The sequence below is a fragment of the Pseudomonas sp. PICF141 genome (assembly GCF_002286815.1).
Classification (GTDB): Bacteria; Pseudomonadota; Gammaproteobacteria; order Pseudomonadales; family Pseudomonadaceae; genus Aquipseudomonas.
Genome location: NZ_MUNM01000078.1, coordinates 56,920 through 114,139 on the forward strand (window position 1 = coordinate 56,920; position 57,220 = coordinate 114,139).

51 protein-coding genes and 1 pseudogene (2 of these 52 running past the window's edge) are annotated in these 57,220 nt (G+C 59.1%); 25 read left to right on the forward strand and 27 right to left on the reverse strand.

Annotated elements, in window-relative coordinates; all coding sequences use genetic code 11:
• Window positions 1–424, forward strand: partial view of a TlpA disulfide reductase family protein gene (locus tag BZL43_RS22770; protein ID WP_095634379.1) — the 3' portion only. 44 nt of this gene lie to the left of the window's left edge; only the last 424 of its 468 coding nucleotides appear in the window; its start codon lies beyond the left edge, outside the window; it ends in the stop codon at window positions 422–424.
• Between the two features lie 111 nt (window positions 425–535).
• Here the strand turns inward: BZL43_RS22770 and BZL43_RS22775 are convergent, their stop codons facing one another.
• Both BZL43_RS22775 and BZL43_RS22780 read right to left on the reverse strand, forming a co-directional pair.
• On the reverse strand, window positions 536–940 hold the full coding sequence (locus BZL43_RS22775) for an META domain-containing protein (RefSeq protein WP_095634380.1): 405 nt from the start codon (window positions 938–940) through the stop codon (window positions 536–538).
• Window positions 940–1,374, reverse strand: coding sequence for a hypothetical protein (locus tag BZL43_RS22780; protein WP_007899088.1), 435 nt, complete (start codon window positions 1,372–1,374; stop codon window positions 940–942). Before BZL43_RS22780 ends, BZL43_RS22775 begins: the two co-directional genes overlap by 1 nt.
• A 134-nt stretch (window positions 1,375–1,508) precedes the next feature.
• Between BZL43_RS22780 and BZL43_RS22785 the strand changes: the two genes are divergently transcribed.
• Complete coding sequence (locus BZL43_RS22785; protein ID WP_095634381.1) at window positions 1,509–1,895, forward strand: hypothetical protein; 387 nt, start codon at window positions 1,509–1,511, stop codon at window positions 1,893–1,895.
• A 4-nt stretch (window positions 1,896–1,899) separates the two neighbouring features.
• On the opposite strand, the gene BZL43_RS22790 is transcribed toward BZL43_RS22785, so the two are convergent.
• Together BZL43_RS22790 and BZL43_RS22795 are read right to left on the reverse strand one after the other, a co-directional pair.
• Entirely contained in the window at window positions 1,900–2,889 is a 990-nt protein-coding gene (locus BZL43_RS22790) for a 2-hydroxyacid dehydrogenase (RefSeq protein WP_095634382.1), read from the reverse strand.
• A gap of 200 nt (window positions 2,890–3,089) precedes the next feature.
• Window positions 3,090–5,840, reverse strand: a complete 2,751-nt coding sequence (locus BZL43_RS22795) for a response regulator (RefSeq protein ID WP_095634383.1) — start codon at window positions 5,838–5,840, stop codon at window positions 3,090–3,092.
• A 330-nt stretch (window positions 5,841–6,170) separates the two neighbouring features.
• On the opposite strand from BZL43_RS22795, the pseudogene BZL43_RS22800 reads away from it, so the two are divergent.
• From BZL43_RS22800 to BZL43_RS22825, 6 genes and pseudogenes are all read left to right on the forward strand, one after another.
• Window positions 6,171–6,710: pseudogene (locus BZL43_RS22800) on the forward strand (DUF1016 N-terminal domain-containing protein); the annotation flags it as partial.
• Between the two features lie 179 nt (window positions 6,711–6,889).
• Window positions 6,890–7,792 (forward strand): cysteine synthase CysM, encoded by a 903-nt coding sequence (gene cysM / locus BZL43_RS22805; RefSeq protein ID WP_007899067.1) that lies wholly within the window; start codon window positions 6,890–6,892, stop codon window positions 7,790–7,792.
• Window positions 7,792–9,195 (forward strand): 23S rRNA (uracil(1939)-C(5))-methyltransferase RlmD, encoded by a 1,404-nt coding sequence (rlmD, locus tag BZL43_RS22810; RefSeq protein ID WP_095634384.1) that lies wholly within the window; start codon window positions 7,792–7,794, stop codon window positions 9,193–9,195. Before cysM ends, rlmD begins: the two co-directional genes overlap by 1 nt.
• Before the next feature lie 76 nt (window positions 9,196–9,271).
• Window positions 9,272–11,515 carry a GTP diphosphokinase gene (relA, locus tag BZL43_RS22815; RefSeq protein ID WP_095634385.1) on the forward strand — a complete coding sequence of 748 codons (2,244 nt, stop codon included), beginning with the start codon at window positions 9,272–9,274 and terminating at the stop codon, window positions 11,513–11,515.
• Between the two features lie 127 nt (window positions 11,516–11,642).
• Entirely contained in the window at window positions 11,643–12,476 is an 834-nt protein-coding gene (gene mazG / locus BZL43_RS22820) for a nucleoside triphosphate pyrophosphohydrolase (RefSeq protein WP_095634386.1), read from the forward strand.
• A 28-nt stretch (window positions 12,477–12,504) separates the two neighbouring features.
• Window positions 12,505–13,047, forward strand: coding sequence for a DUF2058 domain-containing protein (locus BZL43_RS22825; RefSeq protein ID WP_095634387.1), 543 nt, complete (start codon window positions 12,505–12,507; stop codon window positions 13,045–13,047).
• 66 nt (window positions 13,048–13,113) lie between these two features.
• Here the strand turns inward: BZL43_RS22825 and BZL43_RS22830 are convergent, their stop codons facing one another.
• From BZL43_RS22830 to BZL43_RS22855, 6 genes are all read right to left on the reverse strand, one after another.
• Window positions 13,114–13,302 carry a hypothetical protein gene (locus BZL43_RS22830; protein WP_095634388.1) on the reverse strand — a complete coding sequence of 63 codons (189 nt, stop codon included), beginning with the start codon at window positions 13,300–13,302 and terminating at the stop codon, window positions 13,114–13,116.
• Between the two features lie 436 nt (window positions 13,303–13,738).
• Complete coding sequence (fabB, locus tag BZL43_RS22835; RefSeq protein WP_095634389.1) at window positions 13,739–14,956, reverse strand: beta-ketoacyl-ACP synthase I; 1,218 nt, start codon at window positions 14,954–14,956, stop codon at window positions 13,739–13,741.
• An 11-nt stretch (window positions 14,957–14,967) separates the two neighbouring features.
• Window positions 14,968–15,483 carry a 3-hydroxyacyl-[acyl-carrier-protein] dehydratase FabA gene (gene fabA / locus BZL43_RS22840; protein WP_095634390.1) on the reverse strand — a complete coding sequence of 172 codons (516 nt, stop codon included), beginning with the start codon at window positions 15,481–15,483 and terminating at the stop codon, window positions 14,968–14,970.
• A 246-nt stretch (window positions 15,484–15,729) separates the two neighbouring features.
• Window positions 15,730–17,631, reverse strand: a complete 1,902-nt coding sequence (locus BZL43_RS22845; protein WP_095634391.1) for an ATP-binding protein — start codon at window positions 17,629–17,631, stop codon at window positions 15,730–15,732.
• Window positions 17,628–18,560, reverse strand: a complete 933-nt coding sequence (locus BZL43_RS22850; protein WP_095634392.1) for an ABC transporter substrate-binding protein — start codon at window positions 18,558–18,560, stop codon at window positions 17,628–17,630. The genes BZL43_RS22845 and BZL43_RS22850 overlap by 4 nt, the downstream gene beginning before the upstream one ends.
• A 1-nt stretch (window position 18,561) precedes the next feature.
• Window positions 18,562–20,685 carry a TonB-dependent siderophore receptor gene (locus BZL43_RS22855; protein WP_095634393.1) on the reverse strand — a complete coding sequence of 708 codons (2,124 nt, stop codon included), beginning with the start codon at window positions 20,683–20,685 and terminating at the stop codon, window positions 18,562–18,564.
• 196 nt (window positions 20,686–20,881) lie between these two features.
• On the opposite strand from BZL43_RS22855, the gene BZL43_RS22860 reads away from it, so the two are divergent.
• From BZL43_RS22860 to BZL43_RS22905, 10 genes are all read left to right on the forward strand, one after another.
• Window positions 20,882–21,907: an NAD(P)H-dependent glycerol-3-phosphate dehydrogenase gene (locus tag BZL43_RS22860; protein WP_095634394.1), complete on the forward strand. Its 1,026-nt coding sequence runs from the start codon at window positions 20,882–20,884 to the stop codon at window positions 21,905–21,907.
• A gap of 26 nt (window positions 21,908–21,933) precedes the next feature.
• On the forward strand, window positions 21,934–22,281 hold the full coding sequence (locus tag BZL43_RS22865) for a DUF4389 domain-containing protein (protein ID WP_095634395.1): 348 nt from the start codon (window positions 21,934–21,936) through the stop codon (window positions 22,279–22,281).
• A complete protein-coding gene (gene sixA / locus BZL43_RS22870; protein ID WP_095634396.1) occupies window positions 22,278–22,730 on the forward strand; it encodes a phosphohistidine phosphatase SixA in 453 nt (150 codons plus the stop codon). The genes BZL43_RS22865 and sixA overlap by 4 nt, the downstream gene beginning before the upstream one ends.
• Before the next feature lie 220 nt (window positions 22,731–22,950).
• Complete coding sequence (locus BZL43_RS22875) at window positions 22,951–24,618, forward strand: AMP-binding protein (RefSeq protein WP_095634397.1); 1,668 nt, start codon at window positions 22,951–22,953, stop codon at window positions 24,616–24,618.
• 32 nt (window positions 24,619–24,650) lie between these two features.
• A complete protein-coding gene (locus BZL43_RS22880) occupies window positions 24,651–25,094 on the forward strand; it encodes a hotdog fold thioesterase (protein WP_095634398.1) in 444 nt (147 codons plus the stop codon).
• A gap of 145 nt (window positions 25,095–25,239) precedes the next feature.
• Window positions 25,240–26,046 (forward strand): alpha/beta fold hydrolase, encoded by an 807-nt coding sequence (locus BZL43_RS22885; protein ID WP_095634399.1) that lies wholly within the window; start codon window positions 25,240–25,242, stop codon window positions 26,044–26,046.
• On the forward strand, window positions 26,043–26,897 hold the full coding sequence (locus tag BZL43_RS22890; RefSeq protein ID WP_095634400.1) for an alpha/beta hydrolase: 855 nt from the start codon (window positions 26,043–26,045) through the stop codon (window positions 26,895–26,897). Before BZL43_RS22885 ends, BZL43_RS22890 begins: the two co-directional genes overlap by 4 nt.
• Before the next feature lie 50 nt (window positions 26,898–26,947).
• A complete protein-coding gene (locus tag BZL43_RS22895; protein WP_095634401.1) occupies window positions 26,948–27,607 on the forward strand; it encodes a glutathione S-transferase family protein in 660 nt (219 codons plus the stop codon).
• A gap of 8 nt (window positions 27,608–27,615) precedes the next feature.
• Entirely contained in the window at window positions 27,616–28,422 is an 807-nt protein-coding gene (locus BZL43_RS22900; RefSeq protein WP_095634402.1) for a DUF4892 domain-containing protein, read from the forward strand.
• Between the two features lie 81 nt (window positions 28,423–28,503).
• Complete coding sequence (locus tag BZL43_RS22905; protein WP_095634403.1) at window positions 28,504–29,559, forward strand: AI-2E family transporter; 1,056 nt, start codon at window positions 28,504–28,506, stop codon at window positions 29,557–29,559.
• Between the two features lie 53 nt (window positions 29,560–29,612).
• Here BZL43_RS22905 and lapD read toward each other — a convergent pair whose 3' ends face one another.
• The 6 genes from lapD to BZL43_RS22940 all read right to left on the reverse strand — a co-directional run bounded on the left by lapD (window position 29,613) and on the right by BZL43_RS22940 (window position 39,844).
• Complete coding sequence (lapD, locus tag BZL43_RS22910) at window positions 29,613–31,553, reverse strand: cyclic di-GMP receptor LapD (protein WP_095634404.1); 1,941 nt, start codon at window positions 31,551–31,553, stop codon at window positions 29,613–29,615.
• Window positions 31,554–31,574: 21 nt separating this feature from the next.
• On the reverse strand, window positions 31,575–32,279 hold the full coding sequence (lapG, locus tag BZL43_RS22915; protein WP_095634405.1) for a cysteine protease LapG: 705 nt from the start codon (window positions 32,277–32,279) through the stop codon (window positions 31,575–31,577).
• A 496-nt stretch (window positions 32,280–32,775) separates the two neighbouring features.
• Window positions 32,776–35,829, reverse strand: coding sequence for a hypothetical protein (locus BZL43_RS22920; RefSeq protein ID WP_095634406.1), 3,054 nt, complete (start codon window positions 35,827–35,829; stop codon window positions 32,776–32,778).
• Between the two features lie 237 nt (window positions 35,830–36,066).
• The gene (locus BZL43_RS28365; protein ID WP_177409349.1) at window positions 36,067–38,640 is read right to left on the reverse strand and encodes a hypothetical protein; all 2,574 of its coding nucleotides are present in this window, start codon (window positions 38,638–38,640) and stop codon (window positions 36,067–36,069) included.
• 210 nt (window positions 38,641–38,850) lie between these two features.
• Window positions 38,851–39,246, reverse strand: coding sequence for a YbaN family protein (locus BZL43_RS22935; RefSeq protein WP_095634407.1), 396 nt, complete (start codon window positions 39,244–39,246; stop codon window positions 38,851–38,853).
• 10 nt (window positions 39,247–39,256) lie between these two features.
• On the reverse strand, window positions 39,257–39,844 hold the full coding sequence (locus BZL43_RS22940; RefSeq protein ID WP_095634408.1) for a YecA family protein: 588 nt from the start codon (window positions 39,842–39,844) through the stop codon (window positions 39,257–39,259).
• A gap of 337 nt (window positions 39,845–40,181) precedes the next feature.
• Between BZL43_RS22940 and recQ the strand changes: the two genes are divergently transcribed.
• The 3 genes from recQ (at window position 40,182) to BZL43_RS22955 (ending at window position 44,805) form a co-directional block, all read left to right on the forward strand.
• On the forward strand, window positions 40,182–42,308 hold the full coding sequence (recQ, locus tag BZL43_RS22945) for a DNA helicase RecQ (RefSeq protein ID WP_095634409.1): 2,127 nt from the start codon (window positions 40,182–40,184) through the stop codon (window positions 42,306–42,308).
• A 121-nt stretch (window positions 42,309–42,429) separates the two neighbouring features.
• Window positions 42,430–42,864: a MarR family transcriptional regulator gene (locus tag BZL43_RS22950; protein WP_095634410.1), complete on the forward strand. Its 435-nt coding sequence runs from the start codon at window positions 42,430–42,432 to the stop codon at window positions 42,862–42,864.
• Between the two features lie 129 nt (window positions 42,865–42,993).
• On the forward strand, window positions 42,994–44,805 hold the full coding sequence (locus tag BZL43_RS22955) for a FimV/HubP family polar landmark protein (RefSeq protein ID WP_095634570.1): 1,812 nt from the start codon (window positions 42,994–42,996) through the stop codon (window positions 44,803–44,805).
• 63 nt (window positions 44,806–44,868) lie between these two features.
• Here BZL43_RS22955 and BZL43_RS22960 read toward each other — a convergent pair whose 3' ends face one another.
• Both BZL43_RS22960 and BZL43_RS28655 read right to left on the reverse strand, forming a co-directional pair.
• The gene (locus BZL43_RS22960) at window positions 44,869–45,705 is read right to left on the reverse strand and encodes an IS3 family transposase (RefSeq protein WP_371916226.1); all 837 of its coding nucleotides are present in this window, start codon (window positions 45,703–45,705) and stop codon (window positions 44,869–44,871) included.
• Window positions 45,702–46,004: an IS3 family transposase gene (locus BZL43_RS28655; RefSeq protein WP_060739331.1), complete on the reverse strand. Its 303-nt coding sequence runs from the start codon at window positions 46,002–46,004 to the stop codon at window positions 45,702–45,704. Before BZL43_RS28655 ends, BZL43_RS22960 begins: the two co-directional genes overlap by 4 nt.
• Window positions 46,005–46,214: 210 nt before the next feature.
• On the opposite strand from BZL43_RS28655, the gene BZL43_RS22965 reads away from it, so the two are divergent.
• Entirely contained in the window at window positions 46,215–46,502 is a 288-nt protein-coding gene (locus BZL43_RS22965) for a SelT/SelW/SelH family protein (protein WP_095634411.1), read from the forward strand.
• On the opposite strand, the gene BZL43_RS22970 is transcribed toward BZL43_RS22965, so the two are convergent.
• Window positions 46,496–47,389, reverse strand: coding sequence for a DMT family transporter (locus BZL43_RS22970; RefSeq protein WP_095634412.1), 894 nt, complete (start codon window positions 47,387–47,389; stop codon window positions 46,496–46,498). The genes BZL43_RS22965 and BZL43_RS22970 overlap by 7 nt on opposite strands.
• A gap of 171 nt (window positions 47,390–47,560) precedes the next feature.
• Window positions 47,561–48,319 (reverse strand): AraC family transcriptional regulator, encoded by a 759-nt coding sequence (locus tag BZL43_RS22975; protein WP_095634413.1) that lies wholly within the window; start codon window positions 48,317–48,319, stop codon window positions 47,561–47,563.
• Between the two features lie 148 nt (window positions 48,320–48,467).
• Between BZL43_RS22975 and BZL43_RS22980 the strand changes: the two genes are divergently transcribed.
• Window positions 48,468–49,283 (forward strand): UDP-2,3-diacylglucosamine diphosphatase, encoded by an 816-nt coding sequence (locus tag BZL43_RS22980; RefSeq protein ID WP_095634414.1) that lies wholly within the window; start codon window positions 48,468–48,470, stop codon window positions 49,281–49,283.
• Window positions 49,284–49,450: 167 nt separating this feature from the next.
• Here the strand turns inward: BZL43_RS22980 and BZL43_RS22985 are convergent, their stop codons facing one another.
• Both BZL43_RS22985 and BZL43_RS22990 read right to left on the reverse strand, forming a co-directional pair.
• Window positions 49,451–50,041, reverse strand: a complete 591-nt coding sequence (locus BZL43_RS22985; protein WP_095634415.1) for an HD domain-containing protein — start codon at window positions 50,039–50,041, stop codon at window positions 49,451–49,453.
• Window positions 50,042–50,104: 63 nt separating this feature from the next.
• Window positions 50,105–50,416 carry a DUF962 domain-containing protein gene (locus BZL43_RS22990; protein ID WP_095634416.1) on the reverse strand — a complete coding sequence of 104 codons (312 nt, stop codon included), beginning with the start codon at window positions 50,414–50,416 and terminating at the stop codon, window positions 50,105–50,107.
• A gap of 158 nt (window positions 50,417–50,574) precedes the next feature.
• Between BZL43_RS22990 and BZL43_RS22995 the strand changes: the two genes are divergently transcribed.
• The gene (locus tag BZL43_RS22995) at window positions 50,575–51,636 is read left to right on the forward strand and encodes an AraC family transcriptional regulator (protein ID WP_095634417.1); all 1,062 of its coding nucleotides are present in this window, start codon (window positions 50,575–50,577) and stop codon (window positions 51,634–51,636) included.
• Here BZL43_RS22995 and BZL43_RS23000 read toward each other — a convergent pair.
• Window positions 51,593–53,047, reverse strand: coding sequence for a TrkH family potassium uptake protein (locus BZL43_RS23000; RefSeq protein WP_095634418.1), 1,455 nt, complete (start codon window positions 53,045–53,047; stop codon window positions 51,593–51,595). The genes BZL43_RS22995 and BZL43_RS23000 overlap by 44 nt on opposite strands.
• Window positions 53,048–53,169: 122 nt before the next feature.
• Here BZL43_RS23000 and BZL43_RS23005 point away from each other — a divergent pair, with 122 nt between their 5' ends.
• Window positions 53,170–53,736 carry an NAD(P)H nitroreductase gene (locus BZL43_RS23005; protein WP_095634419.1) on the forward strand — a complete coding sequence of 189 codons (567 nt, stop codon included), beginning with the start codon at window positions 53,170–53,172 and terminating at the stop codon, window positions 53,734–53,736.
• 124 nt (window positions 53,737–53,860) lie between these two features.
• Here the strand turns inward: BZL43_RS23005 and BZL43_RS23010 are convergent, their stop codons facing one another.
• The 4 genes from BZL43_RS23010 to BZL43_RS23025 all read right to left on the reverse strand — a co-directional run.
• Window positions 53,861–55,201 carry a HAMP domain-containing sensor histidine kinase gene (locus tag BZL43_RS23010; protein ID WP_095634420.1) on the reverse strand — a complete coding sequence of 447 codons (1,341 nt, stop codon included), beginning with the start codon at window positions 55,199–55,201 and terminating at the stop codon, window positions 53,861–53,863.
• 251 nt (window positions 55,202–55,452) lie between these two features.
• Complete coding sequence (locus BZL43_RS23015) at window positions 55,453–55,893, reverse strand: Spy/CpxP family protein refolding chaperone (RefSeq protein ID WP_095634421.1); 441 nt, start codon at window positions 55,891–55,893, stop codon at window positions 55,453–55,455.
• Between the two features lie 242 nt (window positions 55,894–56,135).
• Window positions 56,136–56,813, reverse strand: a complete 678-nt coding sequence (locus tag BZL43_RS23020; RefSeq protein WP_095634422.1) for a response regulator transcription factor — start codon at window positions 56,811–56,813, stop codon at window positions 56,136–56,138.
• Between the two features lie 7 nt (window positions 56,814–56,820).
• Window positions 56,821–57,220, reverse strand: partial view of a translation initiation factor 2 gene (locus BZL43_RS23025; RefSeq protein WP_095634423.1) — the 3' portion only. The gene runs 11 nt beyond the window's last position; 400 of the gene's 411 nt are visible here — the last part of the coding sequence; the start codon falls outside the window, past its right edge; its stop codon occupies window positions 56,821–56,823.

A 57,220-nucleotide genomic window follows, 5' to 3' on the forward strand; every position in this document is an offset into this window, starting at 1 on the left:
ATTGCTGGGGGGCTGCGGCAATGACTATGGCGTCGACCAGAACGGTCATAAAGTCGCCGCCGAACGTCTGGACCAACAATGGCTGGTGCTCAATTACTGGGCCGAGTGGTGTGGTCCGTGCCGTACCGAGATTCCCGAATTGAACCTGCTGGCCGAGCAGCTCAAGGGCAAGAAGATCGGAGTGTTCGGGGTCAACTTCGACAATGTGCAGGGCGAAGAGCTGAAAAGCGCCAGCGAGAAACTGGGCATCGCCTTCACCGTGCTGGCCCAGGACCCGGCCGACCTTTTCGAATTGCCGCGCAGTGAAGCGTTGCCGGTGACTTACATCATCGATGACAAGGGCAAGGTGCGGGAACAGTTGATGGGCGAGCAGACGGCGGCGGGGTTGATGGCGAAGCTTGAGGCGTTGCAGGCCAAGAACTAAAAGCAAAAGATCGCAGCCTCGCCAGGGCTCGACAGCTCCTACAAGATGTTCGGCAATCCATGTAGGAGCTGTCGAGCCCTGGCGAGGCTGCGATCTTTTCGGGGCTGATGATCAACCCTCTTCAAGCCACCAACGCAACGGTTTGCCTTGCGCCGGCCAGAAGCGCATCTGGTCGAGCGGTGAAACGTCCCAGCGCTGGACGTTTTCCAGCGCCTGCAGGAAGCGTTTTTCCTGCTCCATCAACGCAGGCGCACACATTTTGCGAGTGCTGCCGATCTTGCCGAAGCTCAACTTGTCGCCTTGCAGGGTATACGGCGCGAACCAGTGATTGCAGCCGCCATTGCCGTAGGCGCGACCGTCTTCATCGAGGGTAATGGTCAGGTGGCTGTAGTCCATCAACGGACGCTCGCCGATCCATTCCAGAATGTAGCTGCGGTTGTGTTGCAATTGCACCGGTTCGGCGGCGCAGCCCAACAGGCTGGCGCCGGCCATGGCGGTCAGAGCAAGGCGTATCATCACGCAGGCTCCTGGCACTTCTTGCACAGGTGCTTGTCGGCAACAGTGGCCCAGCCCAGCTCGGCAATGCGCGCAGTGGCCGCCGGTTTTTCGGCCTTGTTGCCCAGCTTGGCGTCGACCGCGAACTCAAAGCTCAGCTCTTTGGCGCAGCTGTCGCAATTGACTTTCCAGGTATGAATCGCCAGTTCGCCGAACACTGGACCACTGGCCACCGCGACCCATTGGCCCGGCGGGTTGATCAGGTGGCGAACCGTTTCGACGGTCAGGCGCATGGACAAGTCCTTACTGCCTTTAAGGGTCACGACCAACACGTCGTTATTACGAATCGAGCCGCCGTTGCCGGTGACTTGATAACGCCCCGGCACAAGGGCGCGGCATTCGGTGAGGGTGTGTTGCGGGTTCATCAGGCTATAGCGGAAATCGTGTTCGACCATGGGTCCTCCAAATATGCGCGATATGCTAGCACGGGCACGAATGCAGCATGGCGCGGGCATGTGACCTTCGATCTGGTTCAAATGACTTGCCGAGTCATGGCACACTGCCGCTTTTGTATCTCTAGGGAATGGAAATGGCGTTGATCGAATGTTTTGAGTGCAAGCAACGCATCAGCTCCATGGCGCCTGCCTGTATTCACTGCGGTGCACCTGCGCAGGCAGAAGCGGCTACATCGACAGCTACGCAGGCGCCTGTTTCTTTCGGGCGTTTACCGACCAATGAGAGCGTGCCGAGGGTGACCCCGGCCGCTTTCGGGCGCAAACGTAAAGCCGAGGTCGAGGCCGGGATTCCGACACCGGTACCCGGCGGGCGGCGTCCGGTGGAACTCTGGCTGAAACTGATGATTTTTCTTCTGCCGCCGTTTTTTGTCTGGTTCCTGCTGCGTCGCGGGCATTCGCTGGGGCAGCGCTTGCTGGGCTTCGGCTGGCTGGCCCTGATGATCCTTTTGTCCAAGTCCTGACCCGTCAGCTCTCGACCTGATTCTGTGGCGAACCGGCCGCCCAGGCCGCAATGTTCTGCAGGGTGGTCGCGGCAATCGCGCCCAGGGCTTCGCGGGTGAGGAAGGCCTGGTGCGCGGTAATGATGACATTCGGAAAGGTCAGCAGGCGCGCCAATACATCGTCCTGCAGCGGCAAGTCGGAGCGATCCTCGAAGAACAGCTGCGCCTCCTCTTCATACACATCCAGCCCCAGATAGCCCAATTGGCCGTCCTTCAACGCATCGATCAGCGCCGGCGTCTCCACCAGACCGCCACGCCCGGTATTGATCAGCATTGAACCGGGCTGCATGTGCCTCAGTGATTCGCTGTTGATCAGGTGTTTGCTTTGTTCGTTGAGCGGGCAATGCAGGCTGATGATCTGCGACTCGGCGAGCAATTGCGGCAAGCTGAGGTAGCGCGCGCCGAGCGCTTCGACTTGTGGGTTCGGGCAAGGATCATAGGCCAGCAACCGGCATCCGAAGCCGTTCATGATTTTCGCGAACGTCGCGCCGATCTGCCCGGTGCCGACCACGCCGACGGTTTTGCCGACGAGGTCGAAACCGGTCAGCCCGTGCAAGCTGAAGTCGCCCTCGCGGGTGCGGTTGTAGGCACGGTGCAGGCGTCGGTTGAGCGCCAGAATCAGCGCCACCGCATGTTCGGCCACTGCGTGGGGCGAGTAGGCCGGAACCCGCACAATCGCCAGCCCCAGGCGCTTGGCCGCCGTCAGGTCAACGTGGTTGTAACCGGCCGAGCGCAGGGCAATCAGGCGTGTGCCACCCGCGGCCAGGCGTTCGAGTACCGGAGCACTGAGGTCATCATTGATAAAGGCGCAGACCACGTCGTGATGTTCCGCCAGCGCCGCCGTGTCCAGGCTCAGTCGCGCTGGCTGAAAATACAGCTCGATGCCGGCGGGCAGTTCTGCATGCAGAAAACTGTCGCGGTCGTAGATCTGGCTGCTGAAAAGAATCGTGCGCATGCTGTCCTCCTGGAAGTTACCTGTAGCAGCTGGCGAAGGCTGCGTTCGGCGGCGAAGCCGTCGTTAAATCAGGCACCGCAATCGTTCAGGTAAACCGCGGATGCAGGTTTTACGACGGCTTCGCCGCCGGACGCAGCCTTCGGCAGCTGCTACACAGATTTGAGCTTAGCCTTCAAGGCGACCGGTGTTATTGCGCTGCATCAGGCATTGATACGCGCATGGGCTGCCAGCCGATTGATGGCCCGTTCGAGTTCTTCCAGCGCGCCGTGGGCTTTGGAGTCCTGTTGCTTGAGCAGGGTTTCGCTGCGCTGGCAGGCAGCGCGCAATTGCGGGACGCCGCAATAACGGGTCGCCCCATGCAGGCGATGGACTCGCTCGATCAGCGCATTCTGGTCATTGGCTTCACGGGCGAGGCGAATGGCTTCGCGGTCGGCCTCCAGGGAAGCCAGCAGCATTGCCAGCATGTCTGCCGCCAGGTCGGCCTTGCCCGCCGCCAAGCGCAGGCCTTCGTCGTGATCAAGTACCTGCAAGTCATTATCGATGCTGCTTTCGCTGGAGCGCTCCGGCCCCAGGTTGCGCAACGCCAGGCCGGTCCATTTCAACACCACCTGCGCCAGTTGCCGTTCGCTGATGGGTTTGGTCAGGTAGTCATCCATGCCGCTTTGCAGCAATGCACGTTTTTCGTTGGCCATCGCGTGAGCGGTAAGGGCGACGATCGGCAGTGGTGTGCAATGCCGTTCGCTTTCCCACTGGCGAATGGCTTCGGTGCTTTGGCGGCCATCCATGCCGGGCATCTGGACGTCCATCAGCACCAGGTCAAAGGTCTCGTTCTGCACGGCCTTGACCGCGGCATATCCGCTTTCCACCGCGAGCACCTTGGCGCCCATGTCTTCGAGCAGGGTTTGCACCAGCAGCAAATTGGCCGGGTTGTCATCGACGCAAAGGACCTTCGGTGCGCGACTCGAAAGCGGCTCGCCGGGGTCGCTGCGCTGCTGACGAGGGTTGACCATGTCGGACAGGGCTCGACGCAGTTTGCGCGTGCAGGCCGGTTTGGACTGCAGCTGGCTGTGGGGGTTGGGTACCGAGAGATGGAACATCGTCAGCTCGGTGGTCGGGCACAGCACCAATACTCTGCAGCCCAGGTGTTCGAGGTCCCAGATATGCTGGTTGAGGCGTTCCGGCGGCATGTCGTTGCTGGTGATGCCGAGCACAGCCAGACCGATGGCCTGATCGGTCTGATGGGCGCCGGTCACGCCATTGGCCAGGCTTTCGAGAGTGTTGAACGGCGTGACGGCCAGGCCGCAGTCTTCCAGTTGATGCTGCAAGGCCTGTCGGGCCAGTTCATGGTTTTCCAGCACCGCCACCCGCTGTCCGAGCAAGGGTGGGCCGGGCAGGTCCTCGGCGTCGTCGCGGGTTTTGGGCAGGCTCAGGCTGATCCAGAATTCCGAGCCTTCGCCCGGTGTGCTGTCGACGCCGATCTCGCCACCCATCTGTTCGATCAGTCGTTTGGAAATCACCAGCCCCAGGCCGGTGCCGCCAGGTTGCCGGGACAGCGAGTTATCGGCCTGGCTGAAGGCCTGGAACAAGGCGCGCACGTCCTGATTTGACAGGCCAATCCCGGTGTCCTGAATGCTGATGCGCAGTTGCACGCTGTCTTCATACTCTTCTTCGAGCATGGCGCGGGCGACGATGGTGCCTTCGCGGGTGAACTTGATCGCGTTGCTCACAAGGTTAGTGAGAATCTGCTTGAGTCGCAGCGGATCGCCCACCAGCGACAGTGGCGTATCGCGATAAACCAGGCTCACCAGCTCAAGCTCTTTGGCATGGGCGGCCGGGGCGAGGATGTTCAAGGTGTCTTGCAGCAGATCGCGCAGGTTGAACGGAATATGGTCGAGCACCAGTTTGCCGGCCTCGATTTTCGAGAAGTCGAGAATCTCGTTGATGATCCCCAACAGGCTGTCCGCGGATTTTTCGATGGTGCCCAGATAGTCGAGCTGACGCGGGGTCAATTCACTTTTTTGCAACAAATGGGTGAAGCCGAGAATGCCGTTGAGCGGCGTGCGGATTTCATGGCTCATGTTGGCCAGGAACTCGGACTTGATCCGGCTCGCCTCCAGGGCTTCCTTGCGTGCAAGGTCTAGCTCGATGTTCTGGATCTCGATGGTTTCCAGGTTCTGACGCACGTCTTCGGTGGCTTGATCGACGCTGTTTTGCAATTCTTCCTGAGCGTTCTGCAAGGTTCCGGCCATTCGGTTGATACCGGACGCCAGTTCATCCAGTTCCTGGCTGCCGAGGGGCGGCAGGCGGGTTTCCAGGTGACCGTCCTTGAGCTGTGCCACGGCTTGTTTGATCTGGCTCAATGGCCGGTTGATGGTCCGGCCCATGCGCAGCGCCAGCAGCGCCGCACCGACCAGGCCACCGCCGATCAGCAGCAGGCTGGCGAACAGACTGCGGTAACCGCGCAGCAACATGCCACTGTGCGACAGTTCGAGTTCGACCCAGCCCAGCAGGCGGTCGGTCTCATCGGGAATCAGGTCGCCCGCCAGGTTGCGGTGCTTGCCGAATACGGGCAGCAGATAGCGCGTGGCGTCATTGCCACTGCGTCGCAGAAGCTGGGAACCGCTGCCCAAAGGCGCCGGATTGAGCATGGTCGGGCCGGCATGGGCCAGTTGAGTGCGATCGGGGGCGAGGAAAGTCACCGCACGCACGTCGGTTTGTTCCAGGAACTGAGTGGCGATGCGTTCCAGCAGGTCGTTGTCTTTGCGACCCATGGCCGGGGCCACCAGCGGTGCCAGCTGTTCGGCAATCATTTCGCCGCGCTGCATGAGTTGGGATTGCAGGTCCGATTGCTGCATCCAGGTGAAATAGCCGCCCAAAACCAGTGCCATCAGGGTGGTCGGTAACAGGGTCAACAACAGCACGCGGCCTTTAATTCCCAGTTTCTTGAGCACGCATTTCTCCCGCATCCAGCTGTTTATTGACCTGCACATGCGTCCGGCATGCACCATCTGCGCAGTGTAGCGATTTGCATGCGGGCAATCTTCGTAAAATTGATCTCGTCATTCGTCGGTAAGTTCAGTGCTTGGGGCTTGGGGCGTAAACATTCGGCAGCTGTGGAAGAGAGCCTGCGCACGATACGGCCCTCTCAGCCGTCACCGCGCTGATTCATGCCGGAGCGTTCGCGTTTATTTGTACGACCTTTCCTAAAGAGCATTGCCGACACCTTATGCCTGACTCGACGGAATAGACTCGGGTTTTTCCTCGTCCTCCAGGAATTCGGCATGAATGCATCCAGCGTCCCCGACAACGCAGCTGACGACCGTTTCAATGAAGTGCTTGCGCTGATTCAAAGTGCCAGACAGCAAGCCATGCAGGCGGTGAATACCCAATTGATCGAGCTGTATTGGCAGGTGGGCGCTTACATCAGTCGCAAGCTGGAACAGGCTGAATGGGGCGATTCTGTGGTCAATCAACTGGCTGAGCATCTGGCTCAGACTCAACCGGGGTTGCGCGGGTTTACGCGCCCCAATCTATTCCGCATGCGTCAGTTTTATGAGACTTACCGGGGCGACGAGAAAGTCTCACCACTGGTGAGACAAATACCCTGGACCCATAACTTGGTCATTTTCAGCCAGGGCAAGCTGCCGGAAGAGCGTGAGTTTTACCTGCGTATGGCTGTTCAAGAAAAATGGTCGAAGCGCGAATTGGAGCGTCAGTTCAAGACCGCACTGTTCGAACGAAGCGTGACCCAACCGGCAAAAGCCTCTGCGGTGCTGAGACAAACTCACCCAGCAGCGCTTGAGATATTCCGCGACGCCTATGAGCGCAAAAACCACGAAAACCCAAATTGCATGAGTTCTATGCATTGGATTTTAAGCAGGAGACAAGCGGATAACCCCTCTTATTCCCATTCGCCATAAGCCTCTTACTTTGCGTGATATGGCCTGCGCACGTTTGCCGGTATGATAGGCGCCCCCGCAGTCTGGATTGCGAATACGCCATGACCTTGCAGTACCCAACCATCGCCGATTGCGTCGGCAACACTCCGCTGGTCCGTTTGCAGCGCCTGCCTGGCGCCACCAGCAATACCCTTTTGCTCAAGCTCGAAGGGAATAACCCGGCGGGTTCGGTCAAGGACCGTCCGGCGCTGTCGATGATCACCCGCGCCGAATTGCGCGGGCAGATCCACGCCGGCGATACGCTGATCGAAGCGACCTCGGGCAACACCGGGATCGCCCTGGCCATGGCTGCGGCGATCAAGGGTTACAAGATGATCCTGATCATGCCGGACAACTCCAGCGCCGAGCGTAAAGCCGCCATGACGGCCTATGGCGCCGAGCTGATTCTGGTCAGCCAGGAAGAAGGCATGGAAGGCGCTCGCGACCTCGCCCAGCGAATGGAGGCCGAAGGCCGCGGCAAGGTGCTGGATCAGTTCGCCAACGGTGACAACCCTGAAGCGCACTACACCACCACCGGTCCGGAAATCTGGCGCCAGACCGAAGGCACCATTACTCATTTCGTCAGCTCGATGGGCACCACCGGCACCATCATGGGCGTTTCGCGCTACCTGAAAGAACAGAACGACAACGTGCAAATCATCGGGCTGCAACCGATGGAAGGTTCGGCGATTCCGGGCATCCGTCGCTGGCCGCAGGAATACCTGCCGAAGATCTACCAGGCCGAGCGCGTGGACCGGATCGTCGACATGGCGCAAAGCGAAGCCGAAGACGTGACCCGTCGCCTGGCGCGTGAAGAGGGCATCTTCTGCGGCGTGTCTTCGGGCGGTGCGGTGGCGGCGATGCTGCGCCTGTCCAAAGAAGTTGAAAACGCGGTGATCGTCGCGATCATCTGCGACCGTGGCGACCGTTACCTGTCGACCGGCATTTTCGACGCGCCCAACTGATGGCCAGGCAAGAGAGAGGCCTGCGCTTCCAGCCCACGGGTGGCAGCAAGGCCCCGCAAGTCCCGACCGGCAAAAAGCAGCGCTTGACCATCGAGCGCCTGGCCAATGATGGTCGCGGCATCGCGTTTTTCGAAGGTCGCACCTGGTTCGTCATCGGCGCATTGGCCGGTGAAGACATCGAGGCGCGGGTCCTGGGGGCTCACGGCAAAGTGGTCGAGGCGCGCACCGAGCGCGTCTTCCAGGCCAGTGAATTGCGGCGCCCGGCACCGTGCGTTCATGCCAGTCGCTGCGGCGGTTGCAGCGTGCAGCATTTGCCCCACAACGAACAGCTCGCCCTGAAACAGCGCATGCTCGCCGAGCAATTGTCGCGGGTTGCCGGTGTCCAACCTGATGAGTGGGCAGCGCCGTTGAGCGGTCCGGAGTTCGGCTACCGTCGTCGCGCCCGAGTGGCGGTGCGTTGGGACATGAAAGCGAAAAAACTCGAAGTCGGTTTCCGCGCTGCCGGCAGTCAGGACATCGTCGCCATCAACGAATGCCCGGTGCTGGTACAGCCCTTGCAACCCATCATGAGCCGCTTGCCGGAGATGCTGCGACGCTTGAGCAAACCCAAGGCGCTGGGGCACGTGGAGTTGTTCAGCGGTTCGTCGTCGGCGGTATTGCTGCGGCATATGGCGCCGTTGTCCGAAGCCGACATGACCATCCTCAAGCAATTCTGCGCGTTCCATGAAGCCCAGCTATGGCTGCAAGGCGATGGCGAGCCGCAACCGGTCGAAGCCGATCAATCGCTGGGCTATCGCCTTGAACAGTGGGATTTGAACCTGGCGTATCGACCGGGAGATTTCATCCAGGTCAACGCCGGGGTCAACGAAGCGATGGTCGCCCAGGCGTTGGCGTGGTTGGCGCCCAAATCGGATGAACGGGTTCTTGACCTGTTTTGTGGGTTGGGCAACTTTGCCTTGCCGCTGGCCAAGACCGTTCGCGAAGTGGTGGCGGTGGAGGGCGTGCAAGCGATGGTCGAGCGGGCTGCCGCGAATGCCGCTGACAACAATTTGCATAATGCGACGTTTTTTCAGGCCGATTTATCCCAGCCTTTGACGAATGCCGAATGGGCCGACGAAGGCTTTTGTGCGGTACTCTTGGACCCACCTCGCGACGGTGCTTTCGAGGTGGTGCGCAAGTTGGCATCCCTGGGCGCCAAACGATTGGTGTATGTGTCGTGCAATCCTGCATCGCTGGCGCGCGACACCGTCGAATTGATCAAGCAGGGCTACCGGTTAAAACGTGCCGGGATTCTCGATATGTTTCCTCAGACGGCGCATGTCGAAGCCATGGCGTTATTTGAAGCGAGCCAGGACGGCTCGTCTGGTCCGACTGACCCGCTCGTGCAAACGCATTCGTCTTAGCCCCGCGAATGCACACGGGCAGCGACGGTCAGCGATTTGACGCATTGAATCTGCGTCGTAGGGAAGGTAAAGCAAGATGGTACAGGTGAGAGCACACCAGCCGATCAATACCGACGGCAGTATCAACCTCGAGGCTTGGCTCGATCATGCGGTCAGTGTCGATGCGGCACTGGATCGCGAAGCCTTGAAGGAAGCCTGCGAATTCGCTCGCGAGGCCGAACAACAAGCCAATGCGGCGAAGAATCTATGGTCCGAAGGGACCTCGAGTTTCCGCACGGGCCTTGAGATCGCCGAGATTCTCGCCGACCTTAAACTCGATCAGGATTCGTTAGTCGCGGCAGTCTTGTACCGCGGCGTGCGCGAAGGCCAGATCCCGTTGCCGGCGGTCAGCCAGCGCTTTGGTCCGGTAGTCGCCAAACTCATCGATGGCGTGTTGCGCATGGCAGCGATCAGCGCCAGCCTGAGCCCCCGTCAATCCATGGTGCTGGGCACTCAAGGCCAGGTCGAAAACCTGCGCAAAATGCTCGTGGCCATGGTCGACGATGTGCGTGTCGCGCTGATCAAACTGGCCGAGCGCACCTGTGCGATCCGCGCGGTGAAAACCGCTGACGACGAGAAGCGCCACCGCGTAGCCCGTGAAGTGTTCGACATTTACGCGCCGCTGGCCCACCGCCTCGGTATCGGTCATATCAAATGGGAGCTGGAGGATTTGTCCTTCCGCTATCTTGAGCCTGACCAGTACAAGCAGATCGCCAAGTTGCTCCACGAGCGACGGCTGGATCGTGAGCGTTTTATCGCTGACGTGATGACCCAACTCAAAAACGAGCTGCAGGCTACCGGCGTCGATGCAGACATCAGCGGTCGGGCCAAACACATCTATTCGATCTGGCGCAAAATGCAGCGCAAGGGTCTGGAGTTCAGCCAGATCTACGATGTGCGCGCGGTTCGTGTGCTGGTGCCGGAAATGCGCGACTGCTACACCGCGCTCGGCATCGTCCATACCCTGTGGCGGCACATCCCGAAAGAGTTCGACGATTACATCGCCAACCCGAAAGAGAACGGCTACCGCTCGCTGCATACTGCGGTGATCGGCCCTGAAGGCAAAGTGCTGGAAGTGCAGATCCGCACCTATGCCATGCACGAAGAAGCCGAACTGGGCGTGTGCGCGCACTGGAAGTACAAGGGCACCGACGTCAAGTCCGGTTCGAACCACTACGAAGAGAAAATCTCCTGGCTGCGTCAGGTGCTCGAGTGGCACGAAGAGCTGGGCGATATTGGCGGCCTTGCCGAACAACTGCGGGTCGATATCGAGCCGGACCGGGTCTACATCTTTACTCCGGACGGTCACGCCATCGATTTGCCAAAGGGCGCGACACCGCTGGACTTCGCCTACCGCGTGCACACCGAAATCGGCCACAACTGCCGCGGCGCCAAGATCAACGGGCGGATCGTACCGCTCAACTACAGCCTGCAAACCGGTGAACAGGTCGAGATCATCACCAGCAAGCACGGCACGCCGAGTCGCGACTGGCTGAACCCGAACCTGGGTTACATCACCACCTCGCGGGCGCGGGCGAAGATCGTTCACTGGTTCAAATTGCAGGCCCGGGATCAGAACGTCGCGGCCGGTAAAACCTTGCTCGAGCGCGAACTCAATCGCCTCGGCCTGCCGCAGGTGGACTTCGACAAGCTGGCCGAGAAGGCCAACATGAAGACCGCCGAGGACATGTTCGCTGCATTGGGCGCCGGCGATTTGCGCCTGGCGCAATTGGTGAATCTGGCGCAGCAACTGGTCGAGCCGGAACGCGGCAACGAACAGCTGGAGCTGATCCCGCGCAAAGCCACCGGCTACAAACCAGGCAAGCGCGGCGACATTCAGATCCAGGGCGTCGGCAACCTGATGACCCAGATGGCCGGCTGCTGCCAGCCGCTGCCGGGGGATGCGATCGTCGGTTACATCACCCAGGGCCGTGGCGTGAGCATTCACCGTCAGGACTGCGCCTCGGTACTGCAACTGGCCGGGCGCGAGCCGGAGCGGATCATCCAGGTCAGCTGGGGGCCGGTGCCGGTGCTCACCTATCCGGTGGACATCATCATCCGCGCCTACGACCGTTCCGGTTTGCTGCGTGACGTGTCGCAGGTGCTGCTCAACGAGCGGATCAATGTGCTGGCGGTCAACACTCGCTCGAACAAAGAGGACAATACGGCGTTGATGTCCCTGACCATCGAGATTCCGGGGCTGGATGCACTGGGGCGGTTGCTGGGGCGGATTTCCCAGTTGCCGAACATCATCGAAACCCGTCGTAACCGCACGCCGTGAGAGATCTGCACGGAAATTGATGGTGACACCTGTAGGAGCGAGGCTTGCCCGCGAAGGCGGTGTGTCAGGTATGCCGCCTTCGCGGGCAAGCCTCGCTCCTACAGGTGAAGTGTGTAGAGATTAGAAGATGTATTCACTTGAAGATTTGCTGCACCTGATGAACCGTCTGCGCGACCCGCAATACGGCTGCCCGTGGGACATCAAGCAAACCTACGCGACCATCGTTCCGCATACTCTGGAAGAAGCCTACGAAGTCGCCGATGCGATCGAGCGCGGGGACTTCGATCATCTGCAGGGTGAGTTGGGCGACTTGTTGTTCCAGGTGGTTTATTACAGCCAACTGGCCCGGGAAGAAGGGCGTTTCGAGTTCGATGGTGTGGTCGATAGCATCACGCGCAAGCTGATCCGCCGTCATCCTCACGTGTTCCCCACCGGTGATCTGTATGCGCCGCTGGACATCCCGCGTCTGAATGAAGAACAGGTCAAGCAACGCTGGGAAGAGATCAAGGCTGAAGAACGTGCCGAGAAGTCTTCGGCACCGCAGCAGTTGTCCTTGCTCGACGACGTGCCTGCCGCCTTACCGGCGCTGTCCCGTTCGGCAAAACTGCAGAAGCGCGCAGGGCAGGTCGGTTTTGACTGGCCGGACGCCTTGCCGGTGCTCGACAAGGTGCGCGAAGAGCTTGATGAAGTGCTCGAAGCCATGGCCGATAATGACTCGGCGGCGATTGCCGATGAAATCGGCGACTTGCTGTTTTCCGTGGTCAATCTGGCGCGACACCTCAAGGTCGATCCGGAAACCGCACTGCGCGGCGCGAACTCAAAGTTTGAAAGACGCTTCCGATTTATCGAACAGGCATTGCGCGACACCCACCGTCCCATAGAAGATTGCACCCTCGAAGAGTTGGACGCCTTGTGGGGCGAAGCCAAACGTCAGGAAAAGAATTTGCCCAGCTGCGGTTGAGCAGTTGCCTAAGTGAGAAATAAGCACCATGAGCCTTTCCCTTCGCGACCAGTTGCTCAAAGCAGGGCTGGTCAATCAAAAGCAGGCCAAACAGGTCGGCAAAGAAAAGCAGAAGCAGCAACGCCTGGCCCACAAAGGCCAGATCGAACTCGATGATTCCCAGCAGCGTGCGGCTCAGGAAGCCATGGCCGAGAAGGTCAAGCGCGACCAGGAGCTGAACCGCCAGCAGCAGGAGAAAGCAGAGGCGAAGGCCCGCGCCGCCCAGGTCAAGCAATTGATCGAAGTCTCGCGCCTGCCCAAGCTGACCACCGAGGATTACTACAACTTCGTCGACGACAAGAAGGTCAAGCGCATCTCGGTCAATACGCTGATGCGCAACAAACTCAGCAGCGGTTCGCTGGCGATCGTGCATCATGCCGGTGGTTACGAAATAATCCCTCGTGAAGCGGCCCTGAAGATTCAGGAGCGCGATCCACAGCGCATCGTGCAGCTGAATGTGAAGACAGAAGAAGTCAGCGTCGAAGACGATCCGTACGCGGCTTATCAGATTCCTGATGATCTGATGTGGTAAGCCGTTAGGGAGTGCAACAACGACAAACCCCGCTCATGGCGGGGTTTGTCGTTTTCAATGGGGTCGTTATGCAGAGCGTGCTTCGCGCTGCTGCTCCAGTGTTTCCAGTTCAGCTCTGTATTGATGGGCTGCGGTCTCGGAGTGGAACATCCCGACCAGCAGGCCTTGTTGATGTACATCCCAGATGCGGATACCGGCGGCGATGCCTTCATGGGACATATGTGAATCGTCGCGTTCAGTTACTTTTACAGTCATCTGCTAGCTCCAATCTCTGTTATCTGCAGCAAGGCGTGTGCAGGCCTTTGTTATATGTTTTGTTAGCTGGCTAAGTAAACGACAGAGTTCGGCAACCCATTCTTGCAGAATCGGCAAAAGTCCTGCAGCCCGCGAAATACGCGACATTCAGCCGCAGGCCATTGAGTTTCATGACAAATGTTTCATGTTTGCGAGACAGAAAACGCGGCTTGCACCTGTAGGAGCCAGGCTTGCCGGCGAAGGCGTATTCAAGGACGCTTTCGCCGGCAAGCCTGGCTCCTACAAGAGCAATCCACGCATCATGAACATTATTTACAGGCACAAAAAAACGCCCCGAACCAGTCGGGGCGTTTTTGTGTGAGGCTGGCCAAGCCTGCGATCTTTTCAGCGTCTTAACGGGCGCTAAAGATCAAAAGATCGCAGCCTGCGGCAGCTCCTACGCCTGCCAGCGCTTCAGTACCAGCGTGGCATTGGTGCCACCAAAGCCGAAGCTGTTGCTCATCACGGTGTTGATGGTGGCGTCTTCGCGAGTCTTGGTCAGGATTGGCATGTCTGCCACTTCCGGGTCCAGTTCGCCGATGTTGGCGGAACCCGCCATGAAGTTGCCTTCCATCATCAGCAAGCAGTAGATCGCTTCGTGAACGCCAGCGGCGCCCAGGGAGTGACCCGACAGGCTCTTGGTGGAGCTGATGGCTGGAGCCTTGTCGCCGAACACTTCACGCACACCTTTCATTTCCATGACGTCGCCGACCGGAGTCGAGGTGCCATGGGTGTTCAGGTAGTCGATCGGAGTATCGACGGTGGCCATGGCCATCTGCATGCAGCGGATGGCGCCTTCGCCGCTTGGGGCGACCATGTCGTAGCCGTCAGAGGTCGCGCCGTAGCCAACGATTTCCGCATAGATCTTCGCGCCGCGAGCCAGAGCATGTTCCAGCTCTTCGACCACGACCATGCCGCCACCGCCGGCGATGACGAAACCATCGCGGTCCTTGTCATAGGCGCGCGAGGCTTTTTCCGGGGTCTCGTTGTACTGGCTGGACAGTGCGCCCATGGCGTCGAACAGGAACGATTGGCTCCAGTGTTCTTCTTCACCGCCGCCGGCGAACACGATGTCCTGCTTGCCCAACTGGATCTGCTCCACAGCGTTACCGATGCAGTGAGCACTGGTGGCGCACGCGGAAGAGATCGAGTAATTCACACCCTTGATCTTGAATGGCGTCGCCAGGCAAGCCGAAACGGTGCTGCCCATGGTCCGCGTGACGCGGTACGGGCCTACGCGTTTGACGCCTTTCTCGCGCAGGATGTCCAGCGCTTCCATCTGGTTCAAGGTCGACGCGCCACCGGAGCCGGCGATCAGGCCGGTACGCACGTTGGAAACCTGCTCTTCGGTCAGACCGGAATCTGCGATGGCATCTTTCATGGCCAGGTAGGCGTAAGCCGCCGCGTGGCCGACGAAGCGATAGATCTTGCGATCGATCAGCTCTTCGAGGGGAAGGTCAATGGAGCCGGAAACCTGGCTACGCAGACCCATTTCAGCATATTCCGGGTTGAACCGGATGCCAGGGCGGCTTGCACGCAGGTTAGCGGAGACGGTCTCTTTGTCATTGCCCAGGCACGAAACGATGCCCAGACCAGTGATAACGACGCGGCGCATGCGAATAACCCTTAGAAGTTGTCAGTGGAGGTGAAAACGCCGACCCGAAGGCCTTCGGCGGTATAGATTTCGCGGCCGTCAACGGTCACCGAACCATCGGCAATAGCCATGTTCAGCTTGCCCTTCAGGATGCGTTTGATATGGATGTTATAGGTGACTTTCTTGGCAGTCGGCAGTACCTGGCCAAAGAATTTCACTTCGCCAGAACCCAGGGCGCGACCGCGGCCCGGCAGACCTTGCCAGCCGAGGAAGAAGCCGACCAGTTGCCACATGGCGTCGAGGCCCAGGCAGCCCGGCATCACCGGATCACCTTCGAAGTGGCAGGCGAAAAACCACAGGTCCGGAGTGATATCCAGCTCGGCGACCAATTCACCTTTGCCGTACTTGCCACCCTCTTCGCTGATATGGGTGATGCGATCGACCATCAGCATGTTCGGGGCGGGCAGTTGCGCGTTACCTGGGCCGAACAGCTCACCACGACTGCAGCGCAGCAGGTCTTCCCGAGTAAAGGCGTTTTGTTTGGTCATGCGAGCTCCTCAATAGTCCATGCGGCAGGGTGGGGCGAATCTCCCGGCCGATCGAAGCGTTCATGCCTCGAGTCAGCAGCCTACTCATAGACTATTGCGTTGTAGTGAAAGTCACAGCACCAAGGACATGAATGTACACTTGTGCACTGAAATTATTATTCAAGCCCCTTTTCGGGCTCGTTCGGGTGCCTAAGACTGCCGCACTTTCGTCGTTCACGCCAGTCGCAGATAGCCGAATGGCCTGTTCTACTGCACCCATCGCTGCAGAACTTGCTGCAGATCAGCGCGTTTGAAGGGCTTGGCCAGGTAATCGTTCATTCCCGCCGATAAACAGGCTTCGCGATCGCCCTGCAACGCATTGGCCGTCAGAGCGATGATCGGCACATCAGCGCAGCCGGGCAATCGACGAATCTGTCGGGTGGCCTCGTAGCCGTCGATGACCGGCAATCGGCAGTCCATCAGAATCGCTTCGAAAGTCAGATTCTCGGCACTGCGCACTGCTTGTGCACCGTCGGTGACGACGCTGACAGTAAAGCCCAGACTGCGCAACATTGCTTCGACAACCGTGCGGTTGACCGGGTTGTCCTCCACCAGCAGCACGTTGCGACCTTCGCCGTGGTCATCGCCGGTATGGCCTCGCGGGGTCAGTACCGGCAGTGGCTGCTTATACAGCGCCAAAGGGATTTCCAGGGTGAATGACGAACCAACGCCTTCTTCGCTCTGGGCGCGCAAGGTGCCACCCATCCGCTCAGCCAGGGTGCGGGCAATCGGCAACCCCAGCCCGGTTCCGCCGTAACGTCTTGAAATAGAACTGTCGGCCTGCTGAAACGCGTTGAACATCAACTCCAGGCTTGCGGCCGGAATGCCGATTCCGCTGTCGCGTACGGTGCAGGTAAACCACAGCAGTTCATGATCCAGGGACTGCCACTGGGGTTCGATCGTGATGCGGCCCCGTTCGGTAAATTTCAGCGCGTTGCCCACCAGATTGACCAATATCTGCCGGATTCGCGTTGGATCGCCCTGAACCTGAAGGGTGCGCATGTCTTCGGGGATGCGCAGTTGCAGGTCTAGCCCGCGTTGCACCGCGCTGTGCTGGAACGACTGGGCGCAGCTGCTGATCAGGTCTGCGAGGTTGAACGGAATATGTTCCAGCTCCAGCTCAGAGCGCTCGATGCGCGAGAAATCGAGAATGTCATTGATCACTTTGAGCAGGTGTTCGGTGGATTCCGAGGCCAGCGCCGCGTATTCGATCTGCTCCTCGGTCATCTCAGTGGTTTCCAGCAGTTGCAGCATGCCCAGTACACCATTCATGGGTGTGCGCAGTTCGTGACTCATCATCGCCAGGAAATCGGATTTGGCGTTGTTGGCCTTTTCCGCTTCTTCACGGGTCTGGATCAATTGCGCCATGGCCTGATGCTGTTCGCGACTGGCTTGCTCAAGGCCCTGGGCAAGGTTGTTGATGTGTTGCGACAGGGCGCCCAGTTCGGTGTCGTCGACAATCGGCAGGGGCGTTTTGTAGTCGCCTTCCTGGATCGCCTTGACCGCATTGCCGATGTCGTGGATCGGTTGCGACAGACTGCTGGCCAGGCGCCGGGCCAGCAGAAACGTAAACAGCAGCGCGAACAAGGCGAGGATCCCGGCCTTGAAGAGGATTTCCTGCTGGCGCTGATTGAATGCGTCATTGGACAAGCCGACGATCACCCGGCCCAGATAATCCTCGCCCGGTGCACTGGCAACGGTACGACTGTTCTGGAAAAAGTCATTGTTGAGCGCGATGCGTTGCAGGCGCACCGGCGCCTGGAACACTTCGACTTGATGCGAGCGGTTGTGCGCTTCCGAGGGTTGCTCGACATACACCAGAATCCGGTTGGCGCTGTCCTGTACTTCCAGAAAGCGCACGTTGGGCGTGGCCAGGGTGGCCTTGAGCAAACTTTCGAGCACCTCGTTGTTGCCTGAAATCACCCCGTATTCGGTGGCGGGCGCCAGTTGATTGGCGATCAGCTGACCGGTGTGATTGAGTTCCTGGCGCAGGTCCTGGATTCGCACGAAGGTGAAAAAACTGATCAGCAGCAAGGTCAGCAACAGGGCCGGGCCGAGGCTGATGATCTGGGTGCGGGTATTGATGTCCCAACCGCGACGGAAGGTCATGGGCGGCGTTCTCCTTCGGCCAGCTGTGTTGCGACAGAGGCTTCATTCATCGGTTCAATACTCAGTGAACGAGCCACTTGCGGGTTGCTCAAGACCTTGAAGTGTTGCGGGTAAAGTGCGCGTGGCCAGGTGCTCGAGGGCCGGTCGAGCAGTTCGTCGAGAATCTTCAGCCAATCGTTCTGGTCGCTGTAAGTACTGGCCAGGCTACCGGCCCTGACAAAGGCTGCGTTGGGGCCGATCAATGCCAGTTGCCGCGCATAGCTGCTGAGCAGCAGGTTTTTCACGGTTTTCGGGTTGTACAGATCAGGGTCGTCCAGGCCCAACAGCACATCACTGTTTTTCAGCAGGGCCTGCAAAGGGCGGCTGTCATGGGTGTTATCCCAACGCTCGGTGACCACTTCCAGGCCAAGGGGCAGGGCGGCCTGACGCAGTTCTTTCAAAAGGAATTCGCTGTGGCTGTCGAAAAGCACACCGACCCGGCGGGCCTCGGGGAGGACCAATCGGGTCAGGCGCAACTGGCGGTGCAGCGGCGGATCGCTCCAGAGCAGGCTCAGGTGCGGCGGCAGGTCATTGCCCAAGCGTTGGCGGGCTTGCAAACGACTGATGCGTAACACCAGCGTTGCGGGGCCTTGGGCGTCTTGCAGGCGCCAGTCGAGGCTGGGCAAGTCGAGCAGCACCAGGCGGGTGTCGAGGGGCAGTTGGCCTGGCGCCGGCAGGCTGGCGACAGGCTGGAAGCGCACATTGTCGGTGGGGCGCAATTCGCTGAGGGCCTGAACGAAAGACTGCACGCCGGGATTGTCCTCGGCGCCAGTCAACAGAATGTCGGCGGCCCGCGCCGGCAAATGGCACAGCAGCCCGATAAACACCAGGCACAACCCCGCCAGCAGGCGGCCAAGGGTTGGCGTCTTCGGTGGCGGGCGATATGGCATCTTAGAACTCCAGCTCCGCGCTGAAGTAGAGCACCCGGCGATCGTCGTAGTTGTTGTCGACGAAGGTGGTGGGCTGATTGTCGAGGCGTTGCTGGAGGACCCCGGCCAGCTCCAGACTGGTCTTGCCCATACCGATGCGTTTGGCGATGCGGGTGTCGACCCGTTCGAAGCGATAACCGTTGAGGGCGTCGGCACCATAGTAGAAGAGCGCGCTGTTCCAGCCCTGGCCCCAGTGGCGAAGCCAACCGGCGGAGCCGCTGTTGCGCGCGGTCTGTTGGGCATCCAGCGGGTTGCTGGCTTGGGCATCGACATAGGCATAGGTCAGGCGCAAACGATCGGCGCTGCTGACGCGCCAATCCAGTTGGGTTTCAGTCCCGGTGAAGCGCGAGTTGTTCGAGTTGCTGGCGATGTACTGGTTGTTGCGTAGCGGTTCACTGATCATGCCGGTGATTTCGTCATAGAACAGCTTCACATCGACCGCCAGCCCCCACTCTGCGAAGTAGCCGTTGTAGCCCAGTTCCCGGGAGCGCATGCGTTCTTGTTCGAGGTCGCCCGGGCCACGGGTCTTGACGAAATAACGGGCGCTGGACTGGCCGTAGGCACGGGGGTTGAGGTTGGTGACCTGATAGCTCCAGTTGACGTTGTTCTCGAACATGTCCGGTGAACGGATGGCTTCTGAATACACCGCGCGCAAGCCGTGGCGCGGGTTGATCAGGTAATTGACCGCCACCCGCGGGGTCAGCGAGTTGCCGGTCAATTGCGTGTCTTCGTACATCGCCCCGCCCTGCAACAACCAGTGCTCGGTGGCGCGCCATTCGAGTTGGCCGAACGCCCGCCAGGTGGTGTCATCGAGCGTGCCATTGAAGTAGGTCTCGGAATTGGCACGATCGTAGCGATAGTTTATCCCGCTGACCAGCCGCAGACTGTCGGACAGGCTGAGCGTGTCTTGCAGCTCGAGGTCGTAGCGCGATTCCCTGGCGCTCTGGTCAATGTCGCCGCAGAGGGTTTGCCGGGCGCCGTTTTGCCATTGTCTGAGCACCTGATTGGCCAGCGCACGTTCAGCCGCTGTCCCGGCCGGTGCGCCGGAACCGGTGTAGCGCTCCATATTGCGCGCCAGACGTTCGGCGTAGTTGGGATTGAGTTGCCAGAGCTCGGTCAGTTCCGGGCTGAACGAGACCTCGGCGTCACAGGCACGCCACGTCTGCTGGCGATCCCAGTGTTGTGCGGAGCCTTGAATATAAAGGCTGTGATCGGAATTGATGTCCAGGTTCCAGCGCAGCGAGCCGGCATAATCCTTGGCGATGACGTCGGAATTGTTCCCCGCGGCGGTAATGCCTGAGAACACCGGACGGTAGGTATAAGGCCGCTGGTTGGTCCCGTCCTTGGCATTCAGTTGCCAGTCGATGCTCTGGTTGTCATTGAGTGTCTGGCTGACAGCGAGGCTGAAGCGGTTCAAGCGACGGCTGTCGCGGTAATTGGCGCCGGTGCGATCCGAGTCGAAGCCGTCATCTTCTTGGCCGGACAACGACAGACGCAAGTCGCCGTTGTCCCAGCCCATGCCCTGGCTGGCGTAGAAATCATTGATACCGCGCTGGCCACGGGTGACTTTCAGCCGCGTGCCGTGGCTGTCGGCCGGTTTGCGGGTGATGATATTGACGACCGCCATCAGCGCGTTGGCGCCATAGCTGACGGTGTTCGGGCCACGGAAAACCTCGATGCGCTCGATGTCTTCCATGGCCACCGGAATATCACTCCAGTCCACCGTGGCCAGGCCGGCGCGGTACACCGAACGGCCGTCGATCAACACCTGCATGCGCCGCGCTTCGCTGGCATTGGTGCCGTGGTAGTTCACCGCCGCCTGATTGCCGTTGATATTGCCGACCATCATTCCCGGCACCAGCCGCAGCAGCTCGCTGATATCCCGCGCGCCGCTGGCATTGATCAGTTCATTGTCGATCACCGTCATGCTTCCCGGCACCGCCGCAGGCGATTGCTTCAGGCGCGTCGCGGTCAGCACTTGCGGCAGCGGAGCGTTATCAAGGAACAGATCGTCGGCCAGCAATGGCGAGCTGAAGATCAGCGTCAATACCAGCGGCGAGCGAGCACGGGGAAAGCCAAAAGACACGGCACGGCCTTGATAGCGATTAGTTGGCGCGCATGTTAACCGAGCGCAAAGACTTTTCCAGTCACGTTATGGGCATTTTCCTCGGTTTTCTTGGTCTTCTTCCTACAAGTGTCGGTAATTGATGCTGGGGCTGGCCGCGACCGGGCCGCTCCGTATAATGCCGGCATCGCCATTGGTATGGATTAACGGATTGCATATGACTGAACAGCGCCCAATAGCGGTCCTGGGAGGCGGAAGTTTTGGTACCGCCGTGGCTAATCTGTTGGCCGAGAATGGGCATCAGGTCCGGCTGTGGATGCGCGACCCGGAACAGGCCGAGGCCATTCGGGTCAATCGTGAGAACCCGCGTTACCTCAAGGGCATCAAGATTCTTCCGGCAGTGGAAGCGGTCACAGACCTGCAAGCCACCCTGGAGGCCTGCGACCTGTGCTTCGTCGCGCTGCCATCCAGCGCGTTGCGCTCGGTGCTGGTTCCTCACGCCGAACGTTTACGCGGCAAACTGCTGGTGAGCCTGACCAAAGGCATCGAAGCCCATACGTTCAAGCTGATGAGCGAGATCCTTGAAGAGATCGCCCCGCAAGCGCGCATCGGCGTGCTGTCAGGCCCGAACCTGGCGCGTGAAATCGCCGAACACGCGCTGACCGCCACGGTGGTCGCCAGTGAAGACGAAGAACTCTGCCAACGGGTCCAGGAAGCGCTGCACGGCAAGACCTTTCGTGTGTACGCCAGCGCCGACCGCTATGGCGTGGAGTTGGGCGGGGCGTTGAAAAACGTGTACGCGATCATCGCCGGCATGGCGGTGGCGTTGGGCATGGGTGAAAACACCAAGAGCATGCTGATCACCCGGGCATTGGCGGAAATGACCCGCTTTGCGGTGAATCAGGGCGCCAACCCGATGACGTTCCTTGGGTTGGCGGGCGTGGGCGACTTGATCGTGACGTGTTCGTCGCCCAAAAGCCGCAATTATCAGGTCGGGTTTGCCCTCGGCCAGGGTTTGAGCCTTGAGGATGCGGTGACGCGGCTTGGCGAAGTCGCCGAAGGCGTGAACACCCTCAAAGTGCTCAAGGCCAAGGCGCAGGAAGCGGGCGTGTATATGCCGCTGGTCGCCGGATTGCATGCCATCCTCTTCGAAGGGCGCACGCTGGAGCAGGTCATCGGTCTACTGATGCGTGCCGAGCCTAAAACCGACGTCGACTTTATCTCCACCAGCGGTTTCAACTAAACACCCATCAGGGCAGGGAGCGAAACATGAACGATCCGAAAGTAGAAGCCAAGTACGAATCCATCCTGCTGCGGGTGCTGTGGATGATTGTTTATCTGCTGGTCTGGCAAGTGGCGCAATTGATCCTCGGTGCAGTGGTGCTGGTGCAGCTGATCTATCGTTTGATTTATGGCGCCCCGAGCGCCAGCCTGATGAACTTCGGCGACAGCCTGAGCCAGTTCCTGGCGCAGATCGGTCGTTTCGGCAGCTTCCACAGCGATCAGAAGCCCTGGCCGTTCGCCGATTGGCCGACGCCGCGTACTCCGGAAGGTGAAGCCCCGCATGTTGTGGCGCCGGCACCGCATCCGGTCCGAGATGAGGAGCCAAAACTATGAAACTCTGGGTACTGCGTCATGGTGAAGCCGAGCCTCACGGCACTCGCCCGGACTCCGAGCGGACATTAACCATCAAGGGACGTGAAGAGGTGTTGCGCGCTGCCGCCTATTTGATGGGCAAGCCACTCACCGCCATTTATGCCAGCCCTTATCAGCGAGCGCAGGAGACGGCAGAAATTGTGCGTGCGGCGCTCAATTTCGCGCCGGAGATTCGCACCGTCGACTGGCTGACCCCGGATACCGATCCGGACAAGGTGGCGGAACAGCTTGTATCGGTGAGTGATGTGCTGCTGGTCAGTCACAATCCGCTGGTGGGCAACCTGCTGAGCTATTTGCAGCACGGTGCCGGCCATCCACCGGAAAAAGTCAGCACCGCCGGCCTGGCCGAGCTGGAGAACAATGAACTGCTGATCGGGTCGATGAAGCTCAACAGCATCAAGCACCCGTAATCTGCTTCTGTTCTAGCTGTGGCCCTTGCTTCTGCTTTTGTAGGAGCGAGGCTTGCCCGCGAAGCTTTTAGCGTTTTCGAAGCCCCTTCGCGGGCAAGCCTCGCTCCTACAGGGGCGGTGGCGTTTAGTTTTTGTTCTTGGTTTTTATGTGAAATAGTCAACCAAGCACTTGCTTGGTTGACTACGCTTGCTCCAGACAAAAAATAATGGAGCAAGTCGCATGTCTGCCGCTTTCCGTTTGCCATTGGACGTCTTCTACGAACGTGAAGCCCGTCATCCTCGCCAGCGTTTTCTGGTCCAGCCGATGGAGGGGGGCCAGGTCGAGACGCTGACCTGGGCCGACGTCGGCCACCAGGCACGTTGTGCCGCTCACTGGTTGCGGGCTCGGGAATTGCCACAAGGCAGCCACATCGCGCTGATCTCGAAAAACTGCGCCCACTGGATCATCGCCGATCTGGCGATCTGGATGGCCGGGCATGTCTCGGTGCCGCTGTATCCCAATCTGACCGCCGATTCCGTGGCCCAGGTGCTCGATCATTCCGAAGCTGCGCTGGCATTCATTGGCAAACTGGATGACTGGCCGGGCATGTCCGCCGGGGTCAGGTCCGATCTGCCAACCATCAGTCTGCCGCTGTGCCCGGCCGGGTCCTTCGATTTCAGCTGGGCCGATCTGCAGCGCAGCTCACCGATTCAGGACGACCCAAAACCTGACGCCGATCAGCTGGCGACCATCATCTACACCTCCGGCACCACGGGGCAGCCTAAAGGCGTGATGCACAGTTTCGGCACGCTGGGATTTGCCACCACCCGTGGTACGCAGTTGTTTGGCCTGAATGAGTCGGATCGCCTGCTGTCCTACCTGCCGCTATGCCATGTTGCCGAGCGGATGTTCGTCGAGTTGTCGTCGATTTATACCGGGCAAACAGTATTTTTTGCCGAGAGCCTCGACACCTTTCTCACTGATCTGAAACGTGCCCGGCCGACCGCGCTGTTCGGCGTACCGCGGATCTGGACCAAATTCCAGATGGGCGTCTACAGCAAAATCCCGGCCAAACGCCTGGATTTCATGCTCGGCTTGCCCTTTATCGGCAAGCGGGTTGGGCACAAAGTCCTTGCCGGGCTGGGGCTGGACGCCTTGCGCATTGCATTGTCCGGTGCGGCGCCCGTGCCGCAGACCTTGTTGCTCTGGTACCGAAAACTGGGGTTGGACGTGCTGGAGGTGTACGGCATGACCGAAAGCTGCGGTTACTCCCACATCGGCCTGCCGGGCCAGAACAGCCCAGGCTGGATCGGCAAGCCATGCCCGGAAGTGGAAGTGCGCATCGAACCCTGCGGCGAAGTATTGGTGCGTAGCGGCGCGACCATGCTTGGCTATTTCAAGGAGCCCGGGAAAACCGCCGAAGCCATCACCGAGGACGGTTTCCTGCGCACCGGTGACAAGGGCGAGGAAGACGCCGAAGGCAACCTGCGCCTGACCGGGCGCCTGAAAGAAATCTTCAAGACCAGCAAAGGCAAATACGTTGCCCCGGCCCCGATCGAGAATCGTCTGGCGGTGCATTCGCGAATCGAACAAGTGTGCGTGGTCGGCGACGGCTTGAGTGCACCACTGGGTTTGTGCGTGTTGTCGGCGGTCGGTCAGCAGGACGCCAGCGGGACGGCGAGGGCGGGTTTGCATTCAAGCCTGGAAAAACTGCTGGAGGAGGTCAACGGCGTCCTCGACAGGCATGAGCGCTTGCTTCGGCTGGTGGTGGTCAAGGACAGTTGGGCGGTGGAAAACGGCTTCCTGACACCGACCCTGAAGATCAAGCGCAACATGATCGAAGCCGCTTACGGTGCGCGCTTTGAAGAATGGAGCGAGCGTAGTGAGGCGGTGCTATGGCAGGATTGAGCCACGAACAACTCCAGCAAAGGAACGTAACGATGAGTCTGTGGCGCACCATTCCCAACGTCGAGCAGTTGAACGCAATCGGCAAAAATACCATCAGCGAAGTGCTGGATATTCGCTTTGAAGCCTTCGATGACGAGTCCCTGACCGCCAGTATGGTCATCGACCATCGCACGCATCAGCCTTTCGGTTTGCTGCACGGCGGCGCCTCGGTGGTGTTGGCCGAAACCGTCGGCTCGATGGCCAGTTATCTGTGCATCGACGCCAGCAAGTTTTATTGCGTGGGCCTGGAAATCAACGCCAATCATTTGCGCGGCCTGCGCAGTGGGCGAGTGACGGCGGTAGCCAAGGCGATTCATATTGGTCGCACGACGCATGTCTGGGATATCCGCCTGACCAGCGATGAAGGGAAGGTCAGTTGCGTATCGCGCCTGACCATGGCGGTGGTGCCATTGGGTGAGAATCCGCCGGCGCGTTGAGTTTCGCCAGCTGCTACCAAGGATAGGCGTCATCTTGCGCCATAGCCCTGACCCGACTGTCATCATTCCTGGCAGTTACGGTCATTGCTGCAGGACTCCGTCTTACGGACAATCAACCCTCGTTCTCGCTCATGGATTTGCAGGTATGTCGCAACAGATATTTTTCGCTCACGCCAATGGCTTTCCTTCGGGTACCTACGGCAAGTTGTTCGCGGCCCTGGCGCCCGAGTATCAGGTGACGCATCTGGAGCAGCACGCCCATGACCCGCGTTTTCCGGCGGACGACAACTGGAGCAATCTGGTGGATGAACTGATCCATCACCTCAAGCAGCAACCGGAACCGGTCTGGGGCGTTGGCCATTCCTTCGGCGGCGTCCTGCATCTGCACGCCGCATTGCGTTGCCCCCAGCTGTATCGCGGCGTGGTGATGCTCGATTCGCCGGTGCTGACCCGCGCCGATCAATGGGTGATCCGTGCCGCCAAGCGCTTCGGTTTCATCGATCGCCTGACCCCCGCCGGTCGTACGCTGGGACGACGGGAAGAGTTTGCCAATCTGGACGCGGCGCGCCTGTATTTCGCCGGTAAAACCCTGTTTCGTGGCTTCGACCCGGAATGCTTCGAGGCCTATCTTCAACATGGTTTGCAAAAGGTCGGCGACAAGCTGCGTTTGCGTTTCGATCCTGCCACGGAAATCAGCATTTATCGCGGCGTACCCCACACCAGCCCCGGCCGTGCACGGCAACTGAAAGTGCCGCTGGCGGTGGTTCGCGGGCACAAGAGTCGGGTGGTGATGCGCCATCACGCCCGTTCCGTCGGGCGCATGCCCCTGGGCGAGTCCTTGACCATGCCAGGGGGCCACATGTTTCCTCTCGAACGCCCACAGGACACGGCCACGCTGCTGAAGCATCTGTTCAGTCGCTGGGACGGTCACCGCCAACAGGATTGCGCATGAGCAGCGTTGTTGAAGAAGTTCGCCTGAGCCTGCCGCATATTGAGTTGGCGGCGCACCTGTTCGGTCCCGAGGACGGCGTGCCGGTGATCGCCTTGCACGGCTGGCTGGACAACGCCAACAGCTTTGCGCGGCTGGCGCCCAAGCTCAAAGGCTTGCGCATCATCGCGCTGGACCTCGCCGGGCACGGCCATTCGGGGCATCGGCCCAAAGGTGCCGGTTACGCGCTGTGGGACTACGCCCACGACGTGCTGCAAGTGGCCGAGCAACTGGAATGGAAGCGTTTTGCGCTGCTGGGGCATTCCCTGGGGGCAATCGTCTCGCTGGTGCTGGCCGGGTCGTTGCCCGAGCGGGTCACGAAGCTGGCCTTGATCGACGGCATCATTCCTCCTACCGACAAAGGCGAAAATGCCGCCGAGCGCATGGGCATGGCCCTGCAAGCGCAGCTGGATCTGCGGGAAAAACGCAAACCGGTCTACAACACCCTCGACCGCGCCATCGAAGCACGGATGAAAGGCTTGGTGGCGGTCAGTCGCGAAGCCGCTGAACTCCTGGCCCAGCGCGGCTTGATGCCGGTGCCGGGCGGTTATACCTGGCGCACCGACAACCGCCTCACCCTTCCATCGCCGCTGCGTCTGACCACGGAACAGGCGATGGCCTTCGTCCAGCGCGTCAATTGTCCTGCACAGCTGGTGGTTGCGGCTGACGGAATGCTCGCCAAACATCCAGAGTTGCTGGAGCGTCTACCCTTTAGCCGGGAACAGTTGCCTGGCGGCCACCATTTGCACCTGAATGACGAATCCGGTGCCGACCTTGTCGCAGACTGTTTCAATCGGTTCTTCGCCATTCCTTGACTTGCGCCGGGCAACTGTCGAGGCTGGGCGGGTTGAAATGGGAGACAACCATGATAGATCTGTACACCGCTGCGACCCCGAATGGCCACAAGGTCTCTATCGTGCTCGAGGAACTCGGCCTGCCCTACATGGTGCATGCCTTGAGTTTCGACAAAAAGGAACAGAAGTCCCCGGACTTCCTCAAGATCAATCCCAATGGGCGGATTCCGGCGATTGTCGACCGCGCCAATGGCGATTTCGCCGTGTTCGAGTCCGGTGCCATCCTGATTTACCTCGCCGAGATGACCGGCAAGCTGCTGCCTCAAGACCCGAAGGGGCGTTCGGTGGTACTGCAGTGGCTGATGTTCCAGATGGGCGGAATCGGTCCGATGCAGGGCCAGGCCAACGTGTTTTTCCGCTATTTTCCGGAAAAACTCCAAGGCGCCATCGATCGCTATCAACATGAAACACGGCGCTTGTATGAAGTGCTCGACACGCGTCTGCAAACCGTAGAATTCCTGGCGGGGGAATACAGCATTGCCGACATTGCGACTTTTCCGTGGGTACGTGGCCATGAATGGTCCGGCGTCGCGGTGGATGGCTTGTCGGCCTTGCAGCGCTGGATGGCGACCATGGACGCACGCCCCGCAGTACAACGCGGTTTACTGGTGCCCGAGCGCATCGATGACGACAGTGTCATCAAGGGCGCCCAGGCCATGCTGATTCGATGAGTCTATCCATGCGTTCTCTCAGTCTTCTGGCGCTGTGTTGTTTCAGTCCTCTGTTATTAGCCGCTGATGTCCCGGGCAGTCAGGACTTGCCGATCGTGCCGCGCATGGCCGATGCGCAGATCGTCGACTATCGCCCTGCGGCTGAACTGGAACGGATTTACCCGCTGGGTTCGATCCGCAAGATCAGCGGTCAGTTGCGTTTTGACGGCCAGGTTACCGCTCGGGGTCAAACCACCTCGGTCACCTACGAATTGCCACCGGAGCATTCTTCTACCGACGCCTTCACCGAGGCTCGCGAAGCCTTGCAGAAACAGGGCGCCGAGCTGTTGTTCTGGTGCCAGGCGCGGGATTGCGGGGAAAGCAGCCTGTGGGCCAACGAAGTCTTCGGCAACGCCAAATTGTACGGCAGCGATAATCAGCAGGCGTATTTGTTGCTGCGTCTGGCGGCCCCTCAAGACAACACGTTGGTGGCGCTTTACAGCATCACTCGCGGCAATCGCAGGGCTTATCTGCACGTCGAACAGTTCGACGCGATAACGCCGCTGGGTGATTTGCTACCGACGTCCGCGACCTTGTTGAGGCAGCTCAAGAGCACTGGAAAACTCGATTTCCCCAAACTCGTCGGCGACCCTGACGAAACCTGGCTGCGTCTGATTTCCCGAGGCCTGAACCTGGACACCACGTTGCGCGTCAATGTTTCGGGGTCCAATGCCGAAGCCTGGCGTCAGGCGCTGATCGGCCAGGGCGTAAGGGCTGCACGGATGGAAACCGGCAGCGTCGAAGGCTCTGGCTTGCACTTCGAACTGTTGCGTTAAGCTGCATTCGGCGAGCGCGTGCCAAGCGTTCGCCTACGCTTTGTTGACTGATTTTTTCGGCTGACTTTTTCAGGATCTTACATGCTCAATAACGATCGTCTGTTGGTGCAGATCCTGCTCCTGGTGCTGTTTGGCGCGAGTTTATGGGTGATGGCGCCATTCTGGTCGGCGCTGTTCTGGGGGGCGGTGCTGGCGTTTGCCAGTTGGCCGTTGATGCGGCTACTGACCCGTTGGCTCAATGGCCGTGAATCCCTGGCGGCGCTGGTCCTCACACTCGGCTGGATGGTGCTGGTGGCGGTGCCGCTGGTGTGGCTGGGGTTCAATCTGGCGGATCATGTGCGCGACGCCACGGCGCTCATCAAGGATATACAGGTCGATGGACTGCCCGAGGCGCCAACCTGGCTGGGCGATATTCCCTTGGTCGGTGCGCGGTTGGTGGGGATCTGGAACAGCATCGATCAGCAAGGGGCGGCGATGATGCTGGCGATCAAGCCTTATCTGGGGCAGGTCGGTAACTGGTTACTGGCGCGCAGTGCGCAGATTGGCGGCGGGATTCTCGAGCTGACGCTGAGTATTGTGTTCGTGTTCTTTTTCTACCGCGACGGGCCACGGTTGGCGGTGTTTGTTCATGGGCTGCTGGAACGGCTGATCGGCGAGCGTGCCAGCTATTACATTGAACTGGTGGCAGGTACCGTGCAGCGGGTGGTCAATGGGGTGATCGGCACCGCGGCGGCTCAGGCTATTCTGGCGTTGATCGGCTTCCTGATTGCCGGTGTGCCCGGCGCGTTGGTGCTGGGGATCGTGACCTTCCTGCTCAGCCTGATTCCGATGGGGCCGCCGTTGGTGTGGATTCCAGCCACGGCGTGGCTGGCCTGGAAGGGCGAGTACGGGATGGCGGTGTTCCTTGGCTGCTGGGGGACGTTCATTATCAGCGGAGTCGACAACGTACTTAAGCCGTACCTGATCAGCCGGGGCGGGAATTTGCCGTTGGTGATTGTGCTGCTCGGGGTGTTCGGCGGGTTGATCGCGTTTGGATTCATCGGTTTGTTCATCGGCCCGACGTTGTTAGCCGTGGCTTATAGTCTGCTCACCGATTGGAGCAAGAGCCAGGTTCGGGTTGAGGATCGTCGGCCCTGACCTGTGAGAGATTCCATGTTGCAGGGCAACCCTGCAACTTCAGGCCGGCTGACTCACATCGGCTCCGGCGGCCCGATCAGTCTTCCCATCACCCCAAATAACCCCAGCTCCCGAATCACCTCCAATTCGCCCTGGGTTTCCACCATTTCGGCAATCAACGGCAAGTCAATGCTGTTGGTCGCCCGGAAAATCGCCTCGATGAACAGGCGCTTGTCCGTCTGTTCATCGATACCCCGTATGTAGGCGCCGTCGATTTTCAGGTAAGCCAGCCCCAGTTGCGTCAGGTTGCCGATCTGGCTGAAGCTGCCGCCGAAATGCTGCAACCCGATGCGGTAACCGGTGGTGAGCAGGCTGTGGCTCAGGCGTTGCAGTTCTTCGGGGGGCGGCAGTTGGCGTTCGTCGATTTCCAGGATCAGCAGCGGCGCGAGTTCCGGCAGCGATTCGAGCAGGTCGAGAATATGTTGAAGCTGCGCCTGGTCGCGCAGGGTACTGCCGGACAGGCTCAGCGCAAGGGGCCAACGATTGGCGGCCAGGTATTCGAGGGTGGTTTCGAGCATCGCCAGATCGAACCGCGCCGACCAGCCAAGGCGTTCGATCCATGGCAGGAAATGGCCGGCGGCAATGGCCTCACCCTGCGGATCGAGCAGGCGAGCGAGGACTTTATGGTGCAACACCTGGCTGGTGTCGACGCACTGCACCACCGGTTGGAAATACAATTGGATCTTGCCTTCGGTCAGTGCCTCGTCGATCCAGCTGCGCCAATCGTGTCGGGAATGGTTCGGCGCGGTATCGGCATGGGCCTGGTATACCCAGGGGCGCTCGGGATGTTGCCGGGCCTGGGTCAGCGCCTGATCGAGGCGTAGCAGCACCTCGCTCGCCGGTTCACCGGGGTGATAGGCGACTACGCCCAAGTGCGCCACCGGCATACAGTCGCTGGCGCCGGTAAGACGCAGGTTTTCCAGGGTGGCGCTGATTTCGCTGGCCACGCGTGCAGCGTCCTTGCTGTCCAGGCCTGGGGTCAACAAACTGAATTCGCCGCCGCGATTGCGCGCCCCCAGCCAGGTTCGACGCTCTGGCGGTTGCGTCAAGCGCTTGAGCAATTCGCCGACAGCGCTGATCAGGGCATCGGTGCGCTGGCCGCCCAAGCGTTGGTTGAGGCCGATCAGGTCATTGATCCGCAGCATCAGCAAATGACCGTCGCGGCTTTGCTCGGATACCAATAACTGGTCGGCCAAATGTTCATCCAGCAAGCGCCGGTTCGCCAGACCCGTGAGGGCGTCCTGATAGGATTCGGCTCGCAGATTTTCACTGCGCGCGGCCTCCTCGGCGAACAATGCTTTGAGCTTTTCGACCATCTGGTTCATGGCCAGCACCACGCGTTTGAGTTCCGGTGTGCGCGGCAGTTTTGGCAAACTGCGGAATTCGCGTTTGCTGATGGCTTCAGCCTGTTTGACCATGTTGTCGAGCGGACGCAGTTGTCGACGTAATATCCATCCCCCCAATACGGCACTGAGCAGCCCGCAAATCAGCAACCAGATCAGGCTGCCGAGGGTGCTGTCCCAGAGTTTGGCCAAAGCGAATTGCGGATTGCTCCACACTTCGACCCGTGCTGCCTGCTCCCAGCCCCGTGTGATCAGTGCATCACCACCTTGCGGGCGCAGATCGACCAAATTCACAAACCACTCTGGAACGTCCTTTATCCGCGCCGGTGCGCTGCGCTCTACCAGCACCTGTTCATTCTCGATGCTGATGATCCGGATGCTGCTGAAATAGCCGCTATCGAAAATCGAGTTGACCATTAATTCGATCGTTGCCGGGTCGTCGATCTGTGCGGTCAATGACAAACCCAGTGCCGTGGCTGCGTCTTGGGCGTGAGCGCGCAACTGGCTGAGCACCTGCTCACGGGAGCTTTCCAGGCTGACAAAAAAACTGCCGCTGAACGCCACCAGCAAGAACACGCAGATGGCCAGGAACAACTGTTTGCGCAATGACATAAAACGCTCCTTGCTGTGCGGCTAGCCTTCGCCCACGGCGAACCCTTCGATGTGCATCTTTTGCAACACCTCTTGCCAGCGCGACAGTTTTTTCGAGTCGCTGCTGCGTTTACCACCATGGGCCCCCGGCAAGTACAGGCCTTCGGCATTGAAGGCGTACACCGGCAGCAGATCCTTGCGTTGGGAGGCGGGGAGAATCTCGCCAATCAGGTTATCCAGCACCAGCGGGTCGGCCGTGGGGCTGCTGTAGAACGTCAACACCATGTGCGCCTGGTTCTGGGTCAATGCCTTGACGTAGGTAATGCGCAGTTTCTCGCTGGGAATTCCGAGGTGACGCAGGCTGAAATATTTCGCCAGGGCGTAGTCTTCACAGTCGCCTGTGGCTTTGACCAGGGATTCCACTGGCGTGGCCCAGTAATCAGTCTGACGCCAGATGCGCGTGTCATCCTGAAAATTCAATTGTTGATTGAAGAAGCGATTGACCGCGTTCAGTTGTTCGCGCTCGGGCTGATTGAGTTGGCTTTGCAGCATTTGACTCCAGGCCTCGATCCGCCCCCGGGCGGGGCCAAGGGGGCCATAGCGTTTTTCGGCGGTTTGCAGAATCTGCGCAAAATCCCGGTCGGCCCAGACACTGCCCAACCCGGCCAGCAGAAAACTCGCCAACAGCCATCCGCCGAACCGAAGTCGGAGCGTCAACCATCCTGGGCTACGCGGACTGCGGGACATGTCTGGCTGCTCGGCTGCAGATGTCTGAAGTCTAGGCGTTGATTTGGGCGGGGTAGGGCAGGTCGTCGGACGAAAGGACGTCAGCGAGATGCTTTTGTGGCGAGGGGGTTTGTCGGAATGCCGCATCGCCCCGTTCGGCTGCGCATCAGTCGTAAAACCAATCAATGCGGCGCGTCAGGACAAGATCGGTTGGCGGTTCTGGGGTTGCTTTGCAACCCAGTGGGGGCAAGCCCCTTCGCCACAAAAAAACCGAGCCACGGGGTAAGGCAAACCCCTTGGGCATGGTCGCCCGGCAAAAGCCGTTCTCGGAAACACAAAACAGAATGCTTAGGTGCGGCTATCGATTAAATACCAGTTGCCTTCGAATGTGCTGAAGTCGAATGAAGATTGGACGGATAAATAAATCGACAGGGAGATAATCGATATATAAATCCGTCCGCGCTTTTTTTGACTGTCTTTAGAGGGGGCGGCGAATGAAAGTCAATACTGGTTACTATTATATAATGCTAATTTCCCAGAACTCGCTCCAGCTCGAAAGGGCATACACACCGAACCAACAATATCCAGGACTCAGCGAAAAGAAAGTGCAGTTCCAGTTACCTTGAGCATCCGCCTGAGCGTCCATTGAGCCAATAGTTTCGCCGGAGGGATTATAGCCGTAGTTGACGCTAATCGTTTGCTTCGGTGTAGCAATGCCTCTCAAGATAAAAGTGGAATTGTAGGTAGTTGAACCATTGGTGATGAGGTTACCGTCCTGATCCTCTAGCCGAGTGATTCGATGAGCAATTCGAGTCTCGACGCTGACAAGGTATTCAGCAGATGTCGCTCCGGGATCGTTCTTGTCATATACGACAAAGCGGTATGGCCCCTGCCTTAAGTCGAGACTACTACTGGTGGGGATATTCCATGTTTCTTGCAACGTGGTTTTTGTGCTGCCCAGAAAACTGCCATCGCTGGCGTCACTGAGCACTATTTCCGTGCCAACAGGGGCTTTGCCCGACACGGATTTTACTGCGGTAACCGCGCCTCCATGTTGTTGGATGTGCTGATTGAAGGAATCCTTCACCGAGGTGATCGCCAGCGCAAAGCCAGCGGTAATCCTTAATGTCCGCGCCACTGTTTCTGCCCCGCTGCCATATAACGCCTTGGCAGTGTAGCTATGGTCGCCGGTGGCCTGATTGGTCAGGGTATGGGTCCAGTCGTGTGCCGTATCCACTGGGATTGGGTTTCCGACCACCACGCCTTTGTCACGCAATTCAATCTGCTGGCCGGGCGCAGCCTTGCCCCTGAACACAAACGATTTCTCGGCGGTGCTGGCGCCATCGGTAATCTCGGTATTGCTCGGGGAGCCTTTGACCGAGGTGATCTTGAGTGTCATATCCTCCGCCAACACACTGACGGTATAACTTCGTACAGGAAAACCCGTTGCCGAAGCACTGTCAGGCACACCGTCAAAGTTCACCTTGAAGAATACCTTCAGCACGCTGTTATTCTTGAGCGTTTTCAACCAGCTCAGCGGCACAGGACTGGTAAACCCTGGCATTTGCGTATTGGGCTCACCTTTACGATCTTCGTAAACCACCGGGTTGTCGTTGTCATCGATCCCTGCGTAGCTCAACGACACGGGTTGCCCCACTGCCTGTAGCGGCCATTGGCTCACTTGCAACAGGTCACTGGCCTGCAATTTGTTTACATCCAGGCCATTGTCGCTCACGCCAGCAATGGTAGGTATCGGCAGCCGAATATCCCCCTCTACAATTTTCAACACACTCAGCGTCATCACCGGCGACTTGCCAACCAGCACTCCGCCCCGATTCAAATTCCACCGCAATCCAATGTCCTTGCCCTGCCGAGCCGCCAGAAACGCCGGACTCAACACCGTATTCACCCGTTTATTGATGTTGAACGCTACCAGCGGAAACTGCGGTGTCCCGGTCGGCGGATTGACTTCGACTAACCGTGCCCGATCCCCGTCCAGCGCGTCGAGGTATTCAATGCGCATAGTCACCCCGTTCGGATAGGCCAGTACGTCAATCGGACTCACCGCCGCCACCGGAAACGCTGGTTTCAGAACAATCTGGGTTTCGCCGCCAATCATCAATTGCAGCAATTGTGAATAAACCGGCGACTCTCCCACATTGGTGATCACACATTGCACCGTCAAAGGGCTACTGGTATAGGGCGCGATGTATTTGGCAGGTACTTTGAAAATCACCGGTTGTGTAGGGTCGGTGACGATCAGGCGGAAAATGAACAGGGCCGCAATTCCGTCCGGATCACTGGTTTGCCAGCGGGCCTCGACGGTAGCACCGGCTTTCAACGGCCAGTAATCAGCGACCCGCACCGAGGCCATGACGGTGTCCACTGGTAGTTTGTTGTCCACCAACGGCTCGACAATCGGTAAGCCCAATGACAGGGATGTGCCGCTGATGGTGATATCGGCAGGTTTCGAGAGTTGGGTCCCGCTGGCCTTGATCAATTGATAAGACGCACGCAAGGAACCCCCGATCAGATTGCGCAGTTTTTCATTCTCGATTGGAAAGTTCACTGTTCTGCTGGCGGCGTTCAGTGTCTGGCTGTAGGTATGGCTGACTGGTTCGCCACCTTTGGTGAAGCCTGTCAGAGTCAGCTCGATCCGGTCGTTTAGTGCAAATACCCCAATGACCAGTACATTGGTAGGACCGCCCAAGAGCAAATCGTGGTGCAGCACATTATCGGGGTCCGCTTGTTCAAAGATTGGTGCGGCCAACAATACGATGCCGGGTTTGAACGGGAGAATGAGAGCATCCGACCAGCCGCTGGAGTTTTCCACTGCATCGAACACTTCCCAGCGCACCACCAGGCTGTTGGTGGACGTCAGGGTCGCAAGCAACTCCGGTGTCAGCTCAAAAATCACATCCCCTAATGCAGAGACGATGACTTCCAGCTTCCGGGAGCCAAAGACAAGTACCACCCTGTCACCGATGGATTGATTGAAGTATTCAACCACCGTCACGAACATGCCGTCGTTGATCACCGTCTGATCGACAAAGCTCTCCGAAGCCACGGGCAACTTGAGCCCTTGATTGAATGGCTTTCCGCCGTCGGTATCCACTTCGCCGGGTGCCGGATACTTGTAAAACAGCGAAACGGGCGGTGATTCTTCGGTATTCTCACTTATGCGTCTGACCCAGAACCAGAGGTTCTTGTTTGCAGACAGTAAAGGCGAAAACCTGGCTTCCATATCTTTGGCCGAGATGTGGAACGGAATATTCTTCGGTTCTGGCCCATCGAAGTGCGCATCGGTGACAAAAAATTCGGCAACAGGAGCAATCCTTGAATCGAGGTAAACCTTGATGTAGTCGCCGACCGCCATGCCCAGATAAGCGAGGATGTAGACCAGCAATCCGTCCCGGTCGCCATAGACCATGTTGATGTTGACCCCTGATGCACCATCGTTTTGCAGTTTGTGACCGACCGGGTAGGGGGGCGGGACGGCCAGAACTCCGATACCGCGATCAGGGGGAAATACAAGGGCTTGTATATCGGTATTGGACAATAAGTTGGTCATGACGGAATACCTTTTTGAGACGCCCGCAGGACGTGGGGTTCGAAAAGGATTAGAGCGTGGTGCAGCAATACTTGCCTACTGTCATATCTGACAGGTAAACGGAGGTTTAAGACGAACGGTCAAGAGCGTCGAGTGGGGCCGATATCATTACGATAATTCGACATACTGTTGATTGACCCCACCGCTATCGCGAGAAAGTTACCGCACTGTTGGATAAGTAATTCCCCCAATTCTACTTTATATGTAACCCAATACAGGTGTGGGGATGTCGTACCCTGCAGCGTGAGAACCCATGAAGAATACAGCAAAAGTTTCGGTTCCGATAACTGCCGTGCCGGAAGCATTAGACAGTTTTCCCGTACTCCACTGCTTTGATCTATCGACTATAGATTTAGCGTCAAAATTATCATTAATAGCTTTTAAGTGTTCTTGGTAAATCAAGTTGCCGCCCTGAGATTGTATCCAGGCCGCTGCCGCAGCACGCGTGAGTGGAGTAGGGTTATATATTAGTTGCATGGCTCCACTCACTGTAACTTTGTATCCTTTCGATTGTCTGGGGACTGATGAGTCCGAGACGGTGATTATTGCCATTCCGTTTCTCACGGATTTTACTGTTCCAGTGTTATCGACTGTGACATTGGATGAGTTCGAACTATAGGTATAAGGCGGCTTACCGCCGCTGGCGGGGCGGGAGGCAGATGTACCAGGAGGATTACCATCCTTACGTGTCCAACCCAGTAAGGACGGAGCAGTTACACCTCCGCGCAAAAATAGGTCAGACACTTCGACAAAAAAATTTGAAGTCACAATAACAGTTCGTGGTTGCGAGGTGTTTCCGCTCCCATAAAGGGCTTTCGCGATAAAAGTGTGGGCTGCCACCGCCAGTCCACTGACCATCAATGTCCAGATGCCGGTCAATGCGTCGACCGTAGCCTTGCCTTTGGAGGTGGTGCCGTCGAACACCTCAATCTGCTGGCCGTTGCTCGCCGCGCCACTGAGCGTCAAGTTGGTTTCGACCGTTGTGCCACCGTGTGGGATCTCGGCATTTTTCGGGTCTTTCACCGAAGTGATAGTCGGAGCGATATTCGCCACGATAGTAAGTGTACGGACCGCCGACTCCGGCAGAGTCCCGTATTTCGCCTTGGCGGTGTAGCTATGGGCACCGATGGCTTGTCCGGTCAGGGTATGGTTCCAGTTGTCTGCCGCATCCACGGCCACCGTGGCTTTGACCACGCCTTTGTCACGCAACTCGATCTGCTGACCGGGCGCAGCTTTGCCGCTGAACACGAGTGTGGTGTCAGAGGTACTCGCACCGTTGGCGATCTCGACATTGCCCGGTGAGCCTTTGACCGAGGTGATCGTCGGGCTGAGCAGGGCCGCTGCCCGGATCGTGTAGACCCGGTCCGGAAACACCACGGCATTGGCTTGGATGTTGCTCTTATCCAATGAGGCCTTGAATTTCAGGGTCAATGTGGAACCGTCACCCAGTTCTTTCAGGTAACTGTTGACCAATGATCTTGGCCAAAAGCCCTGGGCGACCCAGGTTCCGTTGACATAGTGTCCACTGCCATTCCAGATAGTCAGGTTATGCGCCGTGCCATTGGCTTTTTTCCCCTCCAGTTTCAACCACACCTGCTGTCCCACTTCGATCAGCGTCCAGAGCAAGCCATGGATGGTGGCGTTTTTTGTCCCGAGTGCAATGACATCCAGGAAGTTGTTAGCGTCGGCTTCGATGATCTTCGGCGGGTTAAGGGCCGTTGCCGGCAATGCGAGAATATTCAGCTTCAACGGCAATGAAGTGCTGCGTACGCCATTACGCTCAATGACATAAGTGACAGTCACCACTTTGGCCAGACTATAGGCCAGAACCGATCGTGGCACGGCGATTTCAAGTCCGGCGCTGACCAACCGTGGCGTGCTGGTGTAGGAACTTGCCGCAATGCCCGTCGCGCCTTGCCAGATGACTGACAACAGGTCGCTGAGCAATAGCGCGCCTCGCGGAACCAGCACTCGCAATTCCGGCTGGGTGGGGCTGAAATTGTTTCCGATCTGGCCTTTCACGGTCGGGGCGGGCAGATTCAATCGGCTGAGATGAATGTCCACACGCTTTTCCGGCGACTTGCTGCGGTTGCCTAACTGATCGATAACATAAAATTCGGCCACTGCACTGGGGTTGTCGCCCGCTTTCTGAAAGGCGTCGGTGAACAGTGTTTGCGTCACCGCTGCCGGTGCATTCGGTACGTCAAATAGGATCGAGGTATCCCCCGGCCGGAATTCGATACGGTCGTAAGCGCGGCGGTTATTGTAGGTAAACCCGAACTCCACGCCCTGCGCTGCGCGGGCAGCATCGACGCCGTCGCTGAGAACATCCGGCGGAATCACCAGGTCCAGGCCCTCGGCGATTCGCAGGTGGTACAGCACCCTCAGGTCCCGGGAGGTCTCGACGTTCCCACTCACTCGGGTGACCTTATAGTGCAGCCGATTCACGCCATGATTCAACCGGCCGTGCGGCAGGTATAAACGTACACGCAATTGCTCCTCGCCCGGCGCGATGGTCTCGCCCACCGCTGGCGTGATGTCGTCGTTGACGTACAGATCGACGCGATCATCTACCGCCATGGTCGAGTTGAACAACCGAAGTTCAGACCAGGGGTCGACCAGGCATTCCAGGCCTTGTGGCTCTCCATCATAAAGGAGTTTGGGAATGCCGCCGTGAGCGATGCCGTCAGGTTTCACTGGCGTGACCCAGCCTTGGATGATAATCGGATACAGCACAAACACTTCGTTCAACTCTGAAGACTGGATGTCCATGGTTTGCTCCTGACGAGCCGTATCCGATAGGGGAGGCTCATCTCACACCCGAGGCGAGAGAACGGCAACTGTCAGATCTGACAGGTCGGGGCAGGTTTGCGACGAGTGGTTGGCATGGAGGCTTTCAAACCGACAAAAAAAACGGCCCGCAGGCCGTTTCCAATGATTTTCGCCACCTCGGTGAAGTGGAGGAGGCCGGCCAGATCATCCTCAGGTTTTATCCAGGGTCTTTTGCCGCAGGATATAGAGCGTCACCAGCACCGCACTGGTCAACATAAACCCCCGCGCCCACGGCAGCGGTACCAGATAACAAGAGAGCAGGATGCTTGCCCACATCAGCCCGATCGCATAGACCTTGCCCTTGAGCGGAATGCCATTGCCATCCAGGTAATCGCGAACCCACGGCCCAAGCCGTGGATGTTCAACCAGCCACTGATAGAAACGTGGCGAACTGCGGGCAAAACAGGCGGCCGCCAGTAACAGAAACGGTGTGGTGGGCAGCACCGGCAGGAAAATCCCGATCACCCCCAGCGCTACGCTCAGCCAGCCGATGGCCAGCAGCACGTAGCGCAACATCAGGGGGCGGTTGCCTATGGGGTTGTCCATAGGCAAAACCTTAGTGGTGACGTGGCTTGAGAATCGCCGGTTTTTCGTCTGGAGCCTGGCATAGCAGGTACAGCGCGGTCAGGGCTTCCGGGATCTGCACGATCATGTCGTCCATCAGGTTGGCATCTTTGGCGATGTCTTCGAACTCTGGCTGTTCGTCGAACAGACCGGAACCGACCATGATCGGCAGCAGCATTTCGCTGACTTCTTCTTCGGCGGTTTCGAACCAGGCCGCTTCGCGCAGGAACACGCCTTCCATGAAGCCGATGCACCAGCCGCGCAGGTCGGAATCGTCCGGGTCGTCGCCCAGGTCGAGCTCGCATGGCAGCTCGAATTCTTCATCGGACGCCAGTTGGCGGGCAATGTGCGCCTTGAGCAGCACCAGCGTGGATTCGATCGCTTCACGCTCGGTGTCGTCGGCGTAATGCGGCTCTTCAGCGAAGAGCGCGTCGATCCATTCACGCTCGGGAACTTCTTCGGAACAGATCGACAGCGCGGTGAGGTAGCCGTGGGCGGCCACGTAGTCCAGCGCCTCGTCATGCAGCTCGTCGGCGTCGAGGAAGACTTGCAGGCGGGTTAGTTGCTCAGCGAAGGACATTAAAGGGCTACCTTGGGGAATATACGATGCGGGAATTCTAGGCCTTCTTGAGCGCTTGGGCCAGCCGCTCGGCATATTTGCAGCCTTGCGGGGGGATTCTGTGGTTGTCGATACCGCCAGTCTGGCCCAATCCCTGTGGGAGCGGCGGTGCGTTCCTCTTCTCAGCGGCGTCCTTTGCCGGACAGGCCTCGGGTATACTCGCGCGTTTTGTGATGCCCTGCTGGCGTCACGGCTGAAATGTGAAGGGTCATGCAATGCGTACTTACGATTTGTCAGTGCAGCTTCCGTGGTTCTGAACCAGCCTTGCAGGGATGTTTCGGTGATTTTTGGAGTTTTTATGCTCGAGCAGGCTCAACGCGTCCTCAAGGACATCTTCGGCTACGACAGTTTCCGTGGCCGTCAGGGTGCAATCATTGAGCGCGTGGCCAGTGGCGGCGATGCCCTGGTGCTGATGCCTACGGGTGGCGGCAAGTCCTTGTGCTTCCAGGTGCCGGCACTGCTGCGTGAAGGCCTGGCGGTGGTGGTGTCGCCGCTGATCGCGCTGATGGACGATCAGGTCGCGACCCTCGAAGAGCTGGGCGTCGCCGCGGCGTCGTTGAACTCCACGCTAAGCGCTGAGCAACAGCGTGATCTGGCGGCGCGGATCAAGCGCGGCGAGGTGAAAATGCTTTACCTGGCGCCCGAGCGTCTGGTTCAGCCACGCATGCTGGCCTTCCTGCAAAGCCTACAAATCGCCTTGTTCGCCATCGACGAAGCGCACTGCGTGTCCCAATGGGGTCACGATTTCCGTCGGGAATACCTGCAATTGGGGCAATTGGCGGAATTGTTTCCCAATGTCCCGCGCATTGCCCTGACCGCAACGGCCGACAAGCGTACCCGCGAAGAAATCGTCGATCGCCTGCATTTGCAGAATGCCGAGCGCTTCCTTTCGAGTTTCGACCGCCCCAATATTTTTTATCGCATCGTGCCCAAGGAACAGCCGCGCAAGCAGTTGCTGGCGTTCCTCGCCGAGCGGCGCAGCGACGCCGGCATTGTTTACTGCCTGTCCCGTAAAAAGGTCGACGAAGTGGCGGTGTTCCTCAGCGAGCAAGGTTTCCCGGCGCTGCCATACCATGCCGGTCTGGCCAACGACACGCGAGCCCATCACCAAAAGCGCTTCCTCAATGAGGAAGGCCTGATCATGGTCGCCACCGTGGCGTTCGGCATGGGCATCGACAAGCCCAACGTGCGTTTTGTCGCGCACCTGGATTTGCCGAAGTCCCTTGAGGCTTATTACCAGGAAACCGGTCGCGGCGGGCGTGACGGCCTGCCAGCGGATGCCTGGATGGCGTACGGCTTGCAAGACGTGGTGATGCTCAAGCAGATGCTGCAAAACTCCGAAGGTGACGAGCGTCACAAGCGTCTGGAACAGCACAAGCTCGACGCCATGCTTTCGCTCTGCGAAGAAACCCGCTGCCGCCGCCAGACCCTGCTCGCCTACTTCGACGAAGACATGCCCGAGCCCTGCGGCCATTGCGACAACTGCATCGACGGCGTGCAAACCTGGGATGCCACGGAGCCGGCCCGTCAGGCGCTGTCGGCGATTTACCGCACCGGCCAGCGTTATGGCGTCGGTCATCTGGTTGACGTATTGCTGGGCAAGGACAACGAAAAGGTTCGCAGCTTCGGTCATCAGCATCTGTCGGTATACGGCGTAGGCAAAGCGATGGGGGAGAGCGAATGGCGCTCCTTGTTCCGCCAGCTTGTTGCCCGTGGCCTGGCGGATATCGACCTCGAAGGCTACGGCGGCCTGCGCCTGAGTAACACCTGCCGGCCATTGCTCAAGGGCGAAGTAACCCTGGAACTGCGTCGCGACCTCAAGCCGCAAACCACCGCCAAAAGCAGCAAGAGCCAGGCCAGCCAACTGGTTCGCGGCGAAGAGCGCGAACAGTGGGAAGCCTTGCGTGCCCTGCGTCGCAAACTCGCCGAAGAGCATGGCGTGCCGCCGTACGTCATCTTCCCTGACTCGACCCTGCTGGAAATGCTCCGCAGCCAGCCAACTTCGCTGGCGCAAATGGCCATGGTCAGCGGTGTCGGCGCCCGCAAACTGGAACGTTACGGCGAAGCCTTCCTCGAAGTGCTCGGCGGTCAGGTCGAGGCGCCGAAAGTGGTGGCCGATGTGCGTCATGAGCTGATCACGCTGGCCCGGGCCGGCATGACACCGCTGCAGATCGCCGGTCAGCTGCAATGCTCGGAAAAGAACGTTTACACAATGCTTGCCGAGGCCATTGGCAAGCAGCAGTTGTCACTGGAACAGGCGCTGGACCTGCCTGAAGAGTTGATGGGCGAAGTTCAGGACGCCTTCCTTGACGGCGAAGGCGAGTTGCCACCGGTGTCAGAGATTGCCGCGCTGTTCGCGGGAAGAGTTCCGGAAGGCGTTTTGTATTGCGTTCGTGCCGCCTTGCAGTCGGAATTCGAAGTCTGAATGACCTGCGGCACAGATGTAACGATTCAGTACAGGAGCAAACCTTGCCTATAGCCAAAGGTCATGCTTAGCTGACTAATAATTAGTTTTTCTCTATTTTCAGTCTAACCATGAGTGTTTTATGCCGTTAACCGATCAACACCGCTTTGGCATGCAACTGGCCCAGATGTCTCGGGGCTGGCGTGCCGAACTGGACCGCCGATTGGCTGGCCTGGGGCTATCCCAGGCGCGCTGGCTGGTGCTGCTGCACCTGGCACGTTTCGAGACTGCCCCCACCCAGCGCGAACTGGCGCAAAGCGTCGGCGTTGAAGGGCCTACACTGGCCCGACTGCTCGACAGCCTGGAAAGCCAGGGCCTGGTGCAACGCCAATCCGTGCTGGAAGATCGTCGGGCAAAAAAAATCGTGCTCTGCGCCCCGGCCCGGCCCTTGATCGAACAAATTGAAACCATTGCTACTCAATTGCGCCACGAACTGTTCGCAGGCGTCGATGAGGCGGATTTGAAAGTCTGCATGCGGGTCCACGGGCACATCCTGGGTAACCTGGAAAAATCTTGAGGCATAACCACGCGCCGGACTTTTGAGATACCCCGTTGGGCAGACTATAAAGAACTACTAGTCGATATCGTGTTCGTACCGGATGTGCGAAACACGTACAGGTTGGTTCAGGTTATCTAAGGGATGCTCATGCTCGAGAGTTGGCACGTTGTATTGCGGTGTTGCACCAGGCTGCTGCTGGTCGGTGGTGCTGTCACTTACTCGGCATTGGCCCCTGCGCTCGGGTTGGGTGAGATTACCCAGCATTCGGCGTTGAATCAGCCGTTCAATGCCGACATTGCTTTGGTGGACGCTGGTGGCCTGGCGGAGGGCGATCTCTCGGTCAGCCTGGCGACGGCGGACGAATTCAGTCGTGCTGGCGTCGAGCGAGTGTTCTTCCTCAATGACCTGAAGTTCACGCCGATCCTGCGGGGCAATCGCAGCCTGATCCGGGTAACGTCCAGCAAACCGGTCAATGAACCTTTCCTGAATTTTCTGGTGCAGGTCAATCAGCCCAATGGGCGGTTGCTGCGCGAATACACCGTGCTGATCGATCCGCCGGGGTCACCGGGCATTGTTCCTGTCAACGACGAACCCGCGCCGGGCCTTCAGTCTTCTGCGTTTCCGTCCGTCGAACCGGCTGTTGCATCGCCACCTGCTGCGAAGGCGGCGACGCCCAAGCCTGATGCCGATAAACCAGCTGCCGCGCCCGCGAATGATGCTATTGCCGAACAGTTGGCCGCCAGCGTGCTGCAGAACCAGCAGCTGCAAAAGTCTATCGATGAACTCAATGCCCGGCTTCAGGCGCAGGATGAGCAGATCGCCGGGCAGAAAAAGCAGGTGATCGAGCTGCAAGCCCAATTGGCGGAAGTCAAACAGGCGCCGGTAGAGCCGGTCGTGCCGCAGGTGACGGTACCTGCGCCCGTTGTAGAAGAGGAACCCGAACCGACGCCGTGGCTGCTGATCATCGGGTTGCTGGCACTGGTGACGTTGCTATCGGTTGCCGTTTTCATTCGTCGTCAACGACAGCAAGCTGAGGCTCGGGTCCAGGCCGAGCCGTTACCTGTGCAGCCGTTGCGTCATGAACCGGAGCCCCACCACACGCAAGAGCCGATCAGGTTGACGTCCCGGCCGCAACCACTAGCCGGATCGACTGAAGAACCTCCGGCAGGCGACGTGCTGGAAGGGGTGGGTATTTATCTGGCGTATGGCCGTTTGTCCGAGGCGGCCGGTTTGTTGCGAGACGCATTGGTCAGGGAACCCCAGCGCACCGATCTGGCCGTGCAACTGTTGGAAGTCCTCGGTAAACAGGGCGACGTGCAAGCTTATGATGCGCAGGAAAGCAGCCTGCGAGAGGCCGGGTTCGATGCACAGCAGCTTCAGGATATCCGCGCCCGCCATCCGAAATTGGTCAGCGCCGCACCGATAATCGCCGCCGTGGCAGTGGTTCCTCCCACCCCCGCAATCCCTGAAGCTGCGCCGAGCGATGAGTTCCAGTTGAACCTCGATGACCTGTCGATGGATTCGAACTGGGACCTGATCAGCCCCTTCGAAAACTCACCGTCCAGCACCAAACCGTCGAATGAGCCCACGCCGGCAGACGAGCCCGGGTTTACCTCGAACCTGCACGTGTTGCCTGATGTTTTCGAAATGCCCGAGGAGCCGATGCTGGACGAGCCCGAGCTTGAATGGATCGCCGAACCCGACGCTCAATCGCTGGACGAGACCTTTCTCAACGCGTTCAGCGACCCAGGCCAGCCGCTGGAACTTGAGCCGCTGAGTGCCGAATTGATGGATGTGGAACCGTCCGGACCGAGCAGCGCGGGCAAACTCGAACAGGCCCAGACCTGCATCGACGACGGCGATCTGGACAGCGCCATCGAACTGCTTAACGAGCTGCTCAAGGAAGGCGACGAACCGCTCAAGGAAACGGCCCGGACGCTGTTGGCCGGTATCCGATAACACCCTTACCCATGTAGGAGCGAGGCTGAACTGGTCAACTAATTTTGGACACCAGTTACGGTTTCATGCTGCCAGTTTCTCCATAGCTACCGGCGACCGGTAGTCGTTGTAGCTATGGAGCCTGACGTTGTTGTAACGCATCACATAACGCTGCACATCCACCCGCGCCTCATGTTCCGAGCGGTAGCCATCTTCTGGCACCCACTCTGACTTGAGGCTTCCAAAGAAACGCTCCATCGGAGCGTTGTCCCAGCACTCACCTTTGCGACTCATGCTCTGCAGGAGGCCATGTTTGCGCATTTCTTTCCTGAATTTATGACTGGTGTATTGGCAGCCCTGGTCAGAGTGAAACAGCACCTCTTTTGGCCGGCCTCGTAGGTCGACCGCCATCCGCAACGCTTCGCAGGTCAGCGTGGCATCGGAAATCATCGAAAACGACCAGCCCACGATCCTGCGGGCAAACAGATCCAGAACCGCCGCGAAATACATCCAGCGCGTGCCGACTTTGATGTAGGTCACATCGCCGCACCACACTTGGTTAACCGCCGTGACATCAAACTTGCGCTTGAGCACATGCGGCGCCACCAGCGCCTCAACGCCGGAAGATTTGTACTTGTGCCGCCGCCGTTGATGACTGGCAACACCGGCTTCGCGCATCAAGCTGCGAGCCATATGGCGCCCGACACGATGCCCCTTGGCTTGCAGTTCCTTGGACAGGGTGCGAGACCCGGCGGACGCTCTGGATTCCTTATGATGCTTGACTAGCACGGCCTTAAGTTTCTCCCGTTCAGGATTCACCTTGCCCTGGCGCTGACGCCAGGCGTAAAAGCTGCTGCGGGTGACTCCAAACGCCCGACAGCAATTGTTAACGCCGTACTGCTCGTCCAGCTCATTGATCAGCGAGAATGATCTTTGGAGTCCAAAAGCAGGAGAGCACTGGCCTTTTTTAGGATTTCAATGTCCAGGTCTTTTTGCCTGAGCAACGCTTTGAGCTGCTGAATCTCCCGCTGATCGGCGGTGATTGCCTTGGCCCCCACCGGGGTCGAACCCAAGCGTTCTTTGCGAACTTGGTCGACCCAACGGCGCAAGGCCGTAGGGCCAATATCCAAACTGGCACAGACCTCAGGAACTGACTGGCCCTCGTCCAGCACCATGCTGGCGGCCTTGAGTTTGAACTCACTGGAATAAGATTTACGCATATCCACACACCTCAGATTTGGGCACCATCTTAGCGCCCGATTGAAGTGTCCAAAATCATTCGGCCAGTTCAGGCTTGCCCGCGAAGAACGACAATGCGGTTGTCCTGATAAACCGCGTCATCGTTCTTCGCGGGCAAGCCTCGCTCCTACAGAATCAGGGGCAAGGCGGCTATTATGGCGACGCCCCCAGGCCCAGGAGTTTTGCCAATCATGAGCGCACGTAAACCGGAAATCGTCATCACCTATTGCACGCAATGCCAATGGCTGTTGCGCGCCGCCTGGCTGGCCCAGGAACTGCTCAGCACCTTCGGCGACGACCTGGGCAAAGTGTCTCTGGTGCCCGGCACCGGCGGGGTTTTTCACATTTTCTGTGACGATGTGCAGCTCTGGGAGCGCAAGGCCGACGGTGGTTTTCCCGAGGCCAAGGTGCTCAAGCAGCGGGTCCGTGATCAGATCGATCCGGACCGCGACCTGGGCCACAACGACCGCACTCAGTGAGACGGGGCTTGCGCCCCCACGGCACTCTTGCTTGAACTGCCGGACAATCGGCTGGAAACCACAATAGCCACGATGATCAGCGCGCCGCCAATCAACATGCGCAAGGTCGGGTTTTCATTGAACAACAACCAGGCCAGGGTGATGCCGTAAACCGGCTCCAGGGCAAACACCACAGACGCGGTCCGGGCTTTGATCACCGCCAGGCTGGCGACGAACAAGCTGTGGGCAACGCCGGTACAGAACACCCCGAGCAGGCCGATCCACAGCCAGTCGATGGCTCGCACTTCGCTCAACTGGGGCGCCGCCACCGGCAGCAGGCAGATCGCAACCACCACGTTCTGACACAGAGCCGCCTGCACCGGCGCAATGCGTCCCGAACTGGCGCGGTTGGTCAGCGACAGCAGGGCGAACAACAAGCCGGAAGCCACCGCCCACAACAGGCCGGTGGTAGCGCCGCTGGCCAGATCGAAATCCGGCGTGACCAGCACCAATCCGATGCTGACCAGTACCACCAAGAGGATTTCATTGGCGCGGATGCGCTCGCGGAAGATCAGCCCTTCGAGAATCACGGTAAACGCCGGGAAACTGGCAAACCCCAGGGTCGCGATTGCCACTCCGGCCACCTTCACGGCGATGAAGAAACTCACCCAGTGCCCGGTCAGCAGCAAGCCACTGAGCAGCAGGCGACGCAGGTCCACTGCATCGAGTTTCTGCCAACGGGTAGCGCTTGCGAACCGTGCGAAAAATGCCAGGGCGAGGACGGCAAACGCGGCCCGGCCAAACACGATGATCGCTGGCGAAGCAGCGGCGAGTTTACCGAATACACCGGTCAGGCCGAACATCAGTGCACCGATATGCAGAGCGCCAAGGGCGGTACGGGGAGTCATTGCAATCCTTGATAAGCGTATCGAATCCGGCCGACAACCATCGGCCCCGGAGCTGCCGAAGGCTGCGATCTTTTGATCTTGATCTCAAAAAACAAGATCAAAAGATCGCAGGCTTCGCCAGCTGCTACATTTAATCGTGCCGGGCTGGTTATGTCTGTCGCCAGACTCGCGTCATTTGTCGCCAGCCTCGCGGCGCAATTTACCGGGCGAGGCGCCGAACTCACGCAGCACTGCGGCGGCGAATGCACTCTGCGAGCTGTAACCGACCCGACAGGCAATCTCGCCAATGGGCAGCGCTGAATCGCGCAACAGGCGCACGGCAATGTGCAGCCGGCGACTGCGAATGTAGTCCATCGGCGTTTGCCCGCATTCCGCCACGAACCGCGCATGCAACCGGGCGCTGGACAGGCCGGCAATGCGCGCCAGATCGGCGACTTGCAATGGGTAGGCCGCGTACTGATCGATGTGCGCATTCAATGCCGCATAGGGCAGGCGCCGACCGCCCACACTGTCGGGTTTGGCGTTGTTCAAGCTGGCCAACAACAGCACCGCGCCTTGCTGCGCTATCAGCGGATCATTGATTTGACTGCCTGCCAGCCAACTCACCAGCTGGCTTTGCCCGGCGTCCAGCGACAGGCGCCCGGCATTGTCGAGCAAGCGGCGGCTGGCTTCGGCGTGATCGCCAAGGGACTGCGAAACCCACTGTGCACTCGGCACATCCAGCACCAGGCAACGACTGCCACGGGCGCTGTCGCAGGCATGATGCGCGCCCGACGGCACCACCACAAAACTCTGCTGCACCACCTGACTACCATGCCCTTCGACCTCGAAGTCCAGTGCGCCTGACAGCCCGAACACCAGTTGTGCGTGGTCGTGGCTGTGGACGATCAGGTCGTGGGTGTACTGGCGAAGTGTGAGGATCGGTCTCATCGCAGGTCTCATGGCGATTTTGATGAGGGAGGCGCCAGTCTACACCGCGGGTACCCATGCGCGTGTTGTCACAGGACTGACTTGCGATTGTCATGGGCAATTCACCCGACCGGCGCAAGCTTGCCAAAACTTGTCCTGAGGGTTGCCCATGACCAGCGCCGAGCTCGCCAAACCCAGCCGTAAGCAACGTGTGCGGACCTTGTGGATTTCCGATGTGCATCTGGGCACCCGGGACTGCCAGGCCGAACACCTGTCGCAATTTCTCAAGGGCTACCACGCGGACAAGGTCTACCTGGTCGGCGACATCATCGATGGCTGGAAACTGCGCAGCGGCATGTACTGGCCCCAGGCGCACACCAATGTGATTCGTCGTCTGCTGACCATGAGCAAGCGCGGTACGGAAGTGATCTACGTCACCGGCAACCATGACGAGTTCCTGCGCCGTTATTCGAAGCTGATCTTGGGCAATATCCAGTTGGTGGACGAAGCCGTGCACGTGACCGCCGATGGCCGTCATCTGCTGGTGATTCACGGTGATCAGTTCGACGTGATCACCCGCTACCACCGCTGGCTGGCATTCCTCGGCGATTCGGCCTACGAATTCACCCTGACGCTCAATCGCTGGCTCAACCATTGGCGGGCCCGTTATGGCTACGGCTACTGGTCGCTGTCGGCGTACCTCAAGCACAAGGTCAAAACCGCCGTCAGCTTCATCAGCGATTTTGAAGAAGCCATCGCCCATGAATGCGTTAAACGCGAGTTGCATGGCGTGGTATGCGGGCACATTCACCATGCCGAGATTCGTAAGGTTGGCGGAGTCGATTACCTCAATTGTGGGGATTGGGTGGAGTCGTGCACGGCGCTGATCGAGCATTGGGATGGCTCGATCGAGCTGTATCGGTTGGCCGATGCCCAGGCGCGGGAGGCCGGATTGAAGGCGGTGAAGGTCGCCGAGCCGGTGTGAACCAGAGGTTTAGCCTTTGTGGCGAGGGGGCTTGCCCCCGTTGGGGCGCGAAGCGACCCCGAAATCATTCATCCCGGTTGTATGGGGTAGACCGCATTTGTCGGTTTTTACGACTGCTGCGCAGCCGAACGGGGGCAAGCCCCTTCGCCACAAAACGCTGACACTGATCAAGCCGGCGAATGTTCTTCCATCGCCGCCTTGTAAATCGAATGCTTCGGCTGCGCAAACAGCCGCTCTACCATCGGTTCGAAGAAGCTCAGCGGCAGTGTGTCGTACGCCGGATCAAACGCCGCCGCATCGTAGCGGGCGCAAAACTCGATGGTCGCCTGATACTGCGGATGACCGCTGAATTGCTCGCGCAAATGCCGATCCATGCCCAAGTGATGGAAGAAGTAATAGCCTTGGAAAATTCCGTGTTTTTCTACTATCCACAGGTTCTCGGCGCTGACGAACGGCTTGAGGATCGCCGCGGCGATGTCCGGGTGATTGTAGGAACCCAGCGTGTCACCGATGTCATGGAGCAGAGCGCAGACCACGTACTCTTCGTCCCGACCATCGCGCCAGGCGCGGCTGGCGGTTTGCAGGGAGTGGGTCAGACGATCCACCGGGAAACCGCCAAAATCCCCCTCCAGTAACTTCAGATGCGCCACGATCCGTTTGGACAATTGCCGGGCATAGGCGCTGAAATCTGCGGCGATGATCGCCCAGTCTTCCTGCGTGCCGTCCTGCATATGGGTAAAACGGGCGTGGGCATTCATCGGCTATCCTCTTGTTCTGATTGAAAGGGATGTGTTGAGTGTAGGGCTTGGATTCAACGCCCCCTAGAACGCCACGCGACCCAGCATCATGTCGCGGTACATGACGAAATCGCCGAGCAGGCTGTAAAGAGGATGCTTGAAGGTGGCAGGGCGATTTTTCTCGAAGAAGAAATGCCCGACCCAGGCGAAGCTGTAACCGGCCAGCGGCAGGACCAGTAACATCCACCACGCGCCGTTGCCGATGGCCAGCACCAGAATGAAGATAACCAGAGAAGTGCCGACAAAGTGCAATCGTCGGCAGGTGCTGTTGCGATGTTCGCTGAGGTAATACGGGTAAAACTCAGCGAAGCTGTTGAAACGCTTGATGTTGTCCACGACTGCAATCTCTGTGGTAGCTGTGCACGCGACAAGTTGTTCTGCAGGTAGCTTATTTAAGTCTAGAGTGATCATTGGTATCAGCCAGTGACAATAGGCGCCACTTTAGTATCCTTGGGTATTGGGTCGTGGCATGCGGCCATCACGTAGTAAACGCCATGAGCGAACGAACGACTTCTGCAAGCTGGGCGATGGGGATTGTCAAAGCACTGGAAATGGACGGCCTGGATTGCCGGGTTCTGTTCAAACAGCTGGGGCTCGACTATGCGGCACTGGATGACCCGGATGCGCGCTTCCCGCAAGATTCCATGACGCGGCTTTGGCAGCGCGCGGTCGAGCTGTCCGGCAACCCGGCGATCGGCCTGAACATGGGCAAGGTGGTGCGACCGGCGTCCTTCCATGTCGCCGGTTATGCGCTGATGTCCAGCCAGACCCTGGCCGAAGGCTTTCAACGCCTGGTGCGTTATCAGCGCATCATCGCCGAAAGTGCCGACTTGAGTTTCCGATTACTGGATGAGGGGTATGCGCTGATTCTGACGGTGCATGGCGATCATCTGCCGCCCACCCGCCAGAGTGCCGAAGCCTCGCTGGCCTGTGCCCTGGCACTTTGCGGCTGGCTGACCGGCCGTACGCTTCAGCCGCGCAAGGTCTTGCTGCAAGGCGATTACCCCGTCGATCTTGAACCCTATAAACAAGCTTTCCACGCCCCGTTGATGTTCAATGCGCCCTATGATGCCTTGATCTTCGAGCGCGATGACATGGAGGCGCCGCTGCCCACCGCCAACGAGGCCATGGCGCGGTTGCACGACCGGTTTGCCGGCGAATACCTGGCACGGTTTTCCGAGAGCCGCGTGACGCACAAGGCACGGCAGGTATTATGCCGTCTGCTGCCCCAGGGCGAACCCAAGCGCGATGCGGTGGCCCAGACGCTGCACTTGTCGCAACGCACCTTGCAACGTCGCTTGCAGGAAGAAGGCACGAGTTTTCAGACGTTGCTGGATGACACCCGGCGTGAACTGGCCGAGCAATACCTGGCACAACCGAACATGACTCTGCTGGAAATTGCCTACCTGCTGGGGTTTGCCGATCCGAGCAACTTCTTCCGTGCCTTTCGACGCTGGTACGATTCCACGCCCGGCGAATACCGGGCACGGCTGATGGCAGCGCCCATGCCGATCAGTGACGCCAGAACGCCGGGATACACAGGACAAACACCGTAATGATCTCCAGCCGGCCCAGCAGCATGCCGAACGAGAGAATCCACTTCGCGGCATCCGGCAGGCTGGCGAAGTTACCCGCCGGGCCAATCGTTTCGCCAAGCCCCGGGCCTACGCCAGACACCGTGGCGGCCGCGCCGGTCAGCGCGGTCATCCAGTCCACGCCCAGTAGCGACAGCAGCAGTGCGATGACGCAAATGGTGATGGCGAAGAAGAACGAAAAGGTCAGGATCGAGCGCACGATCTCTTCGTCGAGACGGTGGCCGTTGTATTTCTGCTTGATCACCGCGCGCGGGTGAATCAACTGGTTAAGGTTGGCCTTGAGCAGAATGTAGGCAACCTGGAAGCGGAAAATCTTGATCCCGCCAGCGGTCGAACCCGAGCAACCCCCAACAAACCCCAGATAAAAGAACAGCATCAATGAGAAGTTGCCCCAGAGGCTGTAGTCCCCCAGTGCAAAACCGGTGGTGGTCACCACCGACGTCACGTTCAGCGCCACATGCCGCAAGGCTTCCAGCCAATGCAGCTGGGTCGTCCACCAGTACCAGGTGCCGAGCACCAGCCAGGTCACCAGCAACATACCGAGCAGGCCCCGAACCTGTTCATCCTTGATCAAGGCCTGACGGTTACCGCGCAGCGTCGTCACGTACAGTGTGAATGGCAGGGCACCGAGAATCATGATCACCACGGCGACCCAATGCACCGCAGGCTCCGGCCACTTGGCCAGGGACTTGTCGGAGGTGGAGAAGCCGCCGGTGGAAATCGCTGACATCGCATGGTTGATGGCATCGAACAGGCTCATCCCGGCCCACCAGAAGGCCAGGCTGCCGAGAATGGTAATGCCGACGTAGGCCGCAACGATCAAACGCGCCACCATGTGCGAACGGGGCATGACCTTTTCGGAACGGTCCGACGACTCGGTCTGAAACAGCCGCATGCCACCGATGCGCAGCAGGGGCAGGATCGCTACCGCCATGCCGATAAAGCCGATGCCACCGATCCAGTGCAGCAATGAACGCCACATCAGGATGCCGGGGGACATGGTGTCCAGGCCGTTGAGCACCGTCGCTCCGGTGGCGGTGATGCCGGACATGCTTTCGAAGAACGAGTCGGTGTAGCTGATGTGCTGGGTCAACAGGAACGGCAGGGCGGCGAAGATACACACCACCAGCCAGCTACTGACGGTCAGCAGGTACATGTCGCGCGGACGCAGATGGATGTGCTCGGGACGCCCGGGTATCACCAGGGCCAGGCCGGCGACAAAGGTGATCATGCTCGCCCAGAGGAACGACGGCAGATCGCTGGTGCGCTCGAAGATCACCAGCGTGGCCATGGGCACGACCATGGCGATGGCCAGCGTGATCAGGAAGATGCCGATGATGAAACCAATGATCCGTAAGGTCGGCAACGCCATGAAGTCCGCTCGGGCTAATAGTAGGAAGGGCGCCATTCTACCTGCGGGGCAGGGCATGTAAACCGACGCCGTCACGACAGTTGACGCTAGAATAGCCAAACATTTTCTACAGGAGGTGGCCGATGCAGGCTCTCGACGCTTTGCTCAACCGTGTTTCCGTCCCGCGACTGCTCGATCCGGCACCCACTGCCGAACAACGCGAAGTGCTGTTTCGCGCTGCGATGCGCGCGCCAGACCATGGCCACTTGCAGCCTTGGCGCTTCCTGACAGTCGAAGGCGCGGCGCGCGAGCAGATGGGCGAGTTGCTGGCCGAGGCGGCGAAACTGCAAGACAGTGATGTGTCCGAAGCCTTGCTGGACAAGGCGCGCAACGGCCCGCTGCGTGCGCCGCTGGTGATTGTGGTGATTGCCCGATTGCAGGAACACGCCAAAGTGCCGAAGTCCGAGCAATTACTGGCAGCTGGCTGTGCCGCTCACGGGATTTTGCTGGCCGCTTATGCGCAGGGCATTGGCGCGGTGTGGCGTACCGGTGAGCTGGCTTATTCGGCGCATGTGGCCAAAGGTTTGGGATTGGCGGAAGGGGAGCAGGTGATTGCGTTTCTTTACCTGGGCACGCCGCAGAAAGAACCACGGGTGGCGGAGAAAGTTGATTTGACCGAGTTTGTCAGCGCCTGGCCCGGTAAGGTCTGAAGATCAAAAGATCGCAGCCTCGTTTCACTCGACAGCTCCTACAGGGAAATATGTACATCTGTAGGAGCTGTGTAGGAGCTGTCGAGTGAAACGAGGCTGCGATCTTCTTGCATCACCACCGAATTTAAGGTTGCACTACCGCCCCCGGCACCAACGGCAATTCCAGGCTGGCAACAAACCCGCCCTCGGGGTGATTGGCCAGCACCAGACTGCCGCCATGACGCTCCGCCGCACGACGCGCAATGGCCAGCCCGAGGCCATGCCCGGCCGCTGTTTGCCCCGGTGCCCGATAGAACGGTTCCGCCAGCTGATTCAAATGCTCCGCTTCTACGCCGGGGCCATGATCGCGCACACTGACCACAATCCTGTCGCCCTGACGCAACGCTTGCACTTCGATCGGTTGCCCGACCGGGTTAAAACGCTGGGCATTGCGTAGCAGGTTGTCCACGGCGCGCTCGATCATGGTCGGCCAGCCTTTGAGGTTCAGTTGCGGCTCGGCCTTAAGGCGCACGTTCTGCTCGGGCGAACCCAACTGGGCGTCTTTTTGCAAGGCATTGAGCAGCGCATTGAGATCGACCTCTTCAGCACTGGCGTTGTCGGCATCGACGCGCGCCAGTACCAGGATTTCGCTGATCAACGCTTCCAGTCGATCACACTCACGGGTCAGGCGTGGCCAGAGTTTTTCTCGCTCCTCAGGATTGGCCCGTTCGGCCAATGCCAAGGCAATGCGCAATCGGGCCAAGGGTGAACGTAATTCGTGAGACACGTCCCGCAGTAATTGCCGCTGGCTGCCGATCAGGCTTTGCAGGCGCGCGCCCATGCGATTGAAGTCGTTGGCCAGCACGCCGAATTCATCGCGGCGGTTGGCCAGTTGCGCCAGGCTGTTCTGTTGGTACGTGGTCTGCCCCAGGTCATGCACGGCGCTTCGTAAACGGCTCAGGGGGCGCGTGATGGAGAAGGTCACCAGCAAACTGAACAGGGTCAACACCACCAGTGCGATGCCCAGTGCACTCAACGGCCAGAGCAGGCTTTCGCGATGCCAGGCGTCCAGTTCCGGGTGCGGAACGCGATAGATCAACAGATAGGTGTCGCCCGTCTTGGCGCTGGTGTATTCATCGGTCAGACGCCGCCATGGCAGGCGTCGATCATCGTTGTTCCGCCGTGCTTCGAAGGCCGCCGCCCGCGGTGGAAAGGTGCCGCGTACCACCGGGTCGCCGGCCTCGTTGAGCACTTGGACGTTGATGTGATACTGGCGCTTGCGTTGTTCCAGAATGTTCTGGGCGGCTTCTTCTCCCTGGCTTTCGTAGGTTTGCGTCCACTGTTCGGCCAAGGTGTTGAGGCCTGGGTGGCGACTGAGAATCCACGTGTCCTGATTGAGCATGTGCCCAAGCAGAATCGAAAGCCCTGCAACCAGAGCGATGGCCAGCCAGAAACTGGCCAGGATACGCCAGAACAATGAGCGCACAGAAAATCCTCAAACAACCACAAATCCATGTGAGAGCGAGCCCTGTGGTGAGGGGGCCCGTGTGGCGAGGGGGCTTGCCCCCGTTCGGCTGCGAAGCAGTCGTAAACCATTACCTGCGGTTTAACTTTGAAATGTCGGGGCCGCTTCGCGACCCAACGGGGGCAAGCCCCCTCGCCACACAAGCCCGTTCCCGCATTAGACGAATGGCAACAGACCCAACGGTGTTGGCCGTCGGGTCCGGGGTTAGCCCATTATTGCGCTTTTTGCGCTTTCCAGGCCTTGAACTCGGCCCATTCGGCGCGACGCTCAGCCTTTTTCTTCTGGATCTCGTCGAATTGCTTCTGTTGATCCGGTTTCAGTAGTGCGCGAACGTCGGCTTCGGCTTTGTTGTGCCTGGCCGCCATCTCGTCTTTCAGGGCTTTCTGATCCGCTGGCGAGAGTTTTTCCAGGTACTTGTCGACCAATTGCTGACGCTCACGCATCTGCTCGCCCATGATCTTGCGGATTTGCTCGCGCTGTTCGCGGCTCAGGTCCAGTTGGCTGTAAGGGCCTTTACCGTGCATGCCGTGCATCTGACCGCCGTGGCGTGAGCCGTCCATGTGGTCACCCATCGGGCCTGCGCCTTCCGGCATGGCCATGGCAACGGTCGGCAGGGCGGCAGCAAACATCAGAGCGATAAGAGTCTTGCGCATGGTGTATCTCCTTGTCTGGTTCCCGGTACGTTCCGGATGTGTGCAGATTACGCAGATCAAGGTCAGCGGCGGTCAGTGGAGCGTAAAGCTTGGGTAAAGATGATTTTCTACCTTCCTGACACTTCCAACACTTCGCCGACTTCTCTCCAACGAAACATGGCCTTTGTAGCAGCTGTCGAGCCCCAGCGAGGCTGCGCAGCCTCGCTGGGGCTCGACAGCTGCTACAAAGGTTCGCGTCAGGTTCAGAGGCTGTAGTAATAACCGCGACTGCGCAGGGCCACGATGCGCGGGCGGCCGTCGGAGTGTGGGCCGATTTTTTTGCGCAGGTTGCTCACGTGCATGTCCAGGCTGCGGTCGTACAGCGTCAGTTTGCGACCGAGGGCGATTTGTGCCAGCTCCTGTTTGTCCAGCGGCTCGCCCGGTTGCTTGAGCAGGGCTTCAAGCAGACGGCTTTCGGAGACAGTGAGGGTGAATTCCTGTTCATTGATGCTGACCACCCCACGCACCGGGCTGAAACACAAATCACCCAATTCGAGCTGGCTGGAAACTGCCGTCGGATGACTGCGGCGCAATACTGCGCGCAGGCGGGCTGTCAGTTCCCGCGGGTCGCACGGTTTGGCCAGGTAATCATCGGCACCGAGTTCCAGGCCGAGAATACGGTCCAGCGGTTCGCCACGGGCCGACAGCATCAGCACTGGCAATTCCGGATGGTCGTTGCGCAGTTGCTTGAGCAGTTCCAGGCCGCTGCCGTCAGGCAGCATCACATCCAGCACCACAGCCGCCGGGGACGTTTCAGCCAACGCGCGGCGCGCGCTCCGGCCATCATGGCAGGCGCGGACCTGAAAGCCTTCCTGGCTCAGCCAACTACTCAGGAGCTCACACAGCTCCTGATCATCATCAATTAATAACAGCTCGCTCATGACTCACTCAATTTAGCCATTGCCGACGTTTTCTACGTGCACCACTGGCGAAGATACCGCAGAGCAGCGCCAATAGCGCTACTCCGGCCCCGATCACGAACCACTGTTGCTGATCTGTCAGCAGGCGTGGCAGCGGACTGGCCTGGATTTCCTTGAGTTGCAGCTTCAGGCGCTGATTCTCTTGGCGCAACCGGCTCAACTGAGCGCTTTCGCGTTCGCCATCGGTATTTTGCAATTGTTTGCTCAGTGCTTCTCGTTGCTGCTCGCTTGCCTTCAAGCGCTGCTGCAACTCGGTGATCTGGCTGCCGGCACTCAAGGACAGCGGCGTGGAATTGCCAACATCGACGCTTTCCTCACCGTGGGCGGGCGCCATGATCGACAACGTCACCAACATCAGACACAACGGA

Bases quoted from the DNA above. Each gene is read 5' to 3' on its own strand.
- BZL43_RS22785 (WP_095634381.1), top strand. From the start codon at position 1,509: ATGGCGTTGATCGAATGTTTTGAGTGCAAGCAACGCATCAGCTCCATG.
- BZL43_RS22860 (WP_095634394.1), top strand. From the start codon at position 20,882: ATGACTGAACAGCGCCCAATAGCGGTCCTGGGAGGCGGAAGTTTTGGT.
- BZL43_RS22895 (WP_095634401.1), top strand. From the start codon at position 26,948: ATGATAGATCTGTACACCGCTGCGACCCCGAATGGCCACAAGGTCTCT.
- sixA (WP_095634396.1), top strand. From the start codon at position 22,278: ATGAAACTCTGGGTACTGCGTCATGGTGAAGCCGAGCCTCACGGCACT.
- BZL43_RS22780 (WP_007899088.1), bottom strand. From the start codon at position 1,374: ATGGTCGAACACGATTTCCGCTATAGCCTGATGAACCCGCAACACACC.
- BZL43_RS23015 (WP_095634421.1), bottom strand. From the start codon at position 55,893: ATGCGCAAGACTCTTATCGCTCTGATGTTTGCTGCCGCCCTGCCGACC.
- BZL43_RS22955 (WP_095634570.1), top strand. From the start codon at position 42,994: ATGCTCGAGAGTTGGCACGTTGTATTGCGGTGTTGCACCAGGCTGCTG.
- lapD (WP_095634404.1), bottom strand. From the start codon at position 31,553: ATGTCATTGCGCAAACAGTTGTTCCTGGCCATCTGCGTGTTCTTGCTG.
- BZL43_RS22775 (WP_095634380.1), bottom strand. From the start codon at position 940: ATGATACGCCTTGCTCTGACCGCCATGGCCGGCGCCAGCCTGTTGGGC.
- BZL43_RS22940 (WP_095634408.1), bottom strand. From the start codon at position 39,844: ATGTCCTTCGCTGAGCAACTAACCCGCCTGCAAGTCTTCCTCGACGCC.
- BZL43_RS22985 (WP_095634415.1), bottom strand. From the start codon at position 50,041: ATGAATGCCCACGCCCGTTTTACCCATATGCAGGACGGCACGCAGGAA.
- fabA (WP_095634390.1), bottom strand. From the start codon at position 15,483: ATGACCAAACAAAACGCCTTTACTCGGGAAGACCTGCTGCGCTGCAGT.
- BZL43_RS23020 (WP_095634422.1), bottom strand. From the start codon at position 56,813: ATGAGCGAGCTGTTATTAATTGATGATGATCAGGAGCTGTGTGAGCTC.
- cysM (WP_007899067.1), top strand. From the start codon at position 6,890: ATGACCTTGCAGTACCCAACCATCGCCGATTGCGTCGGCAACACTCCG.
- BZL43_RS22980 (WP_095634414.1), top strand. From the start codon at position 48,468: ATGACCAGCGCCGAGCTCGCCAAACCCAGCCGTAAGCAACGTGTGCGG.
- BZL43_RS22890 (WP_095634400.1), top strand. From the start codon at position 26,043: ATGAGCAGCGTTGTTGAAGAAGTTCGCCTGAGCCTGCCGCATATTGAG.
- BZL43_RS22920 (WP_095634406.1), bottom strand. From the start codon at position 35,829: ATGACCAACTTATTGTCCAATACCGATATACAAGCCCTTGTATTTCCC.
- rlmD (WP_095634384.1), top strand. From the start codon at position 7,792: ATGGCCAGGCAAGAGAGAGGCCTGCGCTTCCAGCCCACGGGTGGCAGC.
- BZL43_RS22975 (WP_095634413.1), bottom strand. From the start codon at position 48,319: ATGAGACCGATCCTCACACTTCGCCAGTACACCCACGACCTGATCGTC.
- lapG (WP_095634405.1), bottom strand. From the start codon at position 32,279: ATGTCCCGCAGTCCGCGTAGCCCAGGATGGTTGACGCTCCGACTTCGG.
- BZL43_RS23000 (WP_095634418.1), bottom strand. From the start codon at position 53,047: ATGGCGTTGCCGACCTTACGGATCATTGGTTTCATCATCGGCATCTTC.
- BZL43_RS22995 (WP_095634417.1), top strand. From the start codon at position 50,575: ATGAGCGAACGAACGACTTCTGCAAGCTGGGCGATGGGGATTGTCAAA.
- mazG (WP_095634386.1), top strand. From the start codon at position 11,643: ATGTATTCACTTGAAGATTTGCTGCACCTGATGAACCGTCTGCGCGAC.
- BZL43_RS22850 (WP_095634392.1), bottom strand. From the start codon at position 18,560: ATGCCATATCGCCCGCCACCGAAGACGCCAACCCTTGGCCGCCTGCTG.
- BZL43_RS22965 (WP_095634411.1), top strand. From the start codon at position 46,215: ATGAGCGCACGTAAACCGGAAATCGTCATCACCTATTGCACGCAATGC.
- BZL43_RS28655 (WP_060739331.1), bottom strand. From the start codon at position 46,004: ATGCGTAAATCTTATTCCAGTGAGTTCAAACTCAAGGCCGCCAGCATG.
- BZL43_RS28365 (WP_177409349.1), bottom strand. From the start codon at position 38,640: ATGGACATCCAGTCTTCAGAGTTGAACGAAGTGTTTGTGCTGTATCCG.
- BZL43_RS22790 (WP_095634382.1), bottom strand. From the start codon at position 2,889: ATGCGCACGATTCTTTTCAGCAGCCAGATCTACGACCGCGACAGTTTT.
- BZL43_RS22970 (WP_095634412.1), bottom strand. From the start codon at position 47,389: ATGACTCCCCGTACCGCCCTTGGCGCTCTGCATATCGGTGCACTGATG.
- BZL43_RS22875 (WP_095634397.1), top strand. From the start codon at position 22,951: ATGTCTGCCGCTTTCCGTTTGCCATTGGACGTCTTCTACGAACGTGAA.
- relA (WP_095634385.1), top strand. From the start codon at position 9,272: ATGGTACAGGTGAGAGCACACCAGCCGATCAATACCGACGGCAGTATC.
- BZL43_RS22880 (WP_095634398.1), top strand. From the start codon at position 24,651: ATGAGTCTGTGGCGCACCATTCCCAACGTCGAGCAGTTGAACGCAATC.
- fabB (WP_095634389.1), bottom strand. From the start codon at position 14,956: ATGCGCCGCGTCGTTATCACTGGTCTGGGCATCGTTTCGTGCCTGGGC.
- BZL43_RS22935 (WP_095634407.1), bottom strand. From the start codon at position 39,246: ATGGACAACCCCATAGGCAACCGCCCCCTGATGTTGCGCTACGTGCTG.
- BZL43_RS22885 (WP_095634399.1), top strand. From the start codon at position 25,240: ATGTCGCAACAGATATTTTTCGCTCACGCCAATGGCTTTCCTTCGGGT.
- recQ (WP_095634409.1), top strand. From the start codon at position 40,182: ATGCTCGAGCAGGCTCAACGCGTCCTCAAGGACATCTTCGGCTACGAC.
- BZL43_RS22865 (WP_095634395.1), top strand. From the start codon at position 21,934: ATGAACGATCCGAAAGTAGAAGCCAAGTACGAATCCATCCTGCTGCGG.
- BZL43_RS22900 (WP_095634402.1), top strand. From the start codon at position 27,616: ATGCGTTCTCTCAGTCTTCTGGCGCTGTGTTGTTTCAGTCCTCTGTTA.
- BZL43_RS23005 (WP_095634419.1), top strand. From the start codon at position 53,170: ATGCAGGCTCTCGACGCTTTGCTCAACCGTGTTTCCGTCCCGCGACTG.
- BZL43_RS22905 (WP_095634403.1), top strand. From the start codon at position 28,504: ATGCTCAATAACGATCGTCTGTTGGTGCAGATCCTGCTCCTGGTGCTG.
- BZL43_RS22950 (WP_095634410.1), top strand. From the start codon at position 42,430: ATGCCGTTAACCGATCAACACCGCTTTGGCATGCAACTGGCCCAGATG.
- BZL43_RS22845 (WP_095634391.1), bottom strand. From the start codon at position 17,631: ATGACCTTCCGTCGCGGTTGGGACATCAATACCCGCACCCAGATCATC.
- BZL43_RS22830 (WP_095634388.1), bottom strand. From the start codon at position 13,302: ATGACTGTAAAAGTAACTGAACGCGACGATTCACATATGTCCCATGAA.
- BZL43_RS22825 (WP_095634387.1), top strand. From the start codon at position 12,505: ATGAGCCTTTCCCTTCGCGACCAGTTGCTCAAAGCAGGGCTGGTCAAT.